The following is a 57,671-nucleotide window of genomic DNA, read 5'->3' as shown; positions in this document are numbered from 1 at the left end:
CTTGTCCACGAAGAGCCGGTAGCCCTTGTCGGTGGGGATGCGGCCGGCGCTGGTGTGCGGCTGGGCGATGAAGCCCTCATCCTCCAGGGCAGCCATGTCGTTACGCACCGTGGCCGGCGAGACGCCGAGCTGGTGCCGCTCGGTGAGCGCCTTGGAGCCCACCGGCTCCTCGGTGCCGACGTAGTCCTGGACGATGGCGCGCAGCACTTCAAGTCTGCGTTCGCTCAGCATCGCGCACACCTCCAGTCAAACCATCGCTCGGGGGCCTCTCCTGGCACTCAGCACATTCGAGTGCCAAATAACCCTGGGCCAGTGTACGGCCGGTGACCGCGGTCCGGGCAAGAGTCGCCCCGGCCGTAACCGAGCGTGGGGCCGGAAACTGCCCTCGCCGGCCGGGCGGGCTGCCCGGCCGACCGTTAGCGTCTCTCCCATGGACAGCAGTGCGGAAGAGCGCGTACGGGCTCACTGGGAAGTGCTCGCCCCGGGCGTCGCCCGGCGCCGGCTGCCGCAGTGGGACGCCACGGTGGGAGCGGTGGCCGGCCCGGCGGGCGTGCTCGTGGTGGACACCGGAGCCACGCTCCGTGAGGGCGCGGAGATCCGCCGGGAGGTGCGCGCCCTGTTCGGCCACGAGGTCACGCACGTCGTGCTCACCCATCCGCACTTCGACCACGTCCTGGGCACCGCGGCCTTCGCCGGCGTGCAGGTGTACGGGGCGGTGGGGCTGGCCGAGTTGCTCCGCCGGGAGCGAGACGCCCTGCGGGCGGACGCGGTACGGCACGGGGCGGACGCCGACGCCGCGGCGGGCGCCACCGACCTGCTGGTGTACCCGCGGCACTCGGTGTGCGGCGAGGTGACCGTGAGCCTCGGCGGCGACCGCGAGGTGCTGCTGGCCAACGTCGGCCCCGGGCACACCGGGCACGACCTGGCCGTCTTCGTACCCGGTGTACCCGAGGTGGTGTTCTGCGGCGACCTGGTGGAGGAGTCGGGCGAGCCACAGGCGGGCCCGGACGCGGTGCCCGCCCACTGGCCGGCCGCCCTGGACCGGCTGCTCGACCTCGGCGGCGATGACGCCCGGTACGTGCCGGGCCACGGTGCGGTGGTGGACGCCGCCTACGTGCGCGCGCAGCGCGCGATGCTGGCCCGCCGCTTCGCGCAGGAGCAGGGGCAGGAGTAGCCGCAGCCACGCGCGGGCGCGCGCGAAGGGGGAAGGGGAATGTCCGGCCACGGGCCGCGGGTGGGCGGCGGCTATCGTCTGCCGCATGCGCAGCAGAGAGTACGGGCCCGACCTCACCCCGCCGTGGAAGAAGCCGACGTCCGTGCCGGAGGTGGCGGCCGAGGTGGACCTGGTGGTGGAGGAGGTGACCACGGGCTTCTGTGGGGCCGTCATCCGCTGCGAGAAGACCGCCGAGGGGCCGACCGTGACGCTGGAGGACCGGTTCGGCAAGCACCGGGTCTTTCCGCTGCACCCGGCCGGTTTCATGTTGGAGGGCCGACCGGTCACGCTCGTCCGGCCGCGTCCTAGCGGCGCCCCCGCGGCGACCGGCCGGGCCCGTACCGCCTCCGGTTCGCTGGCCGTCCCCGGCGCCCGGGCCAGGGTCGCCCGCGCCGGCCGGATCTACGTGGAGGGCCGGCACGACGCCGAACTCGTGGAGCGGGTGTGGGGCGATGACCTGCGCATCGAGGGCGTGGTCGTGGAGTACCTGGAGGGCGTGGACGACCTGCCGGCGATCGTCCGCGACTTCGGCCCGGCCCCGGACGCCCGGCTCGGGGTGCTGGTCGACCATCTGGTGCCCGGTTCGAAGGAGTCCCGCATCGCGGCCGAGGTCGCCGGCGAAGGCAGCGACGTCCTGGTCGTCGGCCACCCCTACATCGACGTCTGGCAGGCCGTGAAGCCCGCGTCCGTGGGCATCGCCCGCTGGCCCGAGGTGCCGCGCGGCCAGGACTGGAAGACGGGCGTGTGCCGGGCGCTCGGCTGGCCGGAACACACCGGCGCCGCCTGGCAGCGAATCCTGGCCGCGGTCCACTCCTACAAGGACCTGGAGCCGGAGCTGCTGGGCCGCGTCGAAGAACTGATCGACTTCGTCACGGCCCCGGCATGAAACACCGCGCCCCGATCGGGACGCGGCGTGTGGCGGCGCGACAGCAGCGCGCCGGGTCGGTCCGTGCGCCGAGGCGGTCCGCCGGGACGGTCGTGGCGCGGCCTCGGCCGCGCCGTCACGATCAGGCAGACAGCGTGCCGAACTCCGTGGTGTCCAGCTTGATCCCCAGCACGTCGAGCGGCACCGGCTCACCGAACTTGCTGGTCCGCTCCGTGCGGTAGCCCGCCGCCTCGCCCTCACCGTGCGGCTCGGTCAGCAGCACGCAGACGGCCTCGTACGGATCGATGATCAGGTATGCGGGGACCTGCCCGGCGGCGTACATCGAGCGCTTGGTGACGTAGTCCCGGTACGTGCTCGTCTTCGATACGACCTCCACGAGGAGGGTCGTCGCCGGGGCGGGCACGAGCCGGGAGCGGCCGTCGAAGGCGCCGTGCTCGATGACCACCAGGTCCGGCTGGGGCTCGCTGGCCTCACCGGGAATGGCAATGTCTTGCGTCTGCATTGGATACCAGCGGTCCTGGGGGACCTGGTTCAGCACCCGCAGCACGATCATGTTGTGGACCCAGTGGGGCCCGGCCATCATCACGATTTCCCCCCGGATGAGCTCCGCCTTGAGCTGGCCAGGAACATCCAGCGCCTCGAAGATCTCCGTGATATTGGTCATCATTCGGTCTTCCACAGCGGTCATCTCCGTGGGCCTCCCCATCCCGCCGCGTCGTGTTCGAGCAGCGTAGGAACAAGCGTAGGCAAGGCGTGGGGCCTCCGCACGCATTCACCCGTTCGAGTCGCCCAGCCGGCCGCCTGACCAGCCCGTCTGGCCATCCGGCCCGGACAGTCCGGGTAGCCCGTCAGGTCCGTCAGTCGACCAGGTCCCGTACCACCGCGTCGGCCAGCAGCCGGCCGCGCAGCGTGAGTACGGCGCGCCCGCGCGCGTAGGGGCCCGGTTCCAGGAGGCCGTCGGACAGGGCGCGGGCCGCGGCGCTGGCGCCGGCCGGGGCGAGGATGTCCAGCGGGCACCCTTCGGACAGGCGCAGTTCGAGCAGGATGCGCTCGACGCGGCGGTCCTCGGCGGCCAGCACCTCGCGGCCGGCGCCGGGCGAGCGCCCCTCGGTGAGTGCCTGGGCGTACGCGCCGGGGTGCTTCACGTTCCACCAGCGGACCCCGCCCACGTGGCTGTGTGCCCCGGGGCCGGCGCCCCACCAGTCGGCGCCGCGCCAGTACAGCTCGTTGTGGCGACAGCGGCCGGCCTCGGTGGTGGCCCAGTTCGACACCTCGTACCAGGCGAAGCCCGCGGCCGTCAGCGTCTCGTCGGCGATCAGGTAGCGGTCGGCGTGCACGTCGTCGTCGGTCATCGGCACCTCGCCGCGCCGGATGCGCCGGGCGAGCTGGGTGCCCTCCTCCACGATCAGGGCGTACGCCGAGACGTGGTCGGGCCCGGCGCCCAGCGCGGCCTGGAGGGAGGCCCGCCAGTCCGCGTCGCTCTCCCCCGGCGTCCCGTAGATTAGATCCAGGTTGACGTGCTCGAACCCCGCGGCACGGGCCAGTTCCACGCACCGCTCGGGGCGGCCCGGGGTGTGGGTGCGATCGAGCACCTTCAGTACGTGCTGGCGGGCGCTCTGCATGCCGAGCGAGATCCGGTTGAACCCACCCTCGCGCAGCGTCGCCAGGTAGCGCTCGTCCACGGACTCCGGGTTGGCTTCGGTGGTCACCTCGGCGTCGGGCGCGAGGCCGAACTCGTCCCGGATCGCGGCCAGCATCGCCACCAGGTCGGCGGCGTCGAGCAGGGTCGGCGTGCCACCGCCCACGAAGACCGTCTCGACCGGGCGCGGGTCGTCCCCCAGCACCTTGCGCGCCAGTCGCACCTCGTCGGCGACCATGGCCGCGTAGTTGTCCCGCGAGGCGAGCGCCCCGCCGGAACCGCGCAGCTCACTGGCGGTGTAGGTGTTGAAGTCGCAGTAGCCGCAACGGGTGGCGCAGTACGGAACGTGCAGGTAGAACCCGAGCGGCCGGTCCCCGGCCCCCTGGAGGGCGTGCGGCGGCAGCGCCCCGTCCACGGGCATGGGCTCACCGTCGGGCAGTGCAGAAGGCATGGCTCCATTCTCCGGCATCGCCCCGGCGTCGCGGGACGCGGCCGATCCGCCGCCGCTCCCCCCGGCCACGCCGGCCCCTCGCCCTCGCCGGTCCGCGGCCCGTCCTCCCCCGCGCTGGCGCGGCGCCGGGCCCCCGACGGGGCGGGCACCGTCGGGGGTGCCGCCGGTGGCACCGGCCGTAGCGCCGGCGTGCTGTCGGCGGCCGTACCGCAGGGCCCGCCACTCCGCCCGTTCGGCCGACTACTCAGCCGCCTGGAGGACCAGCAGAGCCAGGTCGTCGTTAGGCGGCGAGGCGGCGAAGGCGTGTACGGCCGCGCGTACCCGCTGTGCCACGTCGTGCGCGTCGAGCCCGGCGCAGGAGGCAAGCACCTGGGAGAGTCCGTCGTCGTCATCGAACTGGGCCCGGTCCGAGCGGTGCTCGGTGACGCCGTCCGTGACGCAGAGCAGGGTCTCGCCGGGCAGCAGGTCGAAGCTCTCGCTCTGGTAGCAGACGCCGTCCATGACGCCGAGCAGCAGTTGCGGCGCACCGCGCGCCGCCACCGAGCCGTCGGCGCGCAGCAGGAGCGGCAACGGGTGCCCCGCGCTGGCCAGGGTGCACCGCGCCCCGCCGAGCGAGCCGTCCCGCCGGACCCGGCCGGTGCCCGCGGCGCCGTGCGGGCCCAGCACGCCGCCGAGGCCCACCAGGTCGTCCGGGGCCGGTGCGCCGCCCCACACCGCGAGGCCGGTCACCGAGCGCACGCCGCCGCCCGGGCCGGCAGCCGCCCCCGCCTGGCCGCCGGCGTCCGGTAGTGCGCCGGCTGCCGGTGGGCCCGGTGTCACCGGCGCCGCGTGGCCAGCGCCTGGCGCGCCGCCGCCCGCATCCCGTACGCCGCCCGCTTCCGGTGCTTCCTGCGCTTCCGGTACGTCGCGGTCGGCCGTGGTCGGGGCGGCGGTGTCCTGGGGCCGTCGTGCGCAGTCGCCGGGCCGCCCCGGCTGGCCGGCGGTACCGGCCTGCGCCGCGGTCGCCGGTGCGGGGCCGATCGGGCGCGGCGGCTGCGCTTCGCGGGCCGCCGGCAGCTCCCACCACGGCCCCGCACCGGCGCCACCAGCGGCAGTGGCAGCACCACCACCGGCAGCACGGGCCGCTCCCGCACCAGCAGCGTCGGCGCCGGGGCCGTCAGACCCGAGGCCGCCGGGGCCCACCACGCCTTGCCCGGCGCCCCCAGCGCCTCCAACGCTCCTGGAGCTCCGAAGGACCACACGCGCACCGGCCGGCGCGCCAGGGCTCCCCGCCCCGTCCCCGCCCCCGACCCCGTCAGCCCCGTCCGTCTCGTCAGTCGCCTCGCTGTCATCCGTGTCGTACGGCACCAACTCGCCGTACAGCAGGGACAGGAAGCGCGACTCGCCCGGGCCCTCGGCCGCCACGGCCGATGCGGCGGCCTCCACGGCCTTCTCGCCGAGCGTGCGGTTGAGCCGGTCCAGGACCTCGGTGACGCCGTAGCCCTCACGGGCGAGCAGCCGCAGCACGGGGCGGACCAGGCCGGTGACGACCGCCGCTTCCAGGCCGTTGCCGCACACGTCGCCGAGCGCGAAGCACCAACGGCCGTCGCCGGCGGGGAAGACGTCGTAGAAGTCGCCGCCGGCCGGGGTGTCGCCGGTCGGCTCGTAGACCACCGCCGTCTCCATGCCGGGGATCGACGCCAACGCGCTGGGCAGCAGGCTGCGTTGGAGCATCTGGCTGATGTGCACCTGCCGGGTGTACTCGCGCGCCGACGCCACCGCCAGGGCGACCCGGCGTGCGAAGTCCTCGCAGAGCGTGGCCACTTCGTCCGGGATGCGGGTCAGGCCGCCGCGGCCGATCAGCAGGGTGCCGACCGAATGGCCGCCGGTGACCAGTCCGCAGGCCAGGGCCGCGCCGGAGGTCCCGTACGCCGATGAGCCGCCGGGCCACGGCCAGGCGACCGCACGGTCACGGGTCGCGGCCGGCAGCCGGGGCGCCTCGCGGCCGAGCAGGTGTCGCAGCTCCGCCAGCCGGTTCTCGCTCGCGTGCCAGACCCAGGGCGCGCTGGGCCCGGTCTTCGGGTTGTCCAGCCACACCGCGCACCAGTCGGCCAGCCGTGGCACCAGGAGTTGCCCGGCCAGCGACGCGACCTTGCCCTCGTCGAACTCGCCGGCCAGCAGCTCGGACGCCTCGGCCAGGAAGGTCGGGGCGCCGTGCGTGAGCCAACCGGGGGCGCTGCCGGGGCGGGTGGGCCGGTGCGGCGCGGGCGCCAGGATCTCCGCGGTCCGCAGATCGGCGAGGGGCGGCCAGCCGTCCTCCGCCGCGCCCATCGCATCCGCCACCCGCTGCGGATGCAGCGCCCCGTCGGCACCGGCGACCACCTGCGCCACCGGCAGCCGGAACCACACCGATTTGCTGGTCCTGCGGTACGTGGTCCCCCAGGACTCGGCGATGGTGCCGACCAGTCGCAACCCACTGCCGCCCCGGCCCCCGGCCTCGCCCTCTGCCGCACCGTCCGTCGCGGCGCCCTCGCCCCGCGCCTGGTGTGCGGCGTGAGCGTGGCCGACGGCGTGCCCGGCGGCGGCCTGGGCGGCTGCGGCTTCCGCTGCCCGGGCGTCCCCGCTCGGGGCGGCGGCTTCGGGAGCGGGGGCGATGACGGGCGCGGGTGGCTCGGGCTCGGGCTCGGGCGCCAGCAGCCCGGGGCCGGCCGCCGGCGGGGTCCCGGGCGGCTCGCCCGCCGAACCGTGCGAGCGGTCGGGTCGGCCGGGGGCGTGCGCGCCGCGGGGGCCGCCACCGGCGCCCGGCGCCGGCTCGCGGAACGCCGGCTGGCCGCGTACCGCCCGGGCCGGATGGTGGTCGGTGACCTCGGCGTAGAGCGCCGGTCGTGCGTCGGACGCGCCGGCCGGCTCCAGGGCACAGCGCACGACCACGCCGGTGCCGGCGTGCACCACGGCGTTGGTGACCAGTTCGCTCACCAACAGCACCGCGTCGTCCGCCAACTGACCGTTGATTAACTCGCTCTCCGGCAGTCCCTGTACGGACCAGTCGGTGAGCGCTGCCCGTACGAACTGTCGTGCCGCCGCGGGCGCGCGCACGTTGCCGGCCAGGTCGGCCCGGCGGATGCGGTCCCCGGTGGCCCCGTCGGCCAGCGGTGCGCCGAGGGGGAACCCGGCGGGGCCCGCGGGGGTTCGGGGCTCGGTCGGGGTCAGGTCGCGCGGCGCGCCGTGCTCCCGGGCGCCGTCGCCGGTCGCCGGGTGCATCGCGGCGACGTCCAGGGCCGCGGCGCGCGTGGCCGTGGCGTCCGGGGCCGCCGCCCTGGCAGCCGCGTCGATGGCCGCGGCCTGTGCGGAGGCGGTCTCCGCCGCGCGCTCGGCCGACGCGGCACCGGTGGGCCCATCGGCCGCGCCGTAGGCGGCGCCGACCGGCTGAGGGCCTGCGGCGTGCTCGGTCTGGCCGGCGGCCCCGGCCGATCGAGCCTGCCGCGCCGAACCGCCCGGGCCGCCCGAACCGCCCGGGTCAGCCAGCCCCGCCCGGTCTGCCTGACCCGCCTGCCGCGCCGGCCCCAGCCGGTCCATCTGGCTTGCCTGGCCCTCGTGACCTGCACGGACCGCGTGGTCCGCGGCAGCCGGGCCGAGCGTCCGCACCTCGCTCGCTGCCGCATCTGCTGCATCTGGCATATCTGGCACGTCCGCCGGGTGGACCGCGGGGCGGAAGGGTGCACCGTCGGCGGTGGGCACCGTGCCGACCGCACCGTCAGGACCGCCCCGCACCCCGGTACCCGTACCTGACACCGGCTCGGCGAAGCTTCCACCGCCGGGGCTGGTCTGCGCCCCGGCGCCCGTTCCGGCCGTCGGCCCGGCGAAGCTCCGCGGGCCCGGCCCCTCCGCCGCCGCCCCGTCGCGGCCAGGTCCCGGGCGCGCCCGGTCGGGCGGGGCGTCGCCCGCTTCGGGGCTGGTCGCAGCCCTCTTGCCGTATTCGCCCGCGCTGCCGCGGACGCTCGCCTGAGCATCTACTCCCATGCCCATGCCACTCCCCCGGGGGGTGCTCGTAGCCGCCGCCCGACCCCCGACGGGCTCCGGCCCCGGCGCGGCGATCGGCGACGCCCGCGCGGACCGGATTCGGCGCGCGCCGTGCGGTGGCCAACCGTCCGCACGGCCCCGACTCCAACCCCGACAGCGTGACAGACCGCGGGCACCTAAATGCGCCAAGTTACGTAAATGAGCCACCATGGGCCGCAATACGACACGTACGGGCACAACTGCGCCCACTCGACGCGCGTTCCCTCTAACGGGTGGTGAACGCCGCCGGACCTCGGGGTGACGTCCCATGCTGGCCGATCGCCCCACCCCGAACAAGGGGCGCACGGACGTCACCGACACTCCCCCGATCGCGCGCGAGCAACCCCAGCCCCCGCCGCACCCCGCCCCGACCACGCGCCGGCAGCACGTCGATGTCCAGCCACCCACCCGCGTCCGGCAATCCGCCGCCACCCCGCCGCGGGGTCGACCGCGCGACGCCGGGCACGCCCACGCCCGACCCCGCGCGGCCCACGCCGCCTACGCCTCGCGCGCGCCCGCGTACATCTCCTCGATCAACGCACCGTACTCCCGCTCCACGACCGGTCGCTTGAGCTTGAGGCTCGGCGTCAACTCGCCGTGCTCGATGTCGAGGTCGCGCGGCAGCAGCCGGAACTTCTTGATCGTCTGCCAGCGCTGGAGCCCCTCGTTGAGCTGTTGCACATAGCCTTCGATCAGCTCCTGCGTCTCCCGGGCGGCGACGACCTCGGCGTACGCCCTGCCCGCCAGCCCGTTCTCGTTCGCCCAGTCCATGATCGACGGCTCGTCCAGGGCGATCAGCGCCGTACAGAAGTTCCGGTCGGCGCCGTGCACCAGGATGTTGGAGACGTACGGGCACACCGCCTTGAACCGGCCCTCGACCTCGGCCGGCGCGATGTACTTGCCGGTCGACGTCTTGATCAGGTCCTTCTTGCGGTCGGTGATCCGCAGATAGCCGTCGGGCGAGAGTTCGCCGATGTCGCCGGTGTGGAACCAGCCGTCCGACTCCAGCACTTCGGCGGTGCGCTCGGGCTGTCCGTGGTAGCCCGCCATGATGCCGGGGCCGCGCAACAGGATCTCGCCGTCGTCGGCGATCCGCACCTCAAGGCCGGGCAGCGCCTTGCCGACCGTGCCGGTGCGGTAGTCGTAGGGGTTGACGAAGCTGGCGGCGCTGGACTCGGTGAGCCCGTACCCCTCCAGGATGTGGATTCCGGCGCCGGCGAAGAAGTAGCCGATCTCGGGCGCGAGCGCGGCCGAGCCGGAGACGCAGGCCCGCATCCGTCCGCCGAACGCCTCCCGCAACTTGCTGTACACGAGCTTGTCGGCGATCCCGTGCTTGCTGCGCAGGCCGAACGGGACGGCCGCGGAGCCGGTGGCTCGGAAGTTGTCCTGGGAGACCTTGGCGTACTCCCGCGCCACCTCGGCCGCCCACTGGAAGACCTTGTACTTGGCCGCGCCGCCCTCCCGGGCCTTGGCCGCGACGCCGTTGTAGACCTTCTCGAAGATGCGTGGCACGGCGGCCATGTAGGTGGGTCTGACCACCGGCAGATTCTCGATGATCTTGTCCACGCGGCCGTCCACCGCGGTGGTGTGCCCGACCGCGAGCTGCCCCGCGACCAGCACCTTGCCGAAGACGTGCGCCAGCGGCAGCCAGAGGTAGCCCACGTCCTCCGGCTCCAGGAGCTGGATGCCCTCGATGGCGCGGCCCATGTACGACCAGGCGTCGTGCGGCAGCCGTACGCCCTTGGGGCGACCGGTGGTGCCCGACGTGTAGATGAGGGTGGCGAGTTGGTCCGAGCGCAGCGCGCGGACCCGGTCGAGCACGCCGTCCGGATGCCGTTCCAGGTACGCCGCGCCCCGGCGCTCCAATTCGGCCAGCGAGAGCACCCAGCCCTCCGGGTCGCCGTCGGCCGGCACCGCGTCGACCTCTTCGACCACCACCACGTGCGCGAGTTCCGGCAGCTCGGCGCGGTTCGCGCGGGCCTTGCGGAGTTGTTCGGCGTCCTCTGCGATCAACACCCGGCTGCCCGAGTCGGCCAGGATGAACGCCGTCTCGTCGTCGTTGGTCGACGGGTAGACGGTGGTGGTCGCGCCGCCGATGCAGAGCACCGCGAGGTCCGCGAAGATCCACTCGACCCGGGTGCTGCACGCCAGGGCGACCCGCTCCTCGGCGGCGATCCCCAACTCGATCAGCCCGGCCGCCATCGCGTAGACCCGGGTGGCCGACTCGGCCCAGCTCATCGGCTGCCAGTCGCACGGCCCCTCGCCCGACGCCGGCGGTACCGGATAGCGGTACGCCTCCGCATCGGGTGTGGCCGCCACCCGCTCCACGAAGAGCGTGGCCATCGACGGCGGACGGTTGTCGAGCAAGGCTTGGGTGTCGGTCACGGCATCCTCCCGGGCCCGCCTCAGCGTTAGTGACTCATGAGTAACCTTCGGGCAATGATCAGAGTAGATGCCCTCGCGCCGGCACGTAAGGGGCTGCAACCTCCTTGTTAAAACAGTGACCGGCAGCCTTTACGGACCAGGTGGGAGCCGACGCGCAGCGCCCCGGGACGGGTGCACGGGGCGGCAGCGGGCGGGCGGGACGGGGTGTGCGCGAAGGGCCGGAGTGGGCAGGGGGCCGCCCCAGCGGCAGGGCGGACGGGTGGGACGGATGCGCGGAGTGGGCGGGTGGGGGTGGCCCGGGCATGGGACGGATGCGCGGAGTGGGGCCGGAGTGGGAGGGGCCCACAGCGGTGTTCGCTGCGGGCCCCGGGGCGCCACGTTCCGTCAGGCACGCCACGTTCCGTTACGGGCCCGGGGGCAACCCGGCCGCGCACGGGGCGCGACGACACAACCGCCGCGCCGCCAGCCGCCGGGCCGCGCCCCCTACTCCCCTACTCCCGTACTCCCGCTACTTCTTCGCCTTGGCGTCCGCGCCGTCGGAGTCCGTGGACAGCACCGCGATGAACGCCTCCTGCGGCACCTCCACGCTGCCGACCATCTTCATCCGCTTCTTGCCCTCCTTCTGCTTCTCCAGCAGCTTCCGCTTGCGGGAGATGTCACCGCCGTAGCACTTGGCGAGCACGTCCTTGCGGATCGCGCGCACCGTCTCCCGGGCGATGACCCGGCTGCCGATCGCGGCCTGGATGGGCACCTCGAAGTTCTGCCGCGGAATGAGCTCGCGCAACTTGGCGACCAGCCGCACGCCGTACGCGTACGCCTTGTCCTTGTGCGTGATCGCGGAGAACGCGTCCACCTTGTCGCCGTGCAGCAGGATGTCGACCTTGACGAGCGAGGCGGTCTGCTCGCCGGTGGGCTCGTAGTCGAGCGAGGCGTAACCGCGCGTCTTGGACTTGAGCTGGTCGAAGAAGTCGAAGACGATCTCGGCGAGCGGCAGCGTGTAGCGCAGTTCGACGCGGTCCTCGGAGAGGTAGTCCATGCCGAGCAGCGTGCCGCGGCGGGCCTGACACAGCTCCATGATCGCGCCGATGAACTCGCTGGGCGCGAGCACCGTGGCCCGCACGACCGGCTCGTACACCTCGTCGATCTTGCCGGTGGGGAACTCGCTCGGGTTGGTGACGACGTGCTCCACGCCGTCTTCCATGATCACCCGGTAGACCACGTTGGGCGCGGTGGCGATCAGGTCGAGGCCGAACTCGCGCTCCAGCCGCTCCCGGATCACGTCCAGGTGCAGCAGGCCGAGGAAGCCCACCCGGAAGCCGAAGCCGAGCGCCGCCGAGGTCTCCGGCTCGTAGACCAGCGCCGCGTCGTTGAGCTGGAGCTTGTCGAGCGCGTCGCGCAGCTCCGGATAGTCCGATCCGTCCAGCGGGTACAGGCCCGAGAACACCATCGGCTTGGGGTCCTTGTAACCGCCGAGCGGCTCCTCGGCGCCCTTGCTGAAGGCGGTGATGGTGTCACCGACCTTGGACTGGCGCACGTCCTTCACACCGGTGATCAGATAGCCCACCTCGCCGACGCCGAGCCCGTCGGACGCCTGCATCTCCGGCGACGAGACGCCGATCTCCAGGAGTTCGTGGGCGGCGCCGGTGGACATCATCCGGATGCGCTCGCGCTTGCTGAGCTGGCCGTCGACCACCCGGACGTAGGTGACCACGCCGCGGTACGAGTCGTAGACCGAGTCGAAGATCATCGCGCGGGCCGGGGCGTCCGCGTTGCCGACCGGGGCGGGGACGGTGTCCACCACACGGTTCAGCAGCTCGGGCACGCCCTCGCCGGTCTTCGCCGAGACCTTCAGGACCTCGCTCGGGTCGCAGCCGATGAGGTGCGCGAGTTCGGCGGCGAACTTCTCGGGCTGCGCGGCCGGCAGGTCGATCTTGTTCAGCACCGGGATGATCGTGAGGTCGTTCTCCATCGCCAGGTACAGGTTGGCGAGGGTCTGCGCCTCGATGCCCTGGGCCGCGTCGACCAGCAGGATGCAGCCCTCACAGGCGGCGAGGGAGCGGGAGACCTCGTAGGTGAAGTCCACGTGCCCCGGGGTGTCGATCATGTTGAGGACGTGGGTGGAGCCCTGGCGCTCGCCCTCGGTGGGCGCCCAGGGCAACCGGACCGCCTGGGACTTGATCGTGATGCCACGCTCACGCTCGATGTCCATACGGTCCAGATACTGCGCGCGCATCTGTCGCTGCTCCACCACACCCGTCAACTGGAGCATCCGGTCGGCGAGCGTGGACTTGCCGTGGTCGATATGCGCGATGATGCAGAAGTTACGGACGAGAGCCGGGTCGGTACGGCTCGGCTCCGGTACATGGGTAGGGATCGCGGGCACGCAGGGGTCCATTCGGTGATTGAACGCAGCCAGTAGACGCAGCTAGTAGCTGGGCGAGACGTGGTGGACGTGGTGATAGTCCCGTCCATCGTCCCATGAGTGGCCACCGCCGTCCGGATTGGGACGCCACAGCACCTGCTGGTAATCTGGACGACCGTGCCTTGTGACCTCTCTGGTACGCGGCACGTCTGCGCAGCCGCCTTAGCGGGCGCTCCAGAACAACCGAGAAATCCGACGAACCTGCAAAGGCTCTTTCGTGGCGAACATCAAGTCCCAGATCAAGCGGAACAAGACGAACGAGAAGGCGCGCCAGCGCAACAAGGCCGTCAAGTCCTCGCTCCGCACCGCCATCCGCAAGACCCGTGAGGCCGTGGCCTCCGGTGACGTCGAGAAGGCGACCGTGGCCGCCCGCGAGGCGTCCAAGAAGCTCGACAAGGCCGCCAGCAAGGGCGTCATCCACAAGAACGCCGCTGCCAACAAGAAGTCGGCGCTGGCTGCCCAGGTCGCCACGCTGAGCGCCTGATCTACTGCTTCACCAGCGGCGACGCCCCTCAGCGGCCCGCCGCACACCGTGTGTGACGACCGCGGCGCGACCTCTACGCCCGCCGGACACGCCTCACGACACGGCGCTTGACCGAGCTACGTTCCTCAACGTCGGTACGGACCCCGCGGACCCTCTCTCCCGCGCCGTCCGACAGTCGTCCCACCAGCCCCGGAGCACCACTCCAGGGGCGGGCAACACGACATCGTGTCGCACGCGGCCTGCGTTCGCCACGCGGGTGCGACACGCTTAGCTCGCGGATTCTTCGCCAGGCCCCGCACCACTCCGATTCCCCGGGTGGTCCGGGGCCTTTGGCGTCTCCGGGGCGGCTTGGATGGTGCTCGCGAGGCTTGGGTTACGCGCGTGGTGGCGCCGCGCCGCCGCATGGGGTGCTGAGGGCACGAGCCGGTCACCGGGGCTCCGGCCACACGCCGGAAGTGGGAGGGCCGGAGTCCGTACGACCGGAGGGGGCGGCTCGCGGCGGGGAGCGGCGCCTTCCCGCGAGCCGTCCGAACCACCTCGCCGGTGGTCTCTCCCGCCCCATGTCCAGCCCCGCGGCCCGGGCGGCCGAACGCCGTGCGGCACCAGCGCCCGACCCCAGCACCCGAGCCGTCGACAGCAGTCGGCACACTCCTCGGCGCACCGTCGACACACCCCTGGAACTCGGCCGAAACAGCACCCTACGGCCGTTTGTCTCCACCCCGAAACAATCGCCGTACGGCCCCTGGCCCTGTGCAATCTGTCAGGTAATGTGCACGCCATGTCGATACCGGGGGAACAGCCCAATCCGTACGCCCAGCCACCTGCGAACCCGTACGGAAACGTCCCGCCCCAGCCTGCGGGCGGGCAGCCGCCCGGCCAGCAGAGCGGTCAGGCACCCAATCCCTACGCGTATCCGCCCACTCCCGGCGCGATGCAGCCGGGGCAGGTCGGGCCAGGTCAGGTCCCCGGCGGGTACGGTCCCGGCGCACCGGCTCCCGGCGGCAAGGGACGCGGCCCGCTGTGGGCGGTCGGCGGTGCGGTGGTGGCCTCGGCCGTCTGGGCCGGCGTCCTCTTCGCCACCGGCGGCTTCGGCGACGACGACCCCAAGCCGGAACTCGGCAGCTACGCCTTCACCGGCAATCTGTGCAAGATCACCGAGTACGCCCCCATCGAGCAGGCGGGGTTCGTCAAGGAAGCGTCCTCCGCCACCCGCGAGAACCCGCAGGCGAACGGCACCGAGGACGAGGCGCTCGACTCGATGGAGTGCAACACCGACTTCGAGCCCAGCGGCTCCAGCTCCGGCTACTCGTCCACCTGGCTCGCGACCACGGCCCACCTGCACCGCAAGACCGACCCGACCGCCGAGTTCGGCCCGCAGTACCGCGCCTACAAGAACCAGAAGAACTCCAGCTACTCCTACAAGGTCAACGAGGTCGTGGACCTCGGCGACGAGGCGTACCTCGTGACCCAGTTGGACAAGGACGGCAAGGACGAGGGCAAACACGTGATCCTCGGCATCCGGGACGGCTGGATGACCTACCAGATCTCGTGGTCCAACTACACGTCGAGCACGTCCGGCACCACGCCGCCGGACAGTGCCAAGGTCGCCGAAATGCTCAAGGAGAGCGCCAAGGCGACGATGGCACGCCTACAGAAGAAGGCGGAGTAGCACTGGTAGGACCGCCGGCCCGCTCCACGGGGTCGCCTACCCCAGGGCGGCGCGTTGGCCCGCTCACCGGCTCGGCTCGGGCCGGCCCCCTGCACAGAGGGCCGGCCCCTTTGCGTATCCGCTGCGCGGGCCCTTCTCGGGTAATCCACTGCGGAGGTCGAGTCGTAGGTGGGGCTCCGCTTCGGACGCGTCGAGGGCCTGGAGCGCGTGGTCGGTCCCGCTCCGCAAGGTGCTGGAACTCCTGGTCAGCCGCACCCCGAAGAGCGCTGATCAGCCGCGCCCCGAAAGGGGCTGATCAGCCGCAGTACGGGCGGCGGGCGGTCGTGCTCGGATGGGCCCGGTCAGCCACGGCCCGACCGGGCGGCTCGGGCCACCGCCACCACGGCCTTCTCCAATGCGTACTCCGGGTCGTCGCCGCCGCCCTTGACCCCCGCATCCGCCTCGGCCACCGCGCGCAGCGCGACCGCCACCGCGTCCGCCGACCAGCCGCGCATCTGCTGACGGACCCGGTCTATCTTCCACGGCGGCATACCCAGCTCCCGGGCGAGATCGCCGGGGCGGGCGCCGCGCGGGGCCGATGCCAACTTGCCGATCGAGCGCACGCCCTGCGCCAGTGCACTGGTGATCAGCACGGGTGCCACCCCGGTACCCAGCGCCCAGCGCAGGGCCTCAAGCGCCTCCGCCGCCCGGCCCTCGACGGCCCGGTCGGCCACGGTGAAGCTCGACGCCTCCGCCCGGCCCGTGTAGTACCGCGCGACGATCGCCTCGTCGATGGTGCCCTCGACATCCGCGGTGAGCTGCGTACAGGCACTCGCCAACTCGCGCAGGTCGCTACCGATGGCATCGACCAGTGCCTGGCACGCCTCGGGAGTGGCCGACCTGCCGATGGTCCGAAACTCCGAGCGTACGAAGGCGAGCCGGTCGGCCGGCTTCGTCATCTTGGGGCAGGCGACCTCGCGCGCACCGGCCTTGCGTGCGGCGTCGAGCAGCCCCTTGCCCTTGGCTCCCCCCGCGTGCAGCAGGACGAGGGTGATCTCCTCGGCCGGGGCCGCGAAATACCCCTTGATGTCCTTGATGGTGTCGGCCGAGAGGTCCTGCGCGGCACGCACCACGACCACCTTGCGCTCAGCGAACAGCGAAGGGCTGGTCAACTCGGCGAGCGTGCCCGGCTGGAGGGCGTCCGGGGCGAGGTCACGCACGTCGGTGTCGGGGTCGGCGGCGCGGGCCGCGGCCACGACCTGTTGCACCGCGCGGTCGAGCAACAGGTCTTCCTGGCCCACGGCAAGCGTCACGGGGGCGAGCGGATCGTCGGTCGTCGTCTTCTTGGCCATCGCGCACCAGCATCCCACGGGCCACTGACACTCCGGCCGCACACCCCTTTGACCTGCGGTTCTTCCCTCGGCGAGCACGGCTTCCCTGCCATCGGAGCGACCACGCGGGACGGCGCACCGCCCGGGGACCGGGGGCACGGGAGGCTGCCGGGAGCAGCAGAAGCTCACTGGGCGGCTCCGGGACCGAGCTGCGGCCAGCCCGTGCCCGTACCTCCTCCCGCACGGCCGCGTCGCGCCCTCGTCCCGCACAATGGGGCGGTGAGCGCACGACCCGTTACCGCCGGACGCCCCGCCCCCGTGACCCGCCATCTGCTGGTGCTCCCCGATCGCGACGCCGCCGAAGAGGCCGCGACCGAGGCCGTGGACCGCTTCGGCCTAGGCGAGGAACCGCAGGTGGTAAGGGAGGCCCTGGCCGGCGAGGACGACGCCGAGGACGCCCAGTGGCTGGTGGTGATCGAGGACCCCGACGCCGCCCTCGCCGTCCCGGCGCTCGACGCGCTCGCCGCCGAGTACGACGGCTGGCACGAGGCCGAGTAGCTCTCCGGCCTGGGCAGAGACGGACGCGCTCGGGTCTCGGGCGTGCCTGCCCAGCCGTCACGACGCGGTCGGCGGCGACGGCACCCTCTCGTCCTGCGGGTCGGCGAGCGGGGCAGCCTGTGGCCCGGGCCCTGGAGGCGCCCCCGTCTCCCCACCCGTGCCGACACCGGCCACGTCCTTACGGGCGTCCCCCCGCACTCCTTCCTCCCTTCGGTCACCGGCCCTGCCGGTGGGGCACGCGGGGCCGACCGCATCGGCGGAGCCAGCGGAGTCAGCAGGGGCAGCCGTATCGGTGGGGCCGATGGAATCGGTCGGATCGGTGGGCCCGTCGGCTTCCAGGGGCTGCGTGGGCAGTTCGCGTATGCGTGGCACGGGGGACGGCAACACCCACAGCAGGCACAACACTGCGCCCGCGGTACCGATCCACAACGTGGGCCGCAGCCCCAGCGTCGAGCCGAGCACGCCCGCGGTGAGTGCCCCCAGCGGCCGGGCGCCGTGGGTGAGCATCCGGTAGGCACCGGTGACCCGGGCGCGCAGTGCGTCGGGGATGAGTGCGGTCTGTAGCGACCCCATGGCCACGTCCGCGATCATCGCGCCGATGGAGGAGCCGAGTTCGGCGAGGAAGAGCAGGGCCAGGACCAGCAGCAACGGGCCGTCGGCCAACGGTACGAGGAGTAGGGGGACGGTGAAGAGCGCGAGGCCCAGGATGGCCGCGGGGCCGATGCCCAGACGTCGGGTGACGCGGCCCGCGAGGGCCGCGCCCGCCAGCCCGCCGACCGCCCCCACGGCCAGCACGGCGCCGAGCACGCCCGCACTGAGCCCCAGCTCTGACGTCGCGTACAAGACGAACAGGGTGTGCAGGATGAAGTTGAAGAACTGGATGGTGGATGAGGCGGCGAAGGTCGCCCGCATGACGGGTGAGCGGGCGATCCACCGCAGCCCGGCGGTGAAGTGCCCCTTGGCCGGTGTGGCCGGAGGCGGCTCGGCGGGGTCGATACGGGTGAGGCAGCGCGCCGATATCAGATAGGTCAACGCGTCGGCGGCCAGCGCGAGCGGCGCGGCGAGCGCCTGGACCAGGAAGCCGCCGACGCTCGGCCCCGCCACATAGGCCAGTGAACGGCTGCCGTTGATCAGCGAGTTGGCCTCCACGTACCGCGTACTGGGCACCAGCGAGGCGAACAGTGTGGCGTTGCACACGTCGAACAGCACGGTCAGCGAGCCGAGGGCGAACGCCGTGCAGTAGAGCTGGGTCAGGCTGAGCACGTCGAGCACGTAGGCGACGGGCAGGGCCGCGACGAGTACGGCCCGCGCCAGGTCCGAGGCGATCATGATGCGCCGGCGGCTCGTCCGGCGGTCCACCCAGGACCCGACGGCGAGTGAGAACAGCAGCGCCGGCAGCAGTTGTGCCGTGGTCAGCCAGCCCATCTCGGCCGCGTCGGCGTCCAGGATGACCACGGCCGCGAGGGGAAGCGCGAGCATCGAGATCTGATCGCCGATCAGTGACACGCTCTGACCGGTCCAGTACCGCCGGAACGGCGCCTGCCGTAAGAGTGCGGGCACCTTCTCGCTGATGCTCATGCTTCCTTCCCCTCCTCGTTGCCGTCCGGCCGTGCGGGCGCGGGCCGCGTCCGCCGGCGAGCGCGCGTCGGCGCCTCGCCCCCCTCCTCCGCGGCAGCCGCGCCTCCCGTCCGCGCAGCCTCGCTCGCCTCGACTTCCCGGCCGCTGCTCGGCTCCGGTGACAGCGGGAAGGCCGCCTCGATGACCTGCACCAACCTGGCGCCGGCCGGCCGGACTTCGGGGCGCGCCGCGCGCTCCTCGAACGGGTGGAGCAGTGCGTCGATCCGGCCGTGGATGTCGGACAGCTCCGCAGCGGTCAGATAGAGCAGCGTGTCGCCGATCCGTACGGCCTGCTGCCACTCCCCCGGCAGTGAACGGCGCGTCGCCACGGCATGCCTGAGCAACTCGGCGTACCGGTCGGCCACGACGGCTTCCACCGCCTCGGCCGCCTCCGACACGGCTGGATCTTCCGACGCGTGCGGCCACTCGGTGGCGCTGGCCGTGGCCCGCCAGGGCTTCTCCCGCCCCTGCCCGCCCGCGGCCACCTCCACCAGGCCGTACTTGGCGAGCATCCGCAGGTGGTACGAGCAACTGGCCACGGACTCGCCCGTCAGCTCCGCCGCCCGGGTCGCCGTGCACGGGCCCTGCGTACGGAGCAGGCCCACCAGTCGCATCCGGGTGGGGTGGGCGTAGGCGCGCAGGGCCCGTGGATCGGTCAGCCGCTGCGAACGGGGCAACTGGCCCGGCGGGGACTGGACTTCCGGGGGCACTGGCTGATCCGATGCGCCATCGGTGTTCTCCGACATAACCTAAAGCTATCTTTAGAAAGATTTCTTTACAAGGGTTGCCAGGAAGACCACACATGGACGCGGCAGCCACCCACGAGCGGCCGACAGATGAACCTCTGGTGATGCGCCCACCAACCGGGAGCGGTCCCGAAGGTCGATCCGTAGATTCTTCGCGTCCCTGTACGACCACCTGGGTGAGGTTGCAGTGGCAATCCCTGATACCGAGACGATCCTGGCAGCAGTCGGCCTGGTGCTGACGGCTGCCGTATGGGCAGTGGAGCGGTTCCTTCCGGGCCGTAAGCGCATCGGCTACCGCATCCAGATGGACGCGCCCATCGCCATGAACCCCCCGGGTGCCGAAGAGATGGTGCAACTTCGGCTGCTGCGGAACGAGCAGGAAATCGACGACGCCATGGTGGCCCTGATACGGGTCGAGAACGTCGGCAGCAAGGACATCGTGCGCCACGACTACCAGGAACCGCTGTTGGTCGAGTTCCCGGGCCGCACGATCATCGAAGTGCAGGTCACCGAAACCAACCCCACGCTGCGGACGATTCTCACGCGCAACAGCGGCCTGCAACCGGACGGCAGCCGGATCACCCTCCCCCGGGTACCGCTCAACCGCAGGGACCACTTCAAATTGCTGGTCCTGCTGTCCGGAAGCGGCGACGAAGTGACGATGGGCGGCTTCATCAGCGGCGGCTCCATCGTGCACAACACCGCACGCACCAGCCCCCGTAAGTGGACTCTCGCCCTCGGCACGGTCTTCGTCATCCTGATGGGCCTGCTCGCCGGACTGCTGGTACGCGGCTCCGACACGGTCGATGAGGCCATCTGTGCGTCCGGTCAGTTGGCCATCGAAGGCTCCTCCGCCTTCGCGAAGCCCATGAAGGACATAGCGGAGGACTACCAGAAGCAGTGCCCGGACGCCGACATCACCGTACGGAGCACGGGCAGCCTGAACGGGCTGAAGGACCTGGCTCGCGAGGGGCGGAACCGGCCCGACCGCAAGCCCTCCTTCATCGCCATGACGGACGTCGAGGCGCCGCATTCTTCGCAGTACGAGAACCTCAAGGAAGCGCGGAGGGTGAGCATCGTCCCGCTGAGCGTCGTGGTCAACAAGGAGAGTGGTGTCAACGACCTGACGTTGGACAAGCTCCGGGACATCTACAGCGGCAAGATGAAGTACTGGCCGAAGTCGAACGGCGACAAGCTGCCCATCACCGTGGTCACCAGGGATTCGCAGTCGGGCACCCGGATCACCTTCGAGGAGACCTTGCTGAACAAGGAGTCCCCTGCGACGCCCAGCACCGCGGACTGCGGCACCCTGCCCGACGGCAAGCCCCACCAGCCGCAAGGCTGCGAAGCCTCCGACACCGACTCGGTCGTGGACACCGTCGACAAGGTGGCCGGGGCGATCGGTTACGCCGAGACGCAGCGAGCGGGTGGCAAGCCCCATGTCGTTGCCGTCAGCCTGGACGGGAACGAGCCGGTGCTCTCCCCGAACAAGCGGAGCCCATACCCCTTCTGGGCCGTCGAGCGCCTCTACACCTACGGCGAGCCCACGGACGGCACGCTCATCGCGAAGTTCCTGGCCTTCATGAACCAGGACAGCACCAGTGGTCAGCTCAATTACCACAAGCACATCCCCTGCAACGACGTAAAGGTCTTCTACGAGCGCTACTGCAACGCCGCATCGTGACCCGCGGCCCCCGGTCGCCCGCGCCGACGGCCACGGCCCCGTCCGTGTCGGTCCGCACCACCCGGGCTCCCTGCGCTCGCAGCGCGGCGACGGTGCTCGGCGCCGGGTGGCCGTAGGGGTTGTCCGAACCGCAGGAGATCAGCGCCAGCCGCGGCCTGAGCTGGCGCAGCAACGCCTGCTCCTGGTGGGCCGAACCGTGATGGGCCACCTTGAGCACGTCGACGGGGCCGAGCCGGGGATGCGCCGCCAAGAGGGCGCGCTGCGCCGGGGGTTCGAGGTCGCCCAGGAGCAGCATGGTCAGCCCTGCCGTACGGACCAGCAGGGTGACGCTGGCGTCGTTCGCCCCGGTGACGACCTCGGCCCCCGGGTACGCCGGCCCGGGGGCCGGACGCGGGCCGCCCGGCGGCGCCCCGCTCGTCGTGGCCTCCGGGGACCCGGTGGGCGGTGGGTCTTCGGCTTCGACCGGCGGCGGCCACAGCACCTGCCACGACAGCCCTCCCGTACTGCGCCGCTCCCCCGCCACCGCCTCCAACCGGCGCACCCCGGCGTTCGCCACCGCCCTGCGGACGAACTCGGCCTGGCCCGGCGGATCGGCAAGGCCGGTGGTCTGCACTGCTCCGACGGCACGCCCCCGCAGCACTCCGGCCACGCCCCCGACGTGGTCCGCATGGAAGTGGGTCAACACCAGGAGCGGGATCCGCACCACTCCCAGGTCCCGCAGGCAGCGGTCGACGGCCCCCGGGTCAGGCCCCGCATCGACCACCACGGCGCTACCCGCGCCGGCAGCGAGCACCAGCGCATCGCCCTGCCCCACATCGCACGCCACCAGGCGCCAGCCGGGCGGCGGCCACCCCGTGAGCACCCGGACCAGCGGGGCCGGTCGCACCACCGCGAGGACCAGGGTGAGCACGCAGATCGCCGCCAACCAAGGGTGGCGCAGCGCCCGCCGGGCGGCCAGCACGACACCGATCGTGACCCCGGCCAGGAGCAACCCGCCACCCCAACTACCCGACCAGGGCAGCCCCGCGCCCGGCAGCCCCGCCCCCGTACGCGCCACCGCGGCCAGCCACTCCGCCGGCCAACCCGCGCACCAGGCCAGCCCTTCCGCCACCGGCGGCGCGACCGGCCCCGCCGCCAGGGCAGCGAAGCCCAGCACGGTCGCTGGCGCGATCGCCAACTCGGCCAGCAGGTTGCAGGGGATCGCCACCAGGCTCACCCGGGAGGCCAGCACCACGACCACCGGAGCACACACGGCCTGGGCCGCAGCCGCCGCGGCCAGCACCTCCGCCAGCCGCCCCGGCATCCCCCGCGAGCGCAGCGCCGCGCTCCATCGCGGCGCGAGGGTCAGCAGCGCCCCGGTGGCCAGGACCGACAGCAGGAACCCATAGCTGCGTGCCAGCCACGGGTCGTACAACAGCAGCGCCAGCACGGCTGCGGCGAGCGCGGGCAACAGGGTGCGCCGTCGCCCGGTACCGATGGCGATCAAGGTGATCACCCCGCAAGCAGCGGCCCGCAGCACACTCGGCTCCGGGCGGCACACCACCACGAACCCCAGCGTCAGCACGCCGCCCAACAGTGCGGTCCAGCGCAGTGGGACGCCGACCCGGGCCGCCAGGCCGCGCCGTTCGGATCGGGCCGCCAGGTGGGGTGGCCCGATCAAGAGCGCCAGAACGATCGACAAATTGCTCCCGGAGACGGCCAGTAGGTGTGTCAGGTCGGTGGCACGGAACGCCTCGTCCAGTTCGGGCGGCACCCGGGAGGTGTCGCCCACCACGAGCCCGGGCAGCAACGCCCTGGCATCCGCGCTCAACCCGTCCGTCGCGGTACGCAGCCCGGCCCGGAGCCGCCCGGCCAGGCGTTGTGGCGCGCTCGGACCGGCCAGTACCTCGGGGGGCCGGTCACCGTCGACACGGAGTACGGCGGCGATGCTGTCCCCTTCCCGCTTGGGCGGGGCCGCCCGTGCCTGGATGTTCAGGCGTGTGGAGGGCAGCAAGGCCCGCCACTGCGCCGTCGCCCGCGCAGCCGGGGCGGAACGGTCGACCTCGGGCCCAGTCCCCGGCCGGGCCCGTGCGGGCCGATCCGCCGGGGCCTGGTCACTCGCCCCGGGAGACCCGGTCGAGCCCGCGGCACCGTGCACATCGACGAGCAGGAGCACCGGCGTCCGTGTGCGCACCGCCTGGCCGGGCGGGGCGCCGTCCGGCTCGCCGCGCGAACCGTCGTGCCACGCCCTGACCCGGGTCACCGTGGCTCGGATGGCGAGCGCGGACGGCATGCGCGCCGAGCCGTGCACCCGTGGTCTGACCTGCTGCGGATCGCCGGTCACCGTGACGTGGAACTCCGCTTCGGCGCGATCGGCGGCCAGTACGGGAACCGGCCCCCGGCGTACATCGGCCGCGTGCAACCCCGCCACCGTCGCCGTCGCCACCGCGCACAACAACGCGGTCGCCACCGCCGTGGCCCAACCCAGCCGGTGCGCCCCACCGGGCTGCCCCGCCGAGGCACGCTGCCGCCAGGCCCCCTGCCCGGCCCGCCGCCAGGCGGCACAGAGCAGGACGAGGGCCGCGACGCCAGCCACCAGGCAGTACACCAACGTCGTCGTCGGGCTCGCCCCCAGAGCCAGTGCGGCGGCCACCCACGCGGCCCCAGCCGGGAGCAACAACCGCAGGTCGGCGACGCCTTGACCGCTGCGCGTCCCGCTCGACGCCGGGTCCTCCGTCGGCCCGCGCCGCTGCCCGGGCCCGCGCCTCTGCCCGGGTCCGTCCTGCTGCCCGGCTCCGTGCCGCTGGCCGGCGTTGGCGGGTCGGACACTGGCCGCCGGTTCGGCCCGAAGGCCAGCCGACCCGCCCGGCCGTCCGGACAGGCGTGTCCGCGATGGCGGAACTGCGGCGACGGGGAGATGCACCGGCCGGCGCCGGCCCGCCGGTCCGTGGGGCGGGCGTGAACTGGTCCCGGTTCGTGTGGTGGGGCCGGTCATGGCTGCACCAGGGGGCGCAGGTCGCTGAAGCGCTTGTCGCCGATGCCGGACACCTCGCGCAGTTCCGCGACCGAACGGAATCCGCCGTGCTGTGCCCGGTATTCCAGGATGTGTTGCACCAGCACCGGCCCGACCCCGGGCAGGGCCTCCAACTGTTCGGCCGTCGCCGTGTTGAGGCTGACCGGCGCTCCCGTCGCAGCCGGCCCGGCGCCACCCGGGGCGCCACCACCGCCCGCACCCGCGGCCCCGCCGGCCTCTTCCTTACACACGGTGCCGTCGAGCCCCGCGATGGCAGGGGAACCCGCCGCTGCGGCGGCCCCGGCTCTGATCCCGACCGCGATCTGCTCTCCGTCGATCAGAATCCGGGCCCGGTTCAACTCGCTCATCCGCACCCCGGGTTCGGCTCCGCCCGCCGCCCTGAGCGCATCCGCGACGCGGGCGCCCGCGGGCAACCGGCGTACACCAGGCCGGCGCACCCGGCCCGCCACGTCGACGACCACCCAGCGGCTGACCCCCGCGGTCGAGGTGGAACTCGCGGTCGGTGCCGGGCCCGGTCCGGGAGCCGGTTGTCGGTCGGGCGCGGTGGACGTGGCAGGTCCCGCAGCCGTCCGCGGCCGTTCCGCCGGCACTTCCACCGAGCCGGGGCGCCCCGACCAGAAGTGGTAGCCGGCCAGGGCGATCGCCGCCAGCAGTACGACGGCCAGCGCCCCCAGCGCCTTCGGCTGAACCGCACACCGGGCCTGAACCCACAGCGGCAACCGCTCCACCAGCGCAATCCGCCACCGCCCGGCGCCCGTGGACGATCCCGCCCAACTACCGACCGACCGTCCTTCACCGTGCGGGCTCCCGCACCCCGCATCGGTCATGGCCGTGGACGGTGCCCGGGCGGCGGCGCTGGCACCAGTGGACTCGTTGGCATCACCGACAGCGGAGTCGTCCGGAGCGGAGGTGCCGTCGTGACCGACTCGCTCCACCTTCACCCCGGCACGCGGCAACGCTGCGGCGCGGGCAGGTCTCGCGCTGGTGCCGTCCGCTGTGCGGCGGGTGGCCGGTTCCGGGCCGCTCGGCGCGCCCGCAGCATCGGCGCCACTGGCGGCGTTCACGGCACCGGGGTCTCTAGCATCACCTCCGGGATTGGCAGCACCACGGACTTGGACGGCACTGGCAGCACCGGCAGCAGCATGCTCGTCCTCGGTGTCCCGCCAGGCCACATCGGCCTGTTGAACACGCCGAGCCGTCGCCCACGGTGGCAGCGGCTCGCCCCGGCCCGGCACGCCCTCCCCGTGCCGCCCCTCCGTGAGCCCTCCGTCAGGAGCACTACTCGGCTCGGCCCAGCCCCAGCCGGGCACCGGCCGCTCCCCGCCGGATGACCGCTCCCCTTCCTCCCGCTCTCCGGCCACGGCCTCACTGGCCGCGGCCATTCCTCCCGGGCGCTCGCCCGCCGCCAGCAGTCCGACGGCCCGCGCTCGCCCCACTCCACCGTGACGGGCTCGCGGGCGTCGAAATGCACGGTCAGTGACGGCCTCGGCCGTCGCCTGGCCTCCCGGCCCCCTTGGCCTGGGACCTTGGCCCCGTCTCGGCCTGCTCTCCGTGGTCTGGTCGCGCCGCGACTGCTGTCCGACTCCCCGAAACCCCAAGGTAACTGTACGTGATCGAGTGCTCATGCGACTGACCGTAAGCACTCGGCGGAGATTTCGCTGACGCAGCTCGGAATCCGTGGATAACCGGGGTCATGTGGATAACTCCGTCACCCGTACGAGGTCCCTACGAGGCCCCGGAGCGAGCGCCGCCCCGTCCGTCACACACTGCGCCGCACCGCTCCCCTCGCAACTCGCCGCCCCCTCCCGCCCCTACACGGCTCCCACACCCACACGGCGAGCGGCGGCCACCCCGACGCCACCACCCCCCCAAAGCTCCGCGACTCCCGAAGCTCCGCCCAACTCCCGCAACTCCCGCGATGCCCGCGGCCCTCGCGGAGCCCCCAGCCCGATTCACTCGAACTAGTGACCGATGCGAGGGAACGGCCGGCCGCCGAGCCATCGTTCACTTAACGTCGGCCGCCGCACCGGACGCCGCCGCGCCGGAGACGGACCAACTGCTCAAGAGGCGGAGGGATTCGGCAGTGGCGGAGCCGGGTTCGACGTTGTAGACGCACAGGGTCTGGTCGGGGTCGCCAGGCGGCTGGAGGGACTCGTAAGAGAAGTGGAGGTCGCCCACGATGGGATGGCGATAGCTCTTGGCGCCGTGAGTACGGCGCAGTACACGGTGGTCGTTCCACCACGTGGTGAACTCCGGTGAGCGGACGGTCAGTTCACCGACGAGCTCGGCGATGCGCCGGTCATGCGGGTAGCGCCCGGCATCAAGGCGGAGGACGGCAACGGTCTCGGCCGCGACCCGGTCCCAGTCGCAGACCTGGTCCCTGGCATCCGGATCGAGGAGGTAGTAGCGAGCAAGGTTGCGTTGTGACGCAGGAAGGGCGTCGAAGTCGGTAAGGACTGCACGTGCGAGCCGGTTGGTGGCCAGCACATCGGTGCACCGGCCGAGGACGAAGGCGGGTACGTGGTCCAGGGTTTGCAGCATCTGGTGAAGGCCAGGGCGGACCCGCCGCGGGCTGGCGGACGTACGGCGAGCGGGGGCCGGCCGTGCCAGCAGGTCAGCGAGGTGTTCCCGCTCCGCCAGGTCGAGTTGGAGGGCACGACCGAGTGACGAGACGACTTCGGGAGAGGGGGTACCGGCACGGCCCTGTTCGAGACGCGTGTAGTACTCGGTGCTGACGCCCGCGAGGCGGGCCACCTCGTCGCGGCGCAGCCCGGGAACCCGGCGGACCCGACCGTCCGCCGGCAGCCCCGCCGCATCGGGGGTCATCCGGGCGCGGCGGGTGCGTAGAAAGTCAGCGAGCTCGCTCCTACGATCCATGCCGCCAGTGTGGACCAGCCGGTGTGCGCCGTGCCGTTCGGTGGGTGGCCCTGCTGGTACCAGCCTCGCCGGTACCAGCCCGCCCCGGGCCTGTTATGGCCACGTCGTCGCAGCTCAGAGGTGGTGTGCTGAAGAGGTACCCGCGGTTGTCACCGCGATCGGCAACCCCTCTTCGGCACCTCGTAGAAAAGGTATGACCATGCCCGTCGAACCCCTGGCTGCTCCCCTGGGCGGCCGTGTCGCAGTCATCGCCGGCGCCTCCAGCGGCATAGGCGAGGCCGTGGCCGAACACCTGGCGGCGTCAGGCGCCTCGGTCGCCGTGCTGGCTCGGCGTGCGGAGCGGTTGGACGCGTTGAAGGCTCGGATCGAGGAGCGCGGCGGCACGGCGCTTGCCCTCACCGTCGACGTGACCGACGCCGATGCGGTACGCGCTGCCGCCGATCGGGTGGCCGACGAGTTCGGCTCCGCAGACCTGCTCCTCAACAACGCCGGGGTGATGCTGCCCGCCCCGATCGAGGAGTTGGCCACCGACCAGTGGCGCCGGCAGATCGACCTCAACATCGGAGGACTGATGAATGTGATCGGAGCGTTCACACCGCAGTTGATCAAGGCTGCCGACGAGCGCGGCGTGGCCGATGTGATCAACACGTCGTCGATCGCGGCACAGAACGTCTTCCCCGACTTCGCGGTCTACTCCGGCACCAAGGCGTACGTCAGCCATCTCTCCCGGCACCTGCGCGTCGAGTTCGGTGCCAAGAACATCCGGGTCTCGGCACTCGAACCAGGCATCGTGGGCACCGAGTTGCAGGGCCATGTGACCGACGCCGGAGTGCGCGCGTGGCTGGAGAAGACGAAGGAGTCGGTGGAGTGGCTGATGCCGCATGACATAGCGGAGACCGTCGGATTCATCGCCGGCCTACCGCCGCGCGTCAACCTCCAGCAGGTCACCATCATGCCCACCCGCCAGGCAGGCTGACCCGCCCCAACCCAACCAGCCAGCCAGCCAGCCATTCTGGTCAACCCAGCCCCAACCCACTCCAGCCGACCTCACCCCACCTCACACCACGCCCACCGCCGGGCCCCGCGCGGACACTTGCCACCCCGCCCGGGGCTCCTCCCCCGACGTACGGGCCCGGCCCCGCCGACGACCACCCGCACCCGCTACGACCAGCGGCCCAACCCGACGAACGAGAGGAAGGAGAACCCACCACACCGCACCCGCCTCCCGCCCGCACCCACACCCACACCCACACCCACACCCACACCCACAAAGCTGCCCGGCATGGCGGCGCACGCTCAGCGCGGGGAGATCACCGCGCCGAGTAGGCCCGGGCCCGTGTGGGCTCCGATGACTGCGCCCACCTCGCTGACGTGCAGTTCCAACAGGCCGGGGACCCGGGTGCGGAAGCGCTGCGCCAGTTGCTCGGCACGTTCGCCGGCTGCCAGGTGGTGTACGGCGATGTCCACCTCCTGCACCCCGGCCCGCTCGACCACGATCTCCTCCAGCCGGGCGATGGCCCGGGAAGCGGTGCGTACCTTCTCCCGCAACTCGATGCGGCCCTCGTCGAGTTGGAGCAGGGGCTTGACGGCCAGCGCCGAGCCCAGCAGGGCCTGGGCGGTACCGATGCGACCACCTCGGCGCAGGTAGTCCAGGGTGTCGACGTAGAAGTAGGCGGTGGTTCCGACCGCTCGCTTCTCCGCTGCCGCCACCGCCTCGTCCAACGTGCCGCCCGCAGCCACCGTCTCGGCCGCGGCCAGCGCGCAGAAGCCGAGGGCCATCGCCACCATCCCGGTGTCGAGCACGCGCACCGGGACGGGCGCCTCCCGTGCGGCGAGCACCGCGGCGTCGTACGTACCGGAGATCTCCGCCGAGAGGTGGAGCGAGACGATGCCGTGCGCACCGGCGTCGGCCGCCCGCTGGTAGGCGGCGGCGAACATGGCCGGGCTCGGCCGGGACGTGGTGACCGGGGTGCGTTTCTGGAGGGCCTGGGCGACGGAGCGGGCGGAGATCTCGGTGCCCTCTTCCAGAGCCTGGTCGCCGAGTACGACCGTCAACGGCACGGCCGTGATGTGATGTCGCTCCATCGCCTGCTGCGGCAAGTAGGCCGTGGAATCGGTGATGATAGCGACATGGCGGGACATGGCTGGCAGGCTATCGGTGGGTGGCCCACTCCGATAGCTGGGGGTGATCACCGCCGGTCATCACCTTGCCGCGGTGCACCGGGCCGCGGCCCGGCAGGCAGATATCGAAGGCTTCACGTGGTGTTCTCCGGTCGGGCCGTCCGCTGCCAGGGGTAGGTCTTGCGCAGCCGCGGGTCGTCCCCGGTCAGGGCCCGCGGTGCAGGTGGGTCCGAGCCGTCGTCCGCGGCATCCGCCTCGTGCGCACCGCTCCGTCCGGGGCCGGAGGCTGCGGGCCGGCTGCCTGCCGCACCGGCGGCTCGCACCCCGGACGTCGGCCCCGCGCCACCCGCCGCCCCGGCCTCCTCCGCTCCCCAGTCGTCCGCCACCGGGCGGCCACCACCAGCACCACCCGCGCCCCCGTCACGACCCATGCCGCCGGCCGCTCCCGTGTCCGGCTCGGACCGCCAGTGGCGTAGCGCGGCGGCCTCCATCCGGATCTGCTCGCTCAGGTCACCGAGCTCGTCCTCGGCGAAGTGGCCGGCCCGGTCCTGGATCGCCCAGCGCAGCGAGTCGGCGGACTGCGTCACGCGCTCCGTACGCTTGCGGAGTTCCGGCAGTCGGGTCGCGATCCGGGTCCGGTCGGGCTCGGATTCGAGGCGCCGCAGGTCGTCGTCCACCTCGTGGCCGTGCGTGCTGAGTCGTTCGAAGAGGGCCAGCGACTCGGTGAGCGAGCCGTCCTCGGCCGCGGCCGTGTCCAGCGCCTGCCGGGTCGCCCGCATCGAGGTCCGCAGCGAGATCCGCAGCTCGGCTATCTCCGCCACCGGCCCGAGCTGCGTGTACTGCTTGGCCCGCAGCTTGGTGTCCTCCACCGTGCGCCGGGCCTGGGAGACCGTGCGGTCCACACCCCGCTTCGCCGCCTTGGCCACCTTCACGGCGGCGTACACACCGGCGGCGATGCAGAGCAGGAACACCAGCCCCAGGATGGCCACTACGGCTTCCATCGCGCTCCCGCAGGTCTCGGAGGTGGACAAGATCGCGCGAGGCCGCGGCCGGGTCCCGCACGCGGGCCGGCGGCAGCCGTCAGTTCCTACGGTAAACGGCGCGGGCGGGTCACGGGTTCCCTGTGGACCCGCAACCCGCCCCTAGGTGGCTTCCCTGATCCCATCAGGCCACCGCACCGATCATGTCCAGCTCGGAACGCGTCCGACTCACAACGCGTCCGGCTCAGGCCGTGCCCACCACAGGTCGTCTCCGGCACCGAGCACGTCCCGTACAGGTCGTACGGGTCGTACGCGACACAGGCCATGTCCCACGTCAGGCACGCCCGCGCCGACCGGCCCGACCAGCGTGGACGCCCTCGCAGAACAGCGGCGCCCGTCGACCGGAACCGGTCAGCGCCCGACACCAAACGGCCAGTACCGGCCCGAACCACTCCACACCAGTCCGAACCACTCCCCACCGGCCCGCGCCGGACCGCCTCACGCCGCCCAGGCCGCCTCGATCCACACCACGTCCCCGGCGCGGGCCGGGCCCCCAGCCCCACGCCGATCCACGCCAGGGCCACCCGATCCGGGCCGACCCACGCCGACCCCCAGACGGGCCGCGGCCCGCACGGGCAACCCCGGCCCACGCCAGGGCAACCCGCACGGCCGCGACCCGCCCCAGGCCGCCCCAACCCGCTCCGGTCAGGCCGGAACGATGTTCACCAGCTTCGGCGCCCGGACGATCACCTTGCGGATCTCCGCCCCGCCCAGGGCCGCGACCACCGCGGGGTCGGCCAGCGCGAGCTGCTCCAGCTCCGCGTCGGAGATCGACGGCGCCACCTCAAGCCGCGCCTTGACCTTGCCCTTGAGCTGGACGACGCAGGTCACGGACTCGTCCTGGACGTAGGCGGGGTCGGCGACCGGGAACGGGACGTACACCACGGATTCCGTGTGCCCCAGCCGGTGCCACAGCTCCTCGGCGATGTGTGGGGCCAGCGGCGCGGTCAGCAGCACCAGCGTCTCCGCCACCGACCTGGGCACCTCGCGCACCTTGGTGACGAAGTTGTTCAGCTCGGTCAGCTTGGCGACCGCGGTGTTGAAGCGGAGCTGGGTCACGTCCTGCGTGATGCCGTCGATGGCCTTGTGCAGGGCGCGCAGCGTGGCCTCGTCCGGCTCCGCGTCGACGACGGTGACCTCACCTGACGCCTCGTCGACCACGTTCCGCCACAGCCGCTGGAGCAGCCGGTACTGGCCGACGACGGCCCGGGCGTCCCAGGGGCGCGACACGTCCAGCGGGCCGGTGGCCATCTCGTACAGGCGCAGCGTGTCGGCGCCGAACTCGGCGCAGATCTCGTCGGGCGTCACCGCGTTCTTGAGCGACTTGCCCATCTTGCCGAGCAACTGGCTGACCCGCTCGCCCTCGTAGAAGAAGGCACCGTCGCGCTCTTCCACCTCGGCGGCCGGCACCGGGAAGCCGCGGCTGTCCCGGTAGACGTACGCCTGGATCATCCCCTGGTTGAACAGCTTGTGGAACGGTTCGGCCGAGGAGATGTGGCCCAGGTCGTGCAGCACCTTGGACCAGAAGCGTGCGTACAGCAGGTGCAGGACGGCGTGCTCCTGGCCGCCGACGTACAGGTCGACGCCGCCGGTCGGCTGGCCCTCGCGCGGGCCCATCCAGTACTGCTCGACCTCCGGGTCGACCAGCCGCTCGTCGTTGTTCGGGTCCAGGTAGCGCAGCTCGTACCAGCAGGAGCCGGCCCAGTTGGGCATGGTGTTGGTCTCGCGCCGGTAGCGCTTGGGGCCGTCGCCCAGGTCCAGTTCGACGTTGACCCAGTCCTCGTTGCGGGACAGCGGGGTCTCCGGCGAGGTGTCGGCGTCGTCCGGGTCGAAGGTGCGCGGCGAGTAGTCGTCGACCTCGGGCAGTTCGAGCGGCAGCATCGACTCGGGCAGCGTGTGCGCCACGCCGTCCTCGTCGTAGACGATCGGGAAGGGCTCGCCCCAGTAGCGCTGCCGGCTGAAGAGCCAGTCGCGCAGCCGGAAGTTGACCGAGCCCTCGCCGATGCCGCGCTCGACCAGCCACTGCGTGACCTTGGCCTTGGCGTCCTTGACCACCAGGCCGTCCAGGGAGACGTCGGCGCCGGCGGAGTTGACGATCTTCGCCTCGTACGAGTCGAACGCGGCGTCCCAGGTGCTCGGGTCGGTGCCGCGGTCGTCGCTCGGCTCCACGACGCAGCGCATCGGCAGCTCGAAGGCGCGGGCGAAGGCGAAGTCACGGCTGTCGTGCGCCGGCACGGCCATGATCGCGCCGGTGCCGTAGCCCATCAGGACGTAGTCGGCGATGAAGACGGGCACCTGCTCGCCGCTGACCGGGTTGGTCGCGTAGGCGCCGGTGAAGACGCCGGTCTTGTCCTTGGCCTCGGCCTGTCGCTCGACGTCGGACTTGGCTGCGGCCTGCTTGCGGTACGCGGCGACCGCCTCGGCTGGCGTGGCGTGGCCGCCGGTCCACACCTGGTGCGTGCCCTCGGGCCAGGCGGCCGGAACGATTCGCTCCACCAGTTCGTGCTCGGGCGCCAGCACCATGTACGTGGCGCCGAACAGCGTGTCCTGGCGGGTGGTGAAGACGGTGATCCGCGCGTCCCCGTCGGCCGCGACGGGGAAGTCGACGCGGGCGCCCTCACTGCGGCCGATCCAGTTCCGCTGCTGGAGCTTGATCGCCTCCGGCCAGTCCAGCGCTTCCAGGTCGTCGAGCAGCCGGTCGGCGTACGCGGTGATGCGCATGTTCCACTGCCGCAGCTTGGCCTTGAAGACCGGGAAGTTGCCGCGCTCGGAGCGGCCGTCCGCGGTGACCTCCTCGTTGGCCAGCACGGTTCCCAGGCCCGGGCACCAGTTGACCGGCGCGTCCGAGGCGTACGCCAGGCGGTACTCGCCCAGCACGCCCGCGCGCTCAGCGGCGCTCAGCTCGCCCCAGGGGCGCCCGTCCGGGGTGGCGCGCTCACCGGAGGCGAACTGGGCGATCAGCGTGTCGATCGGGCGGGCCTGCTGGGCCTGCGGGTCGTACCAGGAGTTGAAGATCTGGGTGAAGATCCACTGGGTCCACTTGTAGTACGCGGGGTCGATCGTCTCGATCGAGCGGCGCTTGTCGTGGCCCAGGCCCAGCCGGCGCAGTTGGCGCCGGATGTTGGTGATGTTCTCCTCGGTGGAGACCCGCGGGTGGGTACCGGTCTGCACCGCGTACTGCTCGGCGGGCAGGCCGAACGCGTCGAAGCCCAGCGTGTGCAGGACGTTGTGGCCGGTCATCCGGTGGAAGCGGGCGTAGACGTCGGTGGCGATGAAGCCCAGCGGGTGGCCGACGTGCAGCCCCGAGCCCGACGGGTACGGGAACATGTCCATGATGAACTTCTTGGGCCGCTCCACCAGCGCCCCCCGCCCGGCGGGGTCACCGGCGAGGTCACCGGTCGGGTTGGGTGCCTCGTACGTGCCGTCGGCGTCCCAGAAGTCCTGCCAGCGCGCCTCGATGTCGGCGGCCAGCGCGGCCGTGTAGCGGTGCGGCGACGCGGCTGCCTCGGTAGCGGTGTGGGTCTCGCTCATCGTCCTCAAGCTCCATCGATGGTCTCTGCCAGCGGATGTGTAGGGAAACAAAAAATCCCCTCGCACAGGAGGGGACGCCGCGCTGAGTCCGACCGGCTTGCGCATCGGTCGGTGCTGATCAGCGCGGCCCGCTAAGCAGAAGGCGTACGGCACGCATGGCCTCAGGTTACCGCAGGCGCATAAGAGGCCGCACCGGCCTGGCCGAGGGGCGGGCGGCTGCCGCGGATACGGACGTGCGGCGGCGCCTCGCGCGCGGACCACGCCTGGCATCGTCCGGTCGCCCCGCATGACCCCATGCGTAACGCTTCGCCCCGTACGTCCTCGGGCCGTACGGCTTCGCCCCGTACGCTCCGGCGCAGGGCCCCGCCCCGTACGTCAGGTCGCCCATCAGCAGTGCGCCGAACCACTCAGGCTCGCGCCGGGCCGCGCCCCTCACCCCGCTCGCTCCGCGCCCGCGCGGCAAAGGCGAGCACAAACGACGAAAGCGACCCGGTCCGCATATTCCACGGACACAGATCGCTTTCGGTTCTGTGGAGCTAAGGAGAATTGAACTCCTGACCTCCTGCATGCCATGCAGGCGCTCTACCAACTGAGCTATAGCCCCATATTGCTTTCCGCTCCGGTTCCCCTCGGCGGCATCGCCTACATTACACGGACGGGCTGGGCTTTGGCCAAATCAATGGTCGGGGGCCGGCCCGACGGGCCGTCAGCGAGGTGAGGCGGGGGTGCGGTCGCGGCCCGGTTCGCCACCGGGCGGGCCGGCTGTTCGTAGGCCCGCTGGCCGTGATCACCGCAGGTCAGCGCCGTACCGACGGCGCGAAGCGCACCGCCGCCGGCCAGTCACGATCGCGATCGTGACTGCGATTGCGACGGACTCCGCGGAGGGCCGCGGACCCCGCCCGCGGCCCCGGCCCCACCACCGCCGCGCGCATAAGCACCGCCGACCCAGCACCAACGACTCAGCACCATCGGCGAGCACGCCGTGGGCAAACAGCGCCGCCCGCGGGCGAATCAACAGCGCCCCGGTCCGCGTAACTGCTGCGGACCGGGGCGCTGGAGAAGGCTAGGCGGTGGCGAACGAGTAGAAGCGTTTGAGCGTGCAGTGCTCGTCGAGCAGCCGCCCATAGATCGGTTCGCCTTCGAGTTCGCGGTAGGTCTCGATGGGGTCGCCCTTTATGATCAGCGCCCGCGCGCACTCGACGCACCAGTACTGATAGTCCGCATTGAGCGGCTCCATGTCGCGGACGATCGGCGTGCCGCTGCCGCACCAGTCGCATTTCCGGCTGTGCGCACCCATCAATCAGCTCCAGCTATGGCCGCAGGCCGTGCACACATAGGAGATCCCGCCGTTGTCGCCCAGCACTTGCGCCACGTGCGCCGAGCCGCAGGCCGGGCACTGCAACACCGTGACGTCCCTTGTCGTGGACCGCATTCCGCCGGGCGTCGCGGCACGGGAACCGGCGGCGTACGCGCGTGGCGCGGCGTACTCCAGCAGTCCGTCATGTTCCTGTGCTTCGGCGATCTCCAGCAGGTGACTGACCTCCTCCAGGATTCCGGTCGGCATCGCACCGCCCCTCCCATCGGCACCGTCCCCTCGCGGCGCCCCCGATTCTGTCATGGGACGGCGCACAGGTCAGCGTCACGGCCACAGCCCGATCGCGGCGGTCGCGCAGCGCGCCGTGCACGCCCGGGCCGCTGGAGCGGTGCGGACGGGGGCGGTGGGGCGGTACGGGGCTCGTCTGCCGGGCGGCCTTCGACCCCTCGAACGAGCGGGGGCCGGGCCCGGACCGGCAGGGCCGACGGACCTCAAGCCCGGGCGCCCCGCCGGCCGCCGCCGAACGTCCACCGCGCCGCACCGGGGCGCCAACTCCCTTGCCCCGCAAGGCCCGTGCACCACCGGCCCACCGGCACGCCAGGCACTCACCGGCCCCGTGGGCCTCATGCGCCCCAAAGTTCGGCGGGGAGCCGACCCCCTGGCGGAGACCGGCGGCAGAGGGCTGCGTACGCGCGAGGGGACGGGGACGGGGCGTTCCCGCGTCGGTGCGGCCGGCTCCCCCACCGGGGTGCGCAGGGCCGCACCGGGCGACATCCCCGCCCCTAGGGAAAGGCCGAGCAAAAACAACGAAAGCGACCCGGCCCGCGTATTCCGCGGACACAGATCGCTTTCGCTTCTGTGGAGCTAAGGAGAATTGAACTCCTGACCTCCTGCATGCCATGCAGGCGCTCTACCAACTGAGCTATAGCCCCGCTGTTCCTTCGTGGAGGTGAACCCGTTTCGTTGGGCTCACTTCCGTTCCGTGAACGAGCAGAAGCTTAACCGGTGACCTGCCCAAACGCGAAATCCGCCGTCGGAGGTCAGTCGTCGTCGCCGAGGACCGGCTCGGGGAGGGTGCCCGCGTTGTGTTCGAGCAGGCGCCAGCCGCGGGCGCCCTGGCCGAGCACGGACCAGCAGCAGTTGGTGAGGCCGCCGAGGGACTCCCAGGTGTGCGGGTCCAGGCCGATGAGGCGGCCGATGGTGGTGCGGATGGTGCCGCCGTGGCTGACCACGACGAGAGTGCCGTCCTCCGGCAGCTTCTCGGCCATGGCCTGCACCAGCGGGGCGGCCCGGTCGGCCACCTCGGTCTCCAGTTCGCCGCCACCGCGCCGCACCGGCTCGCCGCGCTTCCACGCGGCGTACTCGTCGCCGTAGCGGGCCATGATCTCGTCGTGCGTCAGGCCCTGCCAGACGCCCGCGTACGTCTCCCGCAGCGCGGCGTCGTGCATCACGTCAAGGCCGGTCACCGCGGCCAGCTCGGCCGCGGTCGCGGCGGCCCGGCGCAGGTCGGAGGCTATGATCGCGTCCGGCTTGAGCGCCGCGAGCAGCCGGGCCGCGCGCCGGGCCTGGGCCAGGCCGGTCGCGGTGAGCTCGATGTCCGTGGAGCCCTGGAAGCGGCGCTCCAGGTTCCACGCAGTCTGGCCGTGTCGCCACAGGACGACACGGCGCCCCCGTCCCCCACCTGAGCCGCTCAGCGGAGCTCACCGTCCAGGTCGTCCTCGTCCGCCGCCTTCGCCTTGGCGTGCTCGGCGGCCTTGCCGTGGGTGGCGAGCGCGTCGGCGGGCAGGTCGAGCTGCGGGCAGTCCTTCCACAGCCGCTCCAGCGCGTAGAACACGCGCTCCTCGCTGTGCTGCACGTGCACCACGATGTCCACGTAGTCGAGCAGCACCCAGCGGGCGTCGCGGTCGCCCTCGCGGCGCACCGGCTTGGCGCCGAGCTCCTTGCTCAGCCGCTCCTCGATCTCGTCGACGATCGACTTGACCTGGCGGTCGTTCGGCGCCGACGCGAGCAGGAAGGCGTCGGTGATCGCCAGTACGTCGCTGACGTCGTAGGCGATGATGTCGTGCGCGAGCTTGTCGGCCGCCGCCTGAGCGGCGGTCTTGATGAGCTCGATGGAGCGGTCCGTGGCGGTCACAAGCAGGGCTTTCCGGTCGGCGGAGCCCCCGTGCTGGGGCAGGGGGCGGGTGACTCAAGGGTCTCACGCCCCACCGACACTTCCGCCAGCCTTTTGTTCGCCGCCCGGCCGGGCCACACCGCCGGACCGCGCTGGGCTCCCGCCGGTCCGTACCACCAAGCCACACCGCCGGGCCGCGCTGGGCTCCCGCCGGTCCGTACCACCAAGTCACACCGCCGGGCCGCAGTGGATTCCCGCCGGGCCGCACCGGCAGGTCCCGGCTGGCCCCCGCGAGGCCACGCCGCCGGGCGTCCTGCCTTCCCGCCGGGCCCTGCCCGGCCTCCCGCCGGGCCGGCCCGTGCCGCGGCTCAGCCCGATCGGCCGGCGAAGTCGCTGCCGAGCACCACCGTGACGTCCGCGTTGGCCGCGCCCTTGCCCTGGGACACGGCGCTCTCGGGCAGGCCGAGGGTCGCGGCGACCTGCTTGGCCTGGTCGGCGTGTGCGGCGTCCGCGTAGGTCACCCGGGAGGTGGCCTCGGTGCTCGCACTGCCGCCAGCGACCACCGTGAAACCACCGTTGACCAGCGCGACCTGGGCGGATCCCGCCTTGGCCTCATCGCCCGTGGCGTTGCGCACACTCACCCGCGGCGCGCTGCTCGCCCCGTCCTCGGGCTGTTTGACGGAGCCGCCGAGCACGTCCTTCACCACGTTCTCGGACGCCGCGTCGCTGAGCGTGCCGTCCGGCTGCACGGCGAGCAGTTCGGTGGCGTACGAGCCGTCGTCGGCGCGCTGGGCGAGGCCCGCGAGCGAGGCGCCGAGTTGCTTCTCGGAGAGCGAGGGGTCGGGGATCTGGGCGAGCTGTTCGACCGTGCTGGTGGCCTTGCCCGGGTCGGTGGAGATCTTGTCGAGCACCGCCCGCATGACCTGGCCGAACCGAGCGAGCTGCTTGTTCTGGTCCTCGCTCGGCTCGCGGTGGGTGGCGTAGGCGACGGCGCCCTGCCCCGTGAGCTGCGCCCCCTTGCCGCGCTTGACCAGCGGGTCGTCGCCCTCCTTGGCGCCGGGCACGAGCACGTCGGTGTCCACGGTGATCCCGCCGACGAGTTCGACCAGGTTCTCCAGGTAGGGCGTGTCCAGTCGCCAGGTGCCCTGGATGTCGGAGCCGAGCAGGGCGCTGAGGGCGTCCTTGGTGCCGCCGGCGCCCTCGCTCTCGACGGCGTTGCCGAGGGTGGTGGTGCCGTTCTCGCCGGGCACGGCGAGTGCGTTGGGGAGCAGGACGGTGCTGCCCTTCTTCGTCGTGGCGTTGTCCACGAGCAGGATGCTCGAACTGCCGCCGCCCTTGGTCTCGCGCAGGTGGACGACGATCACCTGACGGCGCTGCGCACCGCCCGCGCTCGCGCTGTCCTCGCTGCTGCTCGACATGCCGGGCAGCTTCTCCGCGTACCAGAGGTAGCCCACGCCACCGCCGACAAGCAGGGCGAGCGCGGCGCCGCCGGCGATGAGCCTGGTGCGCAGTTGGCGCTTGCGCTCGTCGCGGCGCTCGGAGCGGGTCTCGGCGAACTTCAGCCAGTCGATGACGTCTTCGGACTCTTCGTCGGGCTCCTCGATGAAGGAGAACTGTTCCGTGCGGTAGTCCTCGCCCGGCGCGTCCGCCGGCGCGTCCCCGGCCCGTGCGCCGTCGGCCGGTGCCGGCTGCTGCTGCCCGGCCCGGCGCTGGCCGGTCCCGGTCTGCTGGTCGGTCGCCTGCTGCGGCTCGGCCCGGCGCCCGGTCGGCCGGGCGCCGTCGGTGGCCTGCGGCTGCTGCCCGCGCTGAGCGCGCCGTGACCTGGACCGGCCCGGCGCGGGTTGCTCGGCGCCGGCGGGCCCGGAGGCCGCGGGTCCGGAGGCGAACGGTCCAGAAGCGAGCGATCCCGGGGCGGCGGGCCCGATCCCACCCTGCCCGGCCTCGCTCTGGCCGGTGCCGCCCGGTCCCGCGCCGGCCGGCCCTGCGGGCGCCTGTTCGGGCGTGGCCTGGCGGGGCACCCTGCGGTGGGTCGAGGTCCGGGGCGCGGCCGGTTCGGCCGCCGCGTAGCCGTCCTGCCGGGGCTGTGGGAACGCCCCGGGCTGCGCCGGGTCGCCGCCGGGCCCCGGCGCGTACGGCCGGACCGCCGCGGGCTGGGCGTCGGTCGCGGGCGCGCCGGCGCCGTACGGGGCGCCGGGCCCGCCGTGCTGCCCGAAGTCCTGGCCCTGGTGTCCCGCGTGGTGCTGGGGCGGCTGGTAGCCCTGCGCCGGGGCGGGCGGGTAGCCGCCGGGGAACGCCCCGTCCTGCCCCGGCCCGCCGGAGCCGGGCTGCACCGCGGGCGGGCCCTGCTGGTGGCCCTGGGGTGGATAGCCCTGGGTGTCGTACGTTCCGGGCTGCTGTCCGCCGCCCTGCTGGCCGGGGAGGTACGGGAGGCCGGTCTGCGCAGCGCCCGGCCCGTACGGGTCGTAGCCGCCCTGGCCCGGTGCGGGCTGCGGGGCGTAGCCGGTCTGGTCCTGCTGCCCGTACGGGGACTCCTGCTGCGGGAACGGCGCCGATGGCGACGGAGCCCCGTGCCGGCCGCCCTGCGGGTAGCCCTGCTGCGGCTGGCCCCCTTGGCCCTGCTGGCCGCCGTAGGCGTCGTAGCCGTAGCCGTCCGGCTGGGGCTGCTGGTAGCCGCCCTGCTGGTAGGTGGGGTAGCCGGGGTCCGCCGGGTACGGGTCGTTCGGCCGGTAGCCGGCGTACGGGTCGCCGGGGGCGTGTGGGTCGCCGGGCCAGTCGTCAGGAGGAGACGGGTCCTGTCGGTCGTTCACCGGTGCCCCTTCAGCCGTCGTCGCGGTACAGCTCGCGCTTGTCGATGTAGCGCACCACGCCGTCGGGCACCAGGTACCAGACGGGATCGCCCTGGGCGACGCGGGCCCGGCAGTCGGTGGACGAGATCGCCAGCGCCGGCACCTCGATCAGCGACACGCCGCCTTCCGGCAGGCCGGCGTCGGTCAATATGTGCCCCGGCCTGGTGACGCCGATGAAGTGCGCGAGCGAGAACAGGTCCGCCGCGTCGTGCCAGGTGAGGATCTGCGAGAGGGCGTCGGCGCCGGTGATGAAGAACAGGTCGGCGTCGGAGTTGCCGGCCCGCAGGTCGCGCAGGGTGTCGGCGGTGTAGGTCTTGCCGCCGCGGTCGATGTCGATCCGACTGACGGAGAACTGCGGGTTGGACGCGGTGGCGATGACCGTCATGAGGTAGCGGTCCTCGGCCGGTGACACCTGCTTGTGGCTCTTCTGCCACGGCTGCCCGGTGGGCACGAACACCACCTCGTCCAGGTGGAACTGTGCCGCCACCTCGCTCGCGGCGACCAGGTGACCGTGGTGGATGGGGTCGAAGGTCCCGCCCATCACGCCGAGCCGCCGCTTCACGGACGCTGTCTGTTCTCCCATGCGTGCAGACCCTACTAAGCGCGCTCGTACCCCGCCGCCGAGGTCAGCGGTCCCGGTTGAAGCGCGTGGTGATCCACAGCAGGAGCAGCAGGACGAAGAGCGCCCCGCCGCCGGTCAGGTACGGGTTGAGGCTGTCGTGTTCGCCACCGTGCTCGCCGCCCTCGGAGGCGAGCGGGGCCAGGGTCGCGTGTGCGGTGTGGAAAGCGGTCATCGTCGGCAGGACCTATCCGGGGCGGTCCCCGTGCCGCACGGCTCGGGGAGGGACGGGCAGAACACTTCCGGCACATCGTATGCGGCGCCGCCGCGCAACCTCACGCCGACTCCGCACGTCTTGTCGACTGTCGGGCTCGGGGCGGGGGTCCGACGGGACTCAGCCGTGCCCGCCCTGGTCCCGATAGCCACGCAGCAGGAACCAGGCGCCCAGGGCCGCGCCCAGGACGCCGACGATGAGCACGGTACGCAAGACCGGCCCGGCGCCGCCGCCGTGCGAGCCGCTGCCCGGGGTGGCGGAGGGCGTGGGGGCGGCGATTACTACGTCGTGCAAGGCAGTGAGGTAGTGCATCACTCCACGGTAGCCACGTCATCCACAGGTCCTAGGGTGGGGTGGGCCGAACGGCATGACGGGCCACGACCAGCAGCCCAACGAGGGGGGCACGATGAGCGACAGCACCACGCACGGCCACGAACATCCGCCGAGCCGCGAGCGCAGGCGGTTCCCGGAGATCTCCTCCCGCGCGTACGAACACCCGGCGGACCGATCGGCGCTGGTGGCGCTGCGGAAGCTGACCGGGTTCGACACCGTGTTCAAGGCCCTCAGCGGCCTGCTCCCCGAGCGGAGCCTGCGGCTGCTGTTCCTGTCCGATTCGGTACGGGTCAGCGACCAGCAGTTCGCCCACCTCAACGACATGCTGCGGGACGCCTGTTACGTCCTTGACCTGGCGAAGGTCCCGCCGATGTACGTCACGCAGGACCCGGACCCGAACGCGATGTGCATCGGCCTGGACGAGCCGATCATCGTGCTGACCACCGGCCTGGTCGAGCTGCTCGACGAGGAGGAGATGCGGGCGGTCATCGGGCACGAGGTGGGGCACGCGCTGTCGGGCCACTCGGTGTACCGCACGATCCTGCTGTTCCTGACGAACATCGCGCTCAAGGTGGCCTGGATTCCGCTGGGCAACGTCGCGGTGATGGCCATCGTGACGGCGCTGCGCGAGTGGTTCCGCAAGTCGGAGCTGTCCGCCGACCGGGCCGGGCTGCTGGTCGGGCAGGACCTCCAGGCGTCGATGCGCGGCCTGATGAAGCTGGCCGGCGGGAACCACCTGCACGAGATGAACGTGGACGCGTTCTTGCAGCAGGCGGACGAGTACGAGGCCGGCGGCGACCTGCGCGACTCGGTGCTGAAGATCCTGAACGTGCTGCCGCGCACCCACCCGTTCGCCACGGTGCGCGCCGCCGAGCTCAAGCGGTGGGCGGCCAGCCGCGACTACCAGCGGCTGATGGACGGCCACTACCCGCGCCGCGGCGAGGACAAGGGCACCTCGGTCAGCGACTCGTTCAAGGAGTCCGCGAACCACTACGCGGACACCGTGCGCAACAGCAAGGACCCGCTGATGGGTCTGGTGCGGGACATCGCGGGCGGCGCCGGCGACCTCGGCGGCAAGCTGCGGGACAGGTTCACCGGCGGGGGCCGGGGCGGCGGGGAGGGCACCGGCGGGTCGGGCGGTGCCGGCTCGCCGGACGCTGACGGCGGGCCGGGCCAGGGCAGCGGGCCGGACGGCGACGGGCCGGGCGGCGGTACGCCGGACGGTGGTGGCCCCACCGGCGGCGGCAGCGGGGCCGGCGGGAGCTGAACCCCGCGACCCAGGGCTCAGCGAAGGCGCGAGCGACGGCGAGAGCTGAAGCCGAGTGCGGGCCCCGGGCTAGCGGGAGCCGACGCCCGAGGGCTGGGCGCCGGGTGCCAGTACCCCGCACAGCGAGTCCGTGGGGCGCCCGGTCGCGTACGGGTTCGTACCGGCCGCGGCGTCCGACGGGGCGCGCTCGCCGGCGAACAGCGGTTGCAGGTGGTCGGAGGCGTCCGCCGCGCAGGTCTGCGGGCCGGCCTGGAGGGCGCTCTCGACCACCTCAAGGTGGTGGTCGCGCAGGTCGTCGCGGTCGAAGCGGAAGCGGGCCGCACGGCGGACCGTGAACAGCGAGTGCGGCCCGGTGCCGGGCACGGCCACCGGGGTCGGTAGCCGGGCCCCGCCGGTGGGCGCGGTGCCGGTCGGCGCGCTGGCCGGTGAGCCGCCCGGGGTGCCCGCGCCCGTACGGCCTGCGTCCGGGGTGCCGGCAGGCCCGGTGGGCTTGGTGTCGGCAGGCCCGTCGGCCGGCTTGGGCGCGCCCTTCGCGGCCCGGCGCAGGGCGTACACGTACGTGTGGTCGGCGACGACCTCCAGGGCCGAGCCGTTCACCTCGCTGACCGTCAGTCGGCCCTGGACGCGCACCGGTTCGTCGGCGAGCGAGACGCGGGCGGGGTCGAAGCGCAGCACCCAGCCGGTGGCGGCGTGCTGCCCGTCGTCGCTCGGGCGGGCCATGCTCGCGTCGAACTGGCCGAGTTGGTCGGGGTCGATGAGCAGCCGCACCAGCCGGGCGTCGCCGCCGGCGAGCGTGTCGGGGTCGAGCGCCGAGTGGACCAGGAACTCCTTGGCCGTGGTGAGCGCCTCCCCCACCTGGTCCTGCGAGAAGTGCGCGGTGCGCTGGGCGGGCGGCAGGGTGATGCCGTCGGCGCCGATCCGGAACTTCTTGGCCGGGCTGTGCGCGTACAGCGAGGCGGCCGGACCGCCCGGCACCTGGCCGCGCGGGGCCAGTGGCACCAGCGTGCTGCGCAGCGGGTCCGCGGCGCGCGTCGCGGTCTGTTCGTACGGGCGCTGCACGCCCATGTACACGGCGGTCGCGAAGGCCAGGGCGATGAGCATGATGACGATGACGGCCTGGGGTGACGCGCCGCTCTTCTCCTTGCGCCGCCAGGGGCGCCGGCTGCGCACGGCCGGCGCGTGGTCGCCGACGCGCTCCTGTGCGGAGAGTTCCTGGAGGCGGGCGGCGCGGACGAAGGACTCGTCGAACACGACGGAGCGGTACTCGTCGTCACCCCCCGAAACGCTCTCGGGTGTCCCGTCCGGGGGGTCTGAAGGCCCGCTCATACCACCAGAGTAGGTCGATGGCGACGAAGATAAACGCCCCGGGGGCCCGACAAGTTCGGACGAAAGCCGACGTCGTCACGGAGCGTGCGAGACGGTCCTCGCGGGCGCCGGGGAGCCGCCGTCCTCGGTGTGCACGGAACGGACGGCGTCCGGCTGGCCGCCAGGCGCGCTGTCCACCTCGGATGTGGCGGGCGAGGGACTCGGGCCCTGCCGGCTGCCGCCACCGCCGGACGCGCCGCGGTAGACGGCGGTGAAGGCGAGCGCGACGACCCCGATGCCCATCAGCACGGCCAGCACCCAGGCGACCGGGCGCTGCCAGTGGGCGTGCCCGCGGTAGGGGCGGCCGGCCTGCCCGTACTTGCCGTACGGGCCGAACTCGTCGTCCGCGTCGAGTTCGTCGGCGAGGCTGCCGTAGCCGTACCTGCCCTCGTGGCGCGGGTCGTCGGGGTCGTGGCCGAACTCGCCGTCCGGCCCGTACCCGTCGTCGTAGAGGTCGTCGTCGGGGGCGCCGCGCCGCTGTCCCGCGCGGGTCGCCTCGGCCTCCGCGCGCGCCTGGGCTGCGGCGAGCATCCGCTCGGCGGCGCTTGGTTCGTGGACCTCGGCGGACCGCACGAAGTCCTCGTCGAAGACCACGGAGGCGAACTCGGCCTCCTCCCCCGCATCGGGTGAGGAAGGACCCGGGTCCGCGGCCCCGTGGTGGTGGTCGTCGGGCTCGTCGCCGTCCGGGAACGGCCTGCCCCCCACGTCGTCCGGCACGCGTCCAGGTTAGCCCTGGGCGGTCGTTTTGGGCAGGGCGGAGCGAAATTCCTGGGGGGAGTCCGGCGCGGTGCTCTGTGCGGTGCTTGACGCGGGGTCCGGAGCAGGGCCCGGCACAGTGCCCGGCGTGGAGTCCGGAGCGCCAGTGCGGTGCCCGGCGGACGGCGCCGGAGCGGGCGGCCGGCGGCGCGGCAGGTCGCTCCCCCCGGGGCCCCGCGCCGCACCGCCCAGCCGGCTACCGTACGTGACCTTCGCCGGTCACCACGTACTTGGTCGAGGTCAGCTCGGGCAGCCCCATCGGCCCCCGGGCGTGCAGCTTCTGGGTGGAGATGCCGATCTCGGCGCCGAACCCGAACTGGCTACCGTCGGTGAAGCGGGTGGAGGCGTTGACGGCCACCGTGGTGGAGTCGACCAGTTGGGTGAAGCGCCGGGCCGCGGCCTGGGCGGTGGTGACGATCGCCTCGGTGTGCCCGGAGGACCAGCGCCTGATGTGCGCGACGGCGGCGTCCAGCGAGGGCACCACGCCGACGGCGATGTCGTACGAGAGGTACTCGGTCGCCCAGTCCTCGTCGGTGGCCGGCAGCACGGTGGCCGGCGAACCGGCCTGCTCGGCGGCCTGCTGCACGGCCGCGTCGCCGTGCACGGTGACGCCGGCCTCGGCGAGCGCGGCCAACGCCAGGGGCAGGAAGGCCGCGGCCACGTCCTGGTGCACCAGCAGCGTCTCGGCGGCGTTGCACACGCTGGGGCGCTGCGCCTTGGAGTTGATGAGGATGCGGACGGCCATCTCCAGGTCGGCTTCGGCGTCCACGTACACGTGGCAGTTGCCGGTGCCGGTCTCGATGACCGGCACCGTGGACTCGGTGACCACGGTCTGGATCAGGTTCGCGCCGCCGCGCGGGATGAGCACGTCCACCAGGCCGCGGGCGCGCATCAACTCGCGGGCGGCGGCGCGGCTTTCGCCGGGCACCAACTGCACCGCGTCGGCCGGCAGCCCGGCCGCGGCGATGGCGTCGCGGGCGACGGCCACCAGGGCGGTGTTGGAGTGGTGGGCGGAGGAGGAGCCGCGCAGCAGCACCGCGTTGCCCGCCTTCAGGCACAGCGCCGCCGCGTCGACGGTCACGTTGGGCCTGGCCTCGTAGATGATGCCGACCACGCCGAGCGGCACCCGCACCTGGCGCAGGTCGATGCCGCCGGGCAGGGTCGAGCCGCGCACCACCTCGCCGACCGGGTCGGGCAGCGCCACGACCTGGCGGACGTCGGCGGCGATGGCCGCCACCCGCTCCTCGGTCAGCGTCAGCCGGTCGACGATGGCGTCGGAGGTGCCGGCCGCGCGGGCCCGGTCGACGTCCTCGGCGTTGGCCGCGACGATCTCGGCGGCCCGCGTCTGGAGGGCGTCGGCGACGGCGAGCAGCGCCGCGTCCTTGGCCGCCCGCGGCAGTGGCGCGAGGAGGGTGGCGGCCTCGCGTGCGCGGCGGGCGGCCCGGATGACCGGCGACATGTCGGATTCGCTGCTGCTCATGCGCGGCATGCTAGCCGCGCCGCCCGCCCCGCCCCCGGCCATCTCGCCCTGCGGGACGGGGCCCCAGCGGGTCAGTACGGGTGCACGCCGACCGGCGATGCCCCCGGGCCCTGGCCCCGGGTGACGCGGTGGTGGTAGGTCTGGCGGTCGATGACTTCCAGGCCGACGATCTCCCACGGCGGGAGCTTGGCCGTCGAGCGGTGCTCGCCCCACAGCCGCAGCGCGAGGGCCGCGGCGTCGTGCAGGTCGCGGGCCTCTTCCCAGTAGCGGATCTCGGCGTGGCCGACGGCGTACCGGCTGCTCAGTAAGAAGGGGTGGTCGTGGGCGAGCTGTTCCAGGCCGCGCCGGACCTCGGAGATCGGGGTCACCGGGCCGGAGACGCTGAGCGTGATGTGCCACATGCGGGTGGTCTCGGGCTCCCGGCCACCGCTGCCGGCTGGTGTGGGGCGGGCCCCGGCGGTCTCGGTGGCCGCCGGCTCCCTCAGGTCCACGCTGACCAGCGTGGGTTGTCCGGGTACGGTCGCGCGGATACGGGCTGGTCCCCCGCTTCGGGGGTGCACCACTGGTCGTCCTTGTCTCACCGACGGCCTCCTGTTACTCGCCGCTTCGCTCGTCCCCCGGGCGAAGCCGTCTGGTGCTTGCACGAGGACGCCTCCGGCATCCCCGTGCAACAAAGTTGACCAGCCCGCGGAGGGTTATGGGGCGGTTTTACGAAAGGTCCTCGGGGAATGGTGGCTCTTTTGCCGCTTTCCCTTCGGTTCGCTTCGACTCCTGGTCCGAGGGTGACGCCCCGCAGGACATCAAGTGGTCTGCTGGTCCGCGCCGTGCGGGCCGCAGGGGCGGCGGGGCGCCTGCGATACGTACGGGCGGCGGGGCGCGGTGCCAGCCGGGCGGGCGCGGGGGCGCACGGGTGGCGGGCTGGTGCGTTCGGGGTGGCGGTGGGGCGTGGGTTCGCGTACGGCGGCGCGTGGGGTTCGCGCGCCGGCGGCGCTCAGTGCGTCAGGACGACCAGGTCATCGCGGTGGACGACTTCGCGCTCGTAGCCGGGGCCGAGTTCGCGGGCCAGGTCCCGCGTGGAGCGGCCGATCAGCCGCGGCACCTCCTTGGCGTCGAAGTTGACCAGGCCGCGCGCCACCGGCCGCCCCGCACCGTCCCGCAGCTCGACCGGATCGCCGGCCGTGAACTCGCCCTCCACCGCGCTGATCCCGGCCGGCAGCAGCGAGCTGCGCCGCTCGACCACCGCTCGTACGGCACCGTCGTCGAGCACCAGCGCGCCGCGCGGCGCGGAGGCGTGCGCCAGCCACAGCAGGCGGCCCCGCGCGCGGCGGCCTGTGCGGTGGAAGAAGGTGCCGGTGGGCCGGCCGAGCAGGGCGTCCGCGGCCCGGCTCGCCGAGGTGAGGACGACCGGGACGCCGGCCGCTGCGGCGATCCGCGCGGCCTCCACCTTGGTGACCATGCCGCCGGTGCCCACGCCCGCCCGGCCGGCGCTGCCGATCGACACCCCGGCGAGGTCGGCCGGCCCGGTGACCTCGGCGATCCGGGAGGTGCCCGGGGTGCTGGGGTCGCCGTCGTAGAGCCCGTCCACGTCCGAGAGCAGGACCAGCAGATCGGCCCTGACCAGGTGGGCGACGAGCGCGGCGAGCCGGTCGTTGTCGCCGAACCTGATCTCGTCCGTGGCCACCGTGTCGTTCTCGTTGACGATCGGTACGGCGCCCATGGCCAGGAGCTGGTCCAGGGTCCGGTAGGCGTTCCGGTAGTGCGCCCGGCGGCTGGTGTCGTCGCTGGTCAGCAGCACCTGACCGACCCGGCGCCGGTAACGCGCGAAGGACGCCGTGTAGCGGGCCACCAGCAGGCCCTGGCCCACGCTGGCGGCGGCCTGCTGCCTGGCCAGGTCGCGCGGGCGCCGGTCGAGGCCGAGCGGGGCGAGCCCGGCCGCGATGGCGCCGGACGAGACCAGCACGATCTGCCGGCTCTCGCCGTGCACCGCGGCGACCACGTCCACCAGTGCGTCCACCCGGTCGGCGTCGAGCCCGCCGGCCGCGGTGGTCAGCGACGAGGAACCGACCTTGACGACGATCCGCCGGGCCGCGACGACCTCTTCCCGCAGTCCGTGGGGGCCGGGTGCGCCGTGCGGGTCCGGCGCCTCGTCCGCGCGCCGCGCCCCACCCCGGGGCCCGTCTCCCGCCTCGGCCCGCGCCGACTCGTCCTGGGTTGCCACGGCCGTCCCCACCTGCCCTCGTGCCCGTCACCGGTCGCCGCCCACCGGCCGCCGCGCCACGGGCGGGGCCGAGCCCGGGAGGCCCCGGGCGGGCGCTGCTGCGCAATGTACGACAGCACGCCCCCGACCCGCCGGACCATTCACCAGCCGGACGCCCGCCCACCGGACCGGAACACTCCGCGGGGCCGCCAGCGGTGGGCGTGCCCGCTGGGCGTGGGCCCGGCGGGAGCGGTACGTGGAGAGGTACGGGGAAGCCACCGGGCCCGCCCCCAGCACGGACACACAGAGAACCCGTACGAGGCGAGCCCCTACCGCAGAGCCCGCAGGACAGGCGTCGGCCCGCGCTGACGCGTCGAACAGTGGACAATTGGCCTGGTTCGCGGCTATTGCTCCTGCGATGGATTGTCACCGGGGCTGGCCACGGCATACCGTCGGTGGTCAAACCGTATCCAGATGCTGTCTCGAAGGTGACGGCACGTGGAACGATCGACCAACTCGCGGTCGCTCCCTCCGCTTCCGTACCTTTCCGTCCGCTTCCGTAGCTCTCCTCTGCCAGGAGCCCACCCCGTGCCCTCTGCCGGAATCGCCCCCCGCCGACTCGTCCAGTTGGCGGCACTGCTCGCGATGATGGTGTTCTTCACCACTCAGCTCATCGGCGCCCTGCTGCCCAACGTGCCGCTCTTCGTCGCCGCCTCGGCGGCGGGGCTCGCCCTCGATCTGTATCTCCAGCACAAGCAGCCAGGGCTGCTCTCGCTGCTGAGCAAGATCCGCTTCGACGCCACGCTGCGGCAGTTGCTGCGCGACATGCTGGTCATGGTCGGGCTGCTGCGCATCGACGGCATCAACCCGACCCACGAGCAGGCCCCGCTCACCGTCGGGCTGCTGCTCTTCTACATCGCGCACTTCGTCTGCCAGGCCCTCGCGGTGCTGATCAAGCGGCGGCGGCTGCTGCCGTTCGTGACCCGCAACATCGACGCGAGCGCGCTGCACCTGACCGCAGCCCCGCCGCGGCTGCTGGCCCGCCAGCCCGCCCGCCGGCTGCTGCGCTTCGCCGTCCCGGCCACCGCGGGCCTGCTGGCCACCGCGGCCACCGAGGACGCCGTGTGGGGCTGGGTCGGTCTCGGCATCGCGCTCGTGCTGTCCTTCGGTGGCGTGCTCTGGCTGGGCACCTGGCTGCTGCCGCGCAAGCGGGCGGTCAGCGACGAGCAGGCGCTGGAGTGGCTGGACGGCTGGCTGGCCGAGTACCAGCCGACGGTCGGCATGTACTTCTCGGGCGGCACGTCCTCCGCGTACCAGGCGAACATGTGGCTCTCCACGCTCGCCGCGCTCGACGGCAAGCCGATCATCGTGCTCCGCGAGCGGTTCATGGTGCAGAAGATCGACGCGACCGACATCCCGATCGTCTGCATCCCCAAGGTCGTCAACCTGATGCGGCTCGAACACTCGACGCTGAAGGTGCTGCTGCACCCGGCGAACTCCGGCAAGACCTCCCAGGTGCTGCGCATCCCCTCGATCAAGCACGCGTTCACCAACCACGGCGAGAGCGACAAGCTCTCCAGTTGCAACCCGTACGCGAAGGTGTACGACGAGGTGTGGGTGGCCGGGCCGGCCGCCCGCGAGCGCTACCAGCTCGCCGACATCGGCGTCGAGGACAAGGACGTGGTCGAGGTCGGCCGCCCGCAGCTCGCCCCGATCGCCCCGTACGCGGGCGCCCCCACCGGCACGTACACGCAGGTGCTGTACGCGCCCACCTGGGAGGGCTGGGACGGCAATCCGGGCAACACCTCGGTCATCCTGGCCGGCGAGAACATCGTCCGTGCGCTGCTCGCCGACCCCGGCGTGCGCCTGCTGTACAAGCCGCACCCGATGACCGGCTCCGTCGACCCCCGCGCGGGCCAGGCCAACGAGCGCATCAAGGCGATGATCGCCCAGGCCAACGTCGGGCGCGGCGGGACGCGGCCCGGGCCCGAGGCGGCTGCCGAGCTGGCGCGCCGGGCCGAGGAGCTCCAGCAGCTCACCACCACCTCGTTCCGGCCCGACACGGACGAGCTGGAGCGGATGCTGCTCCAGGGCGCGCCGGACGGCGACCGGGCCGCGGCCGTGGAGCGTGCGGTCGCCGCCTGGGAGGACGCCTACTGGGCCGCGCTGCCGGAGTGGGAGCACCAGGTCATCACCGGCCCGCGGCCGGCGATCTTCTCCTGCTTCAACCACGCCGACCTGCTGATCTCGGACGTCTCCAGCGTCGTCTCGGACTACCTGAGCAGCGAGAAGCCGTACGCGGTGGCCAACACCAGCGGGATGTCCGAGCAGGAGTTCAGGGACGGGTTCCCGACCGTGCGCGCGGCGACGATCCTCACTCCGGAGGCCGACGGCGTGCCGGCGCTCCTGGACGCCGTCCGGCACCCCGAGCGCGACCCGTACGCGGCCGACCGGGCCGCTCTCAAGGAGCACCTGCTCGGCCCGTCCGACCCGCCGTCGCTGGTGCGCTTCAACCAGGCGGCGCAGGACCTGTGCGCGGCGGCCGACGCCCGCCGGGCCCGGATGGAGGCCCGCGCGGCGGGCGGCTTTCCCGGGCTGACCGACACCGCGGACGCGGCGGCTGCCCTGGCCGCCGACGCCGAGGACGCCCGCCCGGCCGGCACCGCGCCGACCGACCCCGCGGCGAGCGGGTCCGAGAAGACGGCCGGCGTCTGACGCTCCCGGCGCCCGCGGACGGCCTCCGGGTCGCCCCAGGCACCCGCGGGACACCACCCGCGTACGAGAGCCACGTACAGGCGCGTACGCAACACACGAGGCGTACGCAACGTACAGAAAGGGCCCTGGCACAGCATCTGCGCTGTGCCAGGGCCCTTTTGTACGGGCGGCTGTGGGCGGGGCCGGCCGGGCCGCGGAATCCCGCGAGTCGCCGGAGCTGATCCCGGCGGGCCCGGGTAGGGCTCACCGGTTTCAACACGCTGGTTTCAGCACGCCAGGATCAGCGCGCCCGTCGCAGCCCGCCGGGATCAGAACGGGTTGAACTCGTCGAACTCCTGCTCCGCCTCGTCGTGGGCCGCGTCGCGGTCCCTGCGGCGCTGGGCGGCGGGGCGGGGCGCGTCGAAGCGGTGGTCCTCGCCGCGCCGGCCGAGCATCTCGGCGCCGGCGGCCATGGAGGGCTCCCAGTCGAAGACGACGGCGTTCTCTTCGGTGCCGATGGCGACCCCGTCGCCGGCCTTGGCGCCGGCCTTGACCAGCGCGTCCTCCACACCCAGCCGGTTGAGCCGGTCGGCCAGGTAACCGACGGCCTCGTCGTTGTTGAAGTCGGTCTGGTGCACCCAACGCTCGGGCTTCTCGCCCCGCACCCGGAACAGGCCGTCCTCCTCGGCGGTGACCGTGAAGCCGGCGTCGTCCACGGCCTTGGGCCGGATGACGATCCGGGTGGCCTCCTCCTTCGGCTTGGCCGCCCGGGCGGTCCCCACGATGTCGGCCAGCGCGAAGGACAGCTCCTTCAACCCCGAGCGGGAGACGGCCGACACGTCGAAGACCCGGTAGCCGCGCGCCAGCAGGTCGGGCCGGATGATGTCGGCCAGGTCCTGCCCGTCGGGGATGTCCACCTTGTTCAGGACGACCAGGCGCGGCCGGTTCTCCAGACCGCCGTACGCGGCGAGCTCCGCCTCGATGGTGTCCAGGTCGCTCAGCGGGTCGCGCTCGGACTCCAGCGTCGCGGTGTCGAGCACGTGCACCAGCACCGAGCAGCGCTCGACGTGGCGCAGGAACTCCAGGCCGAGGCCGCGGCCCTGGCTGGCGCCGGGGATCAGGCCTGGCACGTCCGCGATGGTGTAGACGGTGGAGCCGGCGGTCACCACGCCGAGGTTGGGCACCAGCGTGGTGAACGGGTAGTCGGCGATCTTCGGCTTGGCGGCCGAGAGCACCGAGATCAGCGAGGACTTGCCGGCGCTCGGGTAGCCCACCAGGGCCACGTCGGCCACCGTCTTGAGCTCAAGGACCACGTCCCCGGCGTGGCCCGGCTCGCCGAGCAGCGCGAAGCCGGGTGCCTTGCGGCGGGCGGAGGCCAGTGCGGCGTTGCCGAGCCCGCCCCGGCCGCCCTGGGCCGCGACGTAGGTGGTGCCCTGCCCGACCAGGTCGGCCAGCACCTCGCCGTTCTTGTCGAGCACGACGGTGCCGTCCGGCACCGGCAGCACCAGGTCGCCGCCGTCCTTGCCGGACCGGTTGCCGCCCTCGCCGGGCTTGCCGTTGGTGGCCTTGCGGTGCGGCGAGTGGTGGTAGTCGAGCAGCGTGGTGATCGACTGGTCCACGACCAGGATCACGTCGCCGCCGCGCCCGCCGTTGCCCCCGTCGGGCCCGCCGAGCGGCTTGAACTTCTCGCGGTGCACGGAGGCGCAGCCGTGGCCCCCGTTACCCGCGGCGACGTGGAGTTCGACGCGGTCCACGAAGGTGGTCATGGGATGTGCCTCCAGTTACCTACGGATGAAGATGTCTGCTGCTGTCTACTGCGTACGAGCGGGTCCGTGCGAACGGCTACGGACCGACAGGTAAATAACACGCGAAAGGCGGACCTTCTTCCCGTACCCGAACTCCAGGGGAGTCCGTACGGGAAGAGAGGTCCGCCTCGCGAAAGAACCGTTACGCGCGGTCCGCCGTGATCCGTGGGATCAGGCGACCGGAACGATGTTCACGACCTTGCGGCCACGGTGGGTGCCGAACTGCACCGCGCCGGCGTTCAGCGCGAACAGCGTGTCGTCACCGCCACGGCCGACGCCCGAACCCGGGTGGAAGTGGGTGCCGCGCTGACGGACCAGGATCTCACCGGCGTTGACGACCTGACCGCCGAAGCGCTTCACGCCGAGCCGCTGAGCGTTGGAGTCGCGACCGTTCCGGGTGGACGATGCGCCCTTCTTGTGTGCCATCTCTCCTCAGTCCCTTACTTCGCGGCCGTCGGGATGCCGGTGACCTTGATCGCCGTGTACTGCTGGCGGTGGCCCTGACGACGGCGGTAGCCGGTCTTGTTCTTGTAGCGAAGGATGTCGATCTTCGCGCCCTTGTGGTGGTCCACGACCTCGGCCTGCACCTTGATGCCGGCCAGCACCCACGGGTCGCTGGTGACCGCGTCGCCGTCGACGACGAGCAGGGTAGAGAGCTCTACCGTGTCGCCAACCTGGGCGGTGGAAATCTTGTCAACCTCAACGATGTCGCCGACAGCAACCTTGTGCTGGCGACCACCGCTGCGCACGATGGCGTACACGCGGATCTCTCTCTCGCTAGTGAACGGGCCCCTGACGCCAGCCGCTCACACGGATCGAAGACCCGCGGAACCGAATGGACGAGCGGCCTCTACCGGGCGACCCGAAGTCGCGCCGGAAGGGAAGTGCTCAGGGGTTTGGCGTACAGACGCCGAAAGTCAAGATTACGCATTGCCTCGCCACAGGGTCAAACCGGCCCCCGCTGGGCACCGACCGGGCGCTGGCAGGGCCCTGACCGGGCGCCGGCCGGGCGCGTCGGGCCATGTCCCGGCCGGGGCGCGGCCCCTGTTGCTGGTCCGACCGTCGGCCCCGCCCGCGCGCCCGCTGCCCCGTACGCGCTGCGTGCCGCCCGTACTCGCCGTGCGCCCCGCGCCTGCCGGTACGTGCCCCGTGCCGCCCCCGTACGCGCTGCGTGCTGCGTGCCGGCCGGTGCGTGCTCCGCGCCGACCCCGCGCCAGCCACCGGGCACGACGGTCGGGCACGGGGCGACGCCGGCGACGGGCCCGGAAACGCGGCGCTTCCCGGGCCCAGGTGGGCCGGGGAGCGCCGCGTCGGGCTGCCGCGGGTGGCGGTCAGTCCTCCGTGCTGGCCGTGACGGTCGGTGCAGCAGTCTGCTCCGCCGCCGCGGTCTTCTTCGCCGCGGCCTTCTTCGCCGTCGTCTTCTTGGCCGCCGTCTTCTTCGTGGTGGCCTTCTTGGCGGCGGTCTTGGTCGCGGTCTTCTTCGCGGCCGTCTTCTTGGCCGGCTTCTCGTCCGCCACCGCGTCCGCAGTGCCGTCGGTGGACTCCGCGTCGACCGTGCCCTCGACGTCCGCCGCCTTGACCGCGGTCTTCTTGGCCGCGGTCTTCTTGGCGGTCGTCTTCTTCGCCGCGGTCTTCTTGGCCGTCGTCTTCTTCGCCGCGGCCTTCTTGGCGGTCTTCTTCGCCGCCGGCGCGGCCTCCGCCTCCTCCGCGACCTCCGCCGCCGGGGCGGCCTCGGCCTGCGGCTCGACCGCGGGAGCGGCCTCCGCTGCGGGCTCGGCGACCGGTGCCACGGCGGCGGGCTCGGCGACCGGCTCGGCCGGTGCCTCGGCCGCCGCGCGGCGCGCGGTGGAGGAGCCGACGACGACCACGGCCGCCTCGGCGTCGGCGGGCGACCCGGCCGGCGCGGTGACCTTGCGCGTCACCCGACGGCGGGTACGCGGCTTCTCCGCCGCCGGCTCGGCGACCGGCTCCCGTACCGGCTCGGCGACCGGCGCGTCCGCGGCTGCCTGGGCCTCCGCGACCGGGGCCGCCGCAGCGGTCTCGACGGCCGGGGCGACGGCCGCCGGCTCGGCGACCGGCTCCGGCTCGACCGGGGCGCTGGGCTCCGCGACCGGCTCGGCGACCGCCACGACCGGCTCCACCGGCTCGGCGGCCGGCTTCGGCGAGCCCGCGGGGGCCGATGCCTTGCGGCTGGCGCGGCGGCGGCCCCGACGGGAGGCGGCCGTGCCGCGCGCCTCGGCGGCGGCGTGCGCCTCCGCGGCACTGCCGAACCACTCCTCGGTGTCCTCCGCCTCGACCTGTGCCGGCTCGGCCACCGCGGCCGGGAGTTCCTCGGCCGCCGCGTGCTCGACCTCGGGCGCGGTCTCGTGGCCGTGGTCGTGGCCGTGCTCGTGGTGGTCGGCGCCGCCCTTCTTCTTCTTGCGCTTGCCGCCGCCACCGCCGCCGATGGAGCTCGGCTGGTCCATGTGGACGATGACGCCGCGGCCGTTGCAGTGCACGCAGGACTCGGAGAAGGACTCAAGGAGCCCCTGGCCGACCCGCTTGCGCGTCATCTGCACCAGGCCGAGCGAGGTCACCTCGGCCACCTGGTGCTTCGTGCGGTCGCGGCCCAGGCACTCCAGGAGTCGGCGCAGCACCAGGTCCCGGTTGGACTCCAGGACCATGTCGATGAAGTCGATCACGATGATGCCGCCGAGGTCGCGCAGCCGGAGTTGGCGCACGATCTCCTCGGCCGCCTCCAGGTTGTTCCTGGTGACCGTCTCCTCCAGGTTGCCGCCCTGGCCGGTGAACTTGCCGGTGTTGACGTCGACCACGACCATCGCTTCGGTCCGGTCGATCACCAGCGAACCGCCGCTGGGCAGCCACACCTTGCGGTCCAGCGCCTTCATGAGCTGCTCGTCGATGCGGTACGTGGCGAACACGTCCACGTCCGACGTCCACTTCTGGAGCCGCTCGGCAAGGTCGGGGGCGACGTTCGAGACGTAGCCGTGGATGGTCTGCCAGGCGCCCTCGCCGCTCACGATGACCTTGGAGAAGTCCTCGTTGAAGATGTCGCGGACGACCCGGACGGTCATGTCGGGCTCGCCGTACAGCAGCGTGGGGGCGTGCGAGCTGCCGCCGTTCTTCGCCTTCTGCTGGATCTCTTCCCACTGGTTCTGCAACCGGGCGACGTCCCGGGTCAGCTCCTCCTCGCTGGCCCCCTCGGCCGCGGTGCGCACGATGACGCCGGCGTCCTCGGGGACGATCTTCTTGAGGATCTGCTTGAGCCGGGCCCGCTCGGTGTCGGGCAGCTTGCGGCTGATGCCGGTCATCGAGCCCTCGGGCACGTACACCAGGTAGCGGCCGGGCAGCGAGACCTGGCTGGTCAGGCGGGCGCCCTTGTGGCCGATCGGGTCCTTGGTGACCTGCACGAGCACGGACTGCCCGGACTTGAGCGCGGTCTCGATGCGGCGCGGGCCGTGGCCCATGCCGAGCGCCTCGAAGTTGACCTCACCGGCGTAGAGCACCGCGTTGCGGCCCTTGCCGATGTCGACAAAGGCGGCCTCCATCGACGGCAGCACGTTCTGCACCTTGCCCAGGTACACGTTGCCGACGTAGCTGGTCGCCTGCTCCTTGTTGACGAAGTGCTCGACCAGGACGTTGTCCTCAAGCACGCCGATCTGGGTGCGCTCGCCGCTCTGCCGTACGACCATGACGCGCTCGACGGCCTCGCGGCGGGCCAGGAACTCGGCCTCGGTGATGATCGGCACCCGGCGGCGGCCCTGCTCGCGGCCCTCCCGGCGGCGCTGCTTCTTGGCCTCAAGGCGGGTCGAGCCCTTGATGGACTGCACCTCGTCGGAGGGCTCGCCGTCCTTGGCGCGGCGCTCCCGCGGCTCCCGGATCTTGATGACCGTGCGCTCCGGGTCGTCCCCGGTGCCGGCCTCCGAGCTGTCGCCGCTGCGCCGACGACGGCGCCGACGACGGCGGCTGCTGCTGGAGCCGCCGCCCCCGGATTCGGCGTCATCGGCGTCGTCGGCGTCCTCGCCGTCGGCGCCTTCCGCGTCATCGGCTGCCGGGGCCGCGGCCCCGTCCGCGCCGGACTCGGCGTCGGCGGCGTGCTCGCCGTGCTCGCTCTCGTGCTGCTCGTCCGCGTCGAGGGCCTCGCCCCGGCGCCGGCGCCGGCCACCGCGGCGGCGACGGCGCGAGGGGCGGTCGCCGCCGTCCTCGTCCGCGGCTTCGCCCGCGTCGGCCTCGTGCTCGGGCTCCGCGACGTCCTCGGCCGCCTGCGCGGCGGGCGCGGGCTCGGGCTCGGCCGGTGCGTCGGCGGTCTGCGGGGCGGCGGTCTCGGCGACCGGCTCGCTCTCCGCCACGGCCCGCCGGCGGCGCCGGCGACGGCTGCTGGTGGCCTGCTCGGCGGCGGGCTCCTCGTCCTCGTACGGCTCGTTGCGGCCCTCGGCCGCAGCCGCAGCGGCGGCGGCCGTCTCGGGCGTCTGGAACATCGGCTCGGTGAAGACCGGGGCCTGGAACATCGCGGTCGGCGGGCGCACCGCACGCCGCCGGCCGCGCACCGGCTCCTGGGTGGCGCCGATGGCGGCGCCGGGCGCGGCAGCGGCCGTGGCACCGGTCGCGGCGCCGGCGGTCTCGGCCGGCTGCGGCTCGGTCTGGCGCGGGGCGCTCGCGGCGGGGGCCGCGGTCTCCTGCTGCGCGCGCTGCCGGGCCCGGCGCGGGGCCGGGGCCTGCTCGGCCACTCGCGGCTGCGCCGCCTCGGTTTGCTGGGGGGCCTGCTGGGGCGCGTGCTCCTGCGGCTCGACGTCGCTGGTCGCCCGGCGTACGGCACGGCGGCGGGTACGCCGCGGCCCGGCCTCGTCGGCGGGCTCGGTCACGGGGCGGGCCTGCGCCGCGGCCGGCTCGACCGGCTGGCTCTCGGCGGCCGGCGCGCGGCCCGCGTCCTGGCCCGCGGCGTCGGCGGCCGGCTCGGTGACGGCGTCGGCGGGCGCGGTGGCC

41 protein-coding genes and 2 tRNA genes (1 of these 43 running past the window's edge) are annotated in these 57,671 nt (G+C 73.0%); 9 read left to right on the top strand and 34 right to left on the bottom strand.

The annotated features are described in order from the left end of the window. A protein-coding gene (gene hrcA / locus ACMA1D_RS03030; protein ID WP_414722278.1) for a heat-inducible transcriptional repressor HrcA crosses the window boundary here: on the bottom strand, positions 1-231 show its 5' end (the start). The gene continues 786 nt to the left of window position 1, outside the view; only the first 231 of its 1,017 coding nucleotides appear in the window; its start codon is at positions 229-231; its stop codon lies off the left edge, out of view. 199 nt (positions 232-430) lie between these two features. Between hrcA and ACMA1D_RS03025 the strand changes: the two genes are divergently transcribed. After that, positions 431-1,174 (top strand): MBL fold metallo-hydrolase, encoded by a 744-nt coding sequence (locus ACMA1D_RS03025; RefSeq protein ID WP_414722277.1) that lies wholly within the window; start codon positions 431-433, stop codon positions 1,172-1,174. Between the two features lie 85 nt (positions 1,175-1,259). Then, entirely contained in the window at positions 1,260-2,099 is an 840-nt protein-coding gene (locus ACMA1D_RS03020; protein ID WP_414722276.1) for a DUF3097 domain-containing protein, read from the top strand. Positions 2,100-2,220: 121 nt separating this feature from the next. Here ACMA1D_RS03020 and ACMA1D_RS03015 read toward each other — a convergent pair whose 3' ends face one another. The 5 genes from ACMA1D_RS03015 to lepA all read right to left on the bottom strand — a co-directional run bounded on the left by ACMA1D_RS03015 (position 2,221) and on the right by lepA (position 12,995). Then, positions 2,221-2,787: a Uma2 family endonuclease gene (locus tag ACMA1D_RS03015; protein ID WP_414722275.1), complete on the bottom strand. Its 567-nt coding sequence runs from the start codon at positions 2,785-2,787 to the stop codon at positions 2,221-2,223. A gap of 169 nt (positions 2,788-2,956) precedes the next feature. Further along, positions 2,957-4,189 (bottom strand): radical SAM family heme chaperone HemW, encoded by a 1,233-nt coding sequence (gene hemW / locus ACMA1D_RS03010; RefSeq protein WP_414722274.1) that lies wholly within the window; start codon positions 4,187-4,189, stop codon positions 2,957-2,959. Between the two features lie 240 nt (positions 4,190-4,429). Then, a complete protein-coding gene (locus ACMA1D_RS03005; protein WP_414722273.1) occupies positions 4,430-8,188 on the bottom strand; it encodes a SpoIIE family protein phosphatase in 3,759 nt (1,252 codons plus the stop codon). A 537-nt stretch (positions 8,189-8,725) separates the two neighbouring features. Next, positions 8,726-10,612 (bottom strand): AMP-dependent synthetase/ligase, encoded by a 1,887-nt coding sequence (locus tag ACMA1D_RS03000; protein WP_414722272.1) that lies wholly within the window; start codon positions 10,610-10,612, stop codon positions 8,726-8,728. Positions 10,613-11,120: 508 nt separating this feature from the next. Then, a complete protein-coding gene (gene lepA, locus ACMA1D_RS02995; protein WP_414722271.1) occupies positions 11,121-12,995 on the bottom strand; it encodes a translation elongation factor 4 in 1,875 nt (624 codons plus the stop codon). A gap of 256 nt (positions 12,996-13,251) precedes the next feature. Here lepA and rpsT point away from each other — a divergent pair, with 256 nt between their 5' ends. Both rpsT and ACMA1D_RS02985 read left to right on the top strand, forming a co-directional pair. After that, positions 13,252-13,518 carry a 30S ribosomal protein S20 gene (gene rpsT / locus ACMA1D_RS02990; RefSeq protein ID WP_349994988.1) on the top strand — a complete coding sequence of 89 codons (267 nt, stop codon included), beginning with the start codon at positions 13,252-13,254 and terminating at the stop codon, positions 13,516-13,518. A 778-nt stretch (positions 13,519-14,296) separates the two neighbouring features. After that, positions 14,297-15,187 (top strand): hypothetical protein, encoded by an 891-nt coding sequence (locus ACMA1D_RS02985; protein ID WP_414722270.1) that lies wholly within the window; start codon positions 14,297-14,299, stop codon positions 15,185-15,187. A gap of 341 nt (positions 15,188-15,528) precedes the next feature. Here the strand turns inward: ACMA1D_RS02985 and holA are convergent, their stop codons facing one another. After that, on the bottom strand, positions 15,529-16,518 hold the full coding sequence (holA, locus tag ACMA1D_RS02980; protein ID WP_414722269.1) for a DNA polymerase III subunit delta: 990 nt from the start codon (positions 16,516-16,518) through the stop codon (positions 15,529-15,531). A gap of 309 nt (positions 16,519-16,827) precedes the next feature. Between holA and ACMA1D_RS02975 the strand changes: the two genes are divergently transcribed. Continuing rightward, entirely contained in the window at positions 16,828-17,055 is a 228-nt protein-coding gene (locus ACMA1D_RS02975) for a hypothetical protein (RefSeq protein ID WP_414722507.1), read from the top strand. 57 nt (positions 17,056-17,112) lie between these two features. Here ACMA1D_RS02975 and ACMA1D_RS02970 read toward each other — a convergent pair whose 3' ends face one another. Both ACMA1D_RS02970 and ACMA1D_RS02965 read right to left on the bottom strand, forming a co-directional pair. Continuing rightward, positions 17,113-18,633: an MFS transporter gene (locus ACMA1D_RS02970; protein ID WP_414722268.1), complete on the bottom strand. Its 1,521-nt coding sequence runs from the start codon at positions 18,631-18,633 to the stop codon at positions 17,113-17,115. Continuing rightward, complete coding sequence (locus ACMA1D_RS02965) at positions 18,630-19,418, bottom strand: helix-turn-helix domain-containing protein (protein WP_414722267.1); 789 nt, start codon at positions 19,416-19,418, stop codon at positions 18,630-18,632. Before ACMA1D_RS02965 ends, ACMA1D_RS02970 begins: the two co-directional genes overlap by 4 nt. A gap of 187 nt (positions 19,419-19,605) precedes the next feature. Here ACMA1D_RS02965 and ACMA1D_RS02960 point away from each other — a divergent pair, with 187 nt between their 5' ends. Then, a complete protein-coding gene (locus ACMA1D_RS02960) occupies positions 19,606-21,102 on the top strand; it encodes a substrate-binding domain-containing protein (protein ID WP_414722266.1) in 1,497 nt (498 codons plus the stop codon). On the opposite strand, the gene ACMA1D_RS02955 is transcribed toward ACMA1D_RS02960, so the two are convergent. From ACMA1D_RS02955 to ACMA1D_RS02945, 3 genes are all read right to left on the bottom strand, one after another. After that, entirely contained in the window at positions 21,029-23,734 is a 2,706-nt protein-coding gene (locus ACMA1D_RS02955; protein WP_414722265.1) for a ComEC/Rec2 family competence protein, read from the bottom strand. The two genes, ACMA1D_RS02960 and ACMA1D_RS02955, sit on opposite strands and share 74 nt — an antisense overlap. Positions 23,735-24,072: 338 nt before the next feature. After that, on the bottom strand, positions 24,073-24,843 hold the full coding sequence (locus tag ACMA1D_RS02950) for a ComEA family DNA-binding protein (protein ID WP_414722264.1): 771 nt from the start codon (positions 24,841-24,843) through the stop codon (positions 24,073-24,075). 1,276 nt (positions 24,844-26,119) lie between these two features. Beyond that, the gene (locus tag ACMA1D_RS02945; protein ID WP_414722263.1) at positions 26,120-26,992 is read right to left on the bottom strand and encodes a helix-turn-helix transcriptional regulator; all 873 of its coding nucleotides are present in this window, start codon (positions 26,990-26,992) and stop codon (positions 26,120-26,122) included. Between the two features lie 199 nt (positions 26,993-27,191). On the opposite strand from ACMA1D_RS02945, the gene ACMA1D_RS02940 reads away from it, so the two are divergent. Then, positions 27,192-27,968, top strand: a complete 777-nt coding sequence (locus ACMA1D_RS02940; protein WP_414722262.1) for an SDR family oxidoreductase — start codon at positions 27,192-27,194, stop codon at positions 27,966-27,968. A 320-nt stretch (positions 27,969-28,288) separates the two neighbouring features. On the opposite strand, the gene ACMA1D_RS02935 is transcribed toward ACMA1D_RS02940, so the two are convergent. From ACMA1D_RS02935 to ACMA1D_RS02875, 13 genes are all read right to left on the bottom strand, one after another. Continuing rightward, positions 28,289-29,134 (bottom strand): DegV family protein, encoded by an 846-nt coding sequence (locus ACMA1D_RS02935; protein ID WP_414722261.1) that lies wholly within the window; start codon positions 29,132-29,134, stop codon positions 28,289-28,291. A gap of 113 nt (positions 29,135-29,247) precedes the next feature. Beyond that, entirely contained in the window at positions 29,248-30,114 is an 867-nt protein-coding gene (locus ACMA1D_RS02930) for a hypothetical protein (RefSeq protein ID WP_414722260.1), read from the bottom strand. A gap of 684 nt (positions 30,115-30,798) precedes the next feature. After that, a complete protein-coding gene (gene leuS, locus ACMA1D_RS02925; RefSeq protein ID WP_414722259.1) occupies positions 30,799-33,684 on the bottom strand; it encodes a leucine--tRNA ligase in 2,886 nt (961 codons plus the stop codon). A 531-nt stretch (positions 33,685-34,215) separates the two neighbouring features. Next, positions 34,216-34,288, bottom strand: a tRNA-Ala gene (locus tag ACMA1D_RS02920). Positions 34,289-34,747: 459 nt separating this feature from the next. Continuing rightward, positions 34,748-34,981: a hypothetical protein gene (locus ACMA1D_RS02915; protein WP_176161576.1), complete on the bottom strand. Its 234-nt coding sequence runs from the start codon at positions 34,979-34,981 to the stop codon at positions 34,748-34,750. A 3-nt stretch (positions 34,982-34,984) separates the two neighbouring features. Next, the gene (locus ACMA1D_RS02910; protein ID WP_414722258.1) at positions 34,985-35,248 is read right to left on the bottom strand and encodes a hypothetical protein; all 264 of its coding nucleotides are present in this window, start codon (positions 35,246-35,248) and stop codon (positions 34,985-34,987) included. Between the two features lie 610 nt (positions 35,249-35,858). Further along, positions 35,859-35,931 (bottom strand) — tRNA-Ala (locus ACMA1D_RS02905). Positions 35,932-36,039: 108 nt separating this feature from the next. Continuing rightward, complete coding sequence (locus ACMA1D_RS02900) at positions 36,040-36,693, bottom strand: histidine phosphatase family protein (protein WP_414722506.1); 654 nt, start codon at positions 36,691-36,693, stop codon at positions 36,040-36,042. Beyond that, positions 36,690-37,133, bottom strand: a complete 444-nt coding sequence (rsfS, locus tag ACMA1D_RS02895) for a ribosome silencing factor (RefSeq protein ID WP_414722257.1) — start codon at positions 37,131-37,133, stop codon at positions 36,690-36,692. Before rsfS ends, ACMA1D_RS02900 begins: the two co-directional genes overlap by 4 nt. 347 nt (positions 37,134-37,480) lie before the next feature. Then, positions 37,481-39,919, bottom strand: coding sequence for a LytR C-terminal domain-containing protein (locus tag ACMA1D_RS02890; RefSeq protein WP_414722256.1), 2,439 nt, complete (start codon positions 39,917-39,919; stop codon positions 37,481-37,483). Positions 39,920-39,929: 10 nt separating this feature from the next. After that, a complete protein-coding gene (gene nadD, locus ACMA1D_RS02885; protein ID WP_349996804.1) occupies positions 39,930-40,541 on the bottom strand; it encodes a nicotinate-nucleotide adenylyltransferase in 612 nt (203 codons plus the stop codon). A gap of 43 nt (positions 40,542-40,584) precedes the next feature. Continuing rightward, entirely contained in the window at positions 40,585-40,752 is a 168-nt protein-coding gene (locus ACMA1D_RS02880) for a hypothetical protein (RefSeq protein ID WP_414722255.1), read from the bottom strand. Positions 40,753-40,911: 159 nt separating this feature from the next. Further along, complete coding sequence (locus tag ACMA1D_RS02875) at positions 40,912-41,103, bottom strand: hypothetical protein (RefSeq protein ID WP_349996802.1); 192 nt, start codon at positions 41,101-41,103, stop codon at positions 40,912-40,914. 94 nt (positions 41,104-41,197) lie between these two features. Between ACMA1D_RS02875 and ACMA1D_RS02870 the strand changes: the two genes are divergently transcribed. Further along, positions 41,198-42,391 (top strand): M48 family metallopeptidase, encoded by a 1,194-nt coding sequence (locus ACMA1D_RS02870; protein WP_414722254.1) that lies wholly within the window; start codon positions 41,198-41,200, stop codon positions 42,389-42,391. A gap of 69 nt (positions 42,392-42,460) precedes the next feature. Here the strand turns inward: ACMA1D_RS02870 and ACMA1D_RS02865 are convergent, their stop codons facing one another. The 5 genes from ACMA1D_RS02865 to proB all read right to left on the bottom strand — a co-directional run bounded on the left by ACMA1D_RS02865 (position 42,461) and on the right by proB (position 48,099). Beyond that, on the bottom strand, positions 42,461-43,717 hold the full coding sequence (locus tag ACMA1D_RS02865; protein ID WP_414722253.1) for a hypothetical protein: 1,257 nt from the start codon (positions 43,715-43,717) through the stop codon (positions 42,461-42,463). Between the two features lie 75 nt (positions 43,718-43,792). Next, positions 43,793-44,473, bottom strand: coding sequence for a hypothetical protein (locus tag ACMA1D_RS02860; protein ID WP_414722252.1), 681 nt, complete (start codon positions 44,471-44,473; stop codon positions 43,793-43,795). Positions 44,474-44,708: 235 nt separating this feature from the next. Next, positions 44,709-45,992, bottom strand: a complete 1,284-nt coding sequence (locus ACMA1D_RS02855) for a glutamate-5-semialdehyde dehydrogenase (protein ID WP_414722251.1) — start codon at positions 45,990-45,992, stop codon at positions 44,709-44,711. Between the two features lie 71 nt (positions 45,993-46,063). Next, positions 46,064-46,477 carry a hypothetical protein gene (locus ACMA1D_RS02850; RefSeq protein WP_414722505.1) on the bottom strand — a complete coding sequence of 138 codons (414 nt, stop codon included), beginning with the start codon at positions 46,475-46,477 and terminating at the stop codon, positions 46,064-46,066. Between the two features lie 506 nt (positions 46,478-46,983). Continuing rightward, a complete protein-coding gene (proB, locus tag ACMA1D_RS02845; protein WP_414722504.1) occupies positions 46,984-48,099 on the bottom strand; it encodes a glutamate 5-kinase in 1,116 nt (371 codons plus the stop codon). 678 nt (positions 48,100-48,777) lie between these two features. Here proB and ACMA1D_RS02840 point away from each other — a divergent pair. Beyond that, positions 48,778-50,904: a hypothetical protein gene (locus ACMA1D_RS02840; RefSeq protein WP_414722250.1), complete on the top strand. Its 2,127-nt coding sequence runs from the start codon at positions 48,778-48,780 to the stop codon at positions 50,902-50,904. A gap of 308 nt (positions 50,905-51,212) precedes the next feature. On the opposite strand, the gene obgE is transcribed toward ACMA1D_RS02840, so the two are convergent. The 4 genes from obgE to ACMA1D_RS02820 form a co-directional block, all read right to left on the bottom strand. Then, positions 51,213-52,649, bottom strand: coding sequence for a GTPase ObgE (gene obgE / locus ACMA1D_RS02835; protein WP_414722249.1), 1,437 nt, complete (start codon positions 52,647-52,649; stop codon positions 51,213-51,215). Positions 52,650-52,859: 210 nt separating this feature from the next. Next, positions 52,860-53,114 carry a 50S ribosomal protein L27 gene (gene rpmA, locus ACMA1D_RS02830; RefSeq protein WP_349996973.1) on the bottom strand — a complete coding sequence of 85 codons (255 nt, stop codon included), beginning with the start codon at positions 53,112-53,114 and terminating at the stop codon, positions 52,860-52,862. Between the two features lie 14 nt (positions 53,115-53,128). Continuing rightward, positions 53,129-53,449, bottom strand: coding sequence for a 50S ribosomal protein L21 (rplU, locus tag ACMA1D_RS02825; RefSeq protein WP_349996974.1), 321 nt, complete (start codon positions 53,447-53,449; stop codon positions 53,129-53,131). Between the two features lie 570 nt (positions 53,450-54,019). After that, the coding region (locus ACMA1D_RS02820; protein ID WP_414722248.1) for an Rne/Rng family ribonuclease at positions 54,020-57,671 on the bottom strand (3,652 nt) is incomplete at its 5' end.

Origin of the sequence: Streptomyces sp. 796.1 (assembly GCF_047525675.1) — a bacterium.
Taxonomy (GTDB): domain Bacteria; phylum Actinomycetota; class Actinomycetes; order Streptomycetales; family Streptomycetaceae; genus Streptomyces.
This window is presented reverse-complemented; position numbering and strand designations above follow the sequence as displayed.

Coding starts and splice junctions, on each gene's coding strand:
- ACMA1D_RS03025 (WP_414722277.1), top strand. CDS start 431: ATGGACAGCAGTGCGGAAGAGCGCGTACGGGCTCACTGGGAAGTGCTC.
- ACMA1D_RS03020 (WP_414722276.1), top strand. CDS start 1,260: ATGCGCAGCAGAGAGTACGGGCCCGACCTCACCCCGCCGTGGAAGAAG.
- ACMA1D_RS03015 (WP_414722275.1), bottom strand. CDS start 2,787: ATGACCGCTGTGGAAGACCGAATGATGACCAATATCACGGAGATCTTC.
- hemW (WP_414722274.1), bottom strand. CDS start 4,189: ATGCCTTCTGCACTGCCCGACGGTGAGCCCATGCCCGTGGACGGGGCG.
- ACMA1D_RS03005 (WP_414722273.1), bottom strand. CDS start 8,188: ATGGGAGTAGATGCTCAGGCGAGCGTCCGCGGCAGCGCGGGCGAATAC.
- ACMA1D_RS02985 (WP_414722270.1), top strand. CDS start 14,297: ATGTCGATACCGGGGGAACAGCCCAATCCGTACGCCCAGCCACCTGCG.
- holA (WP_414722269.1), bottom strand. CDS start 16,518: ATGGCCAAGAAGACGACGACCGACGATCCGCTCGCCCCCGTGACGCTT.
- ACMA1D_RS02970 (WP_414722268.1), bottom strand. CDS start 18,633: ATGAGCATCAGCGAGAAGGTGCCCGCACTCTTACGGCAGGCGCCGTTC.
- ACMA1D_RS02965 (WP_414722267.1), bottom strand. CDS start 19,418: ATGTCGGAGAACACCGATGGCGCATCGGATCAGCCAGTGCCCCCGGAA.
- ACMA1D_RS02945 (WP_414722263.1), bottom strand. CDS start 26,992: ATGGATCGTAGGAGCGAGCTCGCTGACTTTCTACGCACCCGCCGCGCC.
- ACMA1D_RS02940 (WP_414722262.1), top strand. CDS start 27,192: ATGCCCGTCGAACCCCTGGCTGCTCCCCTGGGCGGCCGTGTCGCAGTC.
- ACMA1D_RS02935 (WP_414722261.1), bottom strand. CDS start 29,134: ATGTCCCGCCATGTCGCTATCATCACCGATTCCACGGCCTACTTGCCG.
- ACMA1D_RS02930 (WP_414722260.1), bottom strand. CDS start 30,114: ATGGAAGCCGTAGTGGCCATCCTGGGGCTGGTGTTCCTGCTCTGCATC.
- leuS (WP_414722259.1), bottom strand. CDS start 33,684: ATGAGCGAGACCCACACCGCTACCGAGGCAGCCGCGTCGCCGCACCGC.
- ACMA1D_RS02915 (WP_176161576.1), bottom strand. CDS start 34,981: ATGGGTGCGCACAGCCGGAAATGCGACTGGTGCGGCAGCGGCACGCCG.
- ACMA1D_RS02910 (WP_414722258.1), bottom strand. CDS start 35,248: ATGCCGACCGGAATCCTGGAGGAGGTCAGTCACCTGCTGGAGATCGCC.
- nadD (WP_349996804.1), bottom strand. CDS start 40,541: ATGGGAGAACAGACAGCGTCCGTGAAGCGGCGGCTCGGCGTGATGGGC.
- ACMA1D_RS02880 (WP_414722255.1), bottom strand. CDS start 40,752: ATGACCGCTTTCCACACCGCACACGCGACCCTGGCCCCGCTCGCCTCC.
- ACMA1D_RS02875 (WP_349996802.1), bottom strand. CDS start 41,103: ATGCACTACCTCACTGCCTTGCACGACGTAGTAATCGCCGCCCCCACG.
- ACMA1D_RS02870 (WP_414722254.1), top strand. CDS start 41,198: ATGAGCGACAGCACCACGCACGGCCACGAACATCCGCCGAGCCGCGAG.
- ACMA1D_RS02865 (WP_414722253.1), bottom strand. CDS start 43,717: ATGAGCGGGCCTTCAGACCCCCCGGACGGGACACCCGAGAGCGTTTCG.
- ACMA1D_RS02855 (WP_414722251.1), bottom strand. CDS start 45,992: ATGAGCAGCAGCGAATCCGACATGTCGCCGGTCATCCGGGCCGCCCGC.
- obgE (WP_414722249.1), bottom strand. CDS start 52,649: ATGACCACCTTCGTGGACCGCGTCGAACTCCACGTCGCCGCGGGTAAC.
- rpmA (WP_349996973.1), bottom strand. CDS start 53,114: ATGGCACACAAGAAGGGCGCATCGTCCACCCGGAACGGTCGCGACTCC.